General features: G+C 73.0%; 54 protein-coding genes, 1 tRNA gene and 1 pseudogene (2 of these 56 cut by a window edge). 21 read left to right on the top strand and 35 right to left on the bottom strand.

Annotation, left to right across the window (positions count from 1 at the left end):
* From ACQP1S_RS09390 to ACQP1S_RS09380, 3 genes are all read right to left on the bottom strand, one after another.
* Window positions 1-348: the beginning of a beta-ketoacyl-[acyl-carrier-protein] synthase family protein gene (locus ACQP1S_RS09390; RefSeq protein ID WP_432905282.1), read on the bottom strand. The gene continues 888 nt to the left of window position 1, outside the view; 348 of the gene's 1,236 nt are visible here — the first part of the coding sequence; its start codon is at window positions 346-348; its stop codon lies off the left edge, out of view.
* A gap of 127 nt (window positions 349-475) precedes the next feature.
* Window positions 476-736: an acyl carrier protein gene (locus ACQP1S_RS09385; protein WP_091251781.1), complete on the bottom strand. Its 261-nt coding sequence runs from the start codon at window positions 734-736 to the stop codon at window positions 476-478.
* 171 nt (window positions 737-907) lie between these two features.
* On the bottom strand, window positions 908-2,191 hold the full coding sequence (locus ACQP1S_RS09380) for a cytochrome P450 (protein ID WP_432905278.1): 1,284 nt from the start codon (window positions 2,189-2,191) through the stop codon (window positions 908-910).
* Window positions 2,192-2,421: 230 nt separating this feature from the next.
* Here ACQP1S_RS09380 and ACQP1S_RS09375 point away from each other — a divergent pair, with 230 nt between their 5' ends.
* The 7 genes from ACQP1S_RS09375 to ACQP1S_RS09345 all read left to right on the top strand — a co-directional run bounded on the left by ACQP1S_RS09375 (window position 2,422) and on the right by ACQP1S_RS09345 (window position 9,717).
* A complete protein-coding gene (locus tag ACQP1S_RS09375) occupies window positions 2,422-2,967 on the top strand; it encodes an RNA polymerase sigma factor (RefSeq protein WP_432905275.1) in 546 nt (181 codons plus the stop codon).
* Entirely contained in the window at window positions 2,964-3,725 is a 762-nt protein-coding gene (locus tag ACQP1S_RS09370) for a hypothetical protein (protein ID WP_432905272.1), read from the top strand. Before ACQP1S_RS09375 ends, ACQP1S_RS09370 begins: the two co-directional genes overlap by 4 nt.
* 114 nt (window positions 3,726-3,839) lie before the next feature.
* A complete protein-coding gene (locus tag ACQP1S_RS09365) occupies window positions 3,840-4,328 on the top strand; it encodes an iron chaperone (RefSeq protein ID WP_432905270.1) in 489 nt (162 codons plus the stop codon).
* Window positions 4,329-4,415: 87 nt separating this feature from the next.
* The gene (locus ACQP1S_RS09360) at window positions 4,416-4,862 is read left to right on the top strand and encodes a hypothetical protein (RefSeq protein ID WP_091251791.1); all 447 of its coding nucleotides are present in this window, start codon (window positions 4,416-4,418) and stop codon (window positions 4,860-4,862) included.
* 192 nt (window positions 4,863-5,054) lie between these two features.
* Window positions 5,055-7,313: a catalase gene (locus tag ACQP1S_RS09355; RefSeq protein ID WP_432905267.1), complete on the top strand. Its 2,259-nt coding sequence runs from the start codon at window positions 5,055-5,057 to the stop codon at window positions 7,311-7,313.
* A 120-nt stretch (window positions 7,314-7,433) separates the two neighbouring features.
* Window positions 7,434-7,874: an Rv0361 family membrane protein gene (locus ACQP1S_RS09350; RefSeq protein WP_141723212.1), complete on the top strand. Its 441-nt coding sequence runs from the start codon at window positions 7,434-7,436 to the stop codon at window positions 7,872-7,874.
* Window positions 7,875-8,043: 169 nt separating this feature from the next.
* A complete protein-coding gene (locus ACQP1S_RS09345; protein WP_432905264.1) occupies window positions 8,044-9,717 on the top strand; it encodes a ricin-type beta-trefoil lectin domain protein in 1,674 nt (557 codons plus the stop codon).
* A 134-nt stretch (window positions 9,718-9,851) separates the two neighbouring features.
* Here the strand turns inward: ACQP1S_RS09345 and ACQP1S_RS09340 are convergent, their stop codons facing one another.
* From ACQP1S_RS09340 to ACQP1S_RS09310, 7 genes are all read right to left on the bottom strand, one after another.
* Entirely contained in the window at window positions 9,852-10,304 is a 453-nt protein-coding gene (locus tag ACQP1S_RS09340) for a hypothetical protein (protein ID WP_432905261.1), read from the bottom strand.
* A gap of 50 nt (window positions 10,305-10,354) precedes the next feature.
* Window positions 10,355-11,293, bottom strand: coding sequence for an NAD-dependent epimerase/dehydratase family protein (locus ACQP1S_RS09335; RefSeq protein WP_432905258.1), 939 nt, complete (start codon window positions 11,291-11,293; stop codon window positions 10,355-10,357).
* Window positions 11,294-11,352: 59 nt separating this feature from the next.
* Window positions 11,353-11,559: a hypothetical protein gene (locus tag ACQP1S_RS09330; RefSeq protein WP_432905256.1), complete on the bottom strand. Its 207-nt coding sequence runs from the start codon at window positions 11,557-11,559 to the stop codon at window positions 11,353-11,355.
* Between the two features lie 25 nt (window positions 11,560-11,584).
* Window positions 11,585-11,776, bottom strand: coding sequence for a hypothetical protein (locus tag ACQP1S_RS09325; RefSeq protein WP_432905253.1), 192 nt, complete (start codon window positions 11,774-11,776; stop codon window positions 11,585-11,587).
* Between the two features lie 228 nt (window positions 11,777-12,004).
* The gene (locus ACQP1S_RS09320) at window positions 12,005-12,520 is read right to left on the bottom strand and encodes a hypothetical protein (protein ID WP_432905251.1); all 516 of its coding nucleotides are present in this window, start codon (window positions 12,518-12,520) and stop codon (window positions 12,005-12,007) included.
* Complete coding sequence (locus tag ACQP1S_RS09315; protein ID WP_432905249.1) at window positions 12,510-14,312, bottom strand: RyR domain-containing protein; 1,803 nt, start codon at window positions 14,310-14,312, stop codon at window positions 12,510-12,512. Before ACQP1S_RS09315 ends, ACQP1S_RS09320 begins: the two co-directional genes overlap by 11 nt.
* A 62-nt stretch (window positions 14,313-14,374) precedes the next feature.
* Window positions 14,375-18,580, bottom strand: a complete 4,206-nt coding sequence (locus ACQP1S_RS09310; protein WP_432905246.1) for a HEAT repeat domain-containing protein — start codon at window positions 18,578-18,580, stop codon at window positions 14,375-14,377.
* Window positions 18,581-18,875: 295 nt separating this feature from the next.
* Here ACQP1S_RS09310 and ACQP1S_RS09305 point away from each other — a divergent pair, with 295 nt between their 5' ends.
* Window positions 18,876-19,847: an SCO2521 family protein gene (locus ACQP1S_RS09305; RefSeq protein WP_432905243.1), complete on the top strand. Its 972-nt coding sequence runs from the start codon at window positions 18,876-18,878 to the stop codon at window positions 19,845-19,847.
* On the opposite strand, the gene ACQP1S_RS09300 is transcribed toward ACQP1S_RS09305, so the two are convergent.
* The 6 genes from ACQP1S_RS09300 to ACQP1S_RS09275 all read right to left on the bottom strand — a co-directional run bounded on the left by ACQP1S_RS09300 (window position 19,826) and on the right by ACQP1S_RS09275 (window position 26,603).
* The gene (locus tag ACQP1S_RS09300) at window positions 19,826-20,803 is read right to left on the bottom strand and encodes an SCO2522 family protein (RefSeq protein WP_432905240.1); all 978 of its coding nucleotides are present in this window, start codon (window positions 20,801-20,803) and stop codon (window positions 19,826-19,828) included. The genes ACQP1S_RS09305 and ACQP1S_RS09300 overlap by 22 nt on opposite strands.
* Complete coding sequence (locus ACQP1S_RS09295) at window positions 20,788-21,717, bottom strand: SCO2523 family variant P-loop protein (RefSeq protein ID WP_432905237.1); 930 nt, start codon at window positions 21,715-21,717, stop codon at window positions 20,788-20,790. The genes ACQP1S_RS09300 and ACQP1S_RS09295 overlap by 16 nt, the downstream gene beginning before the upstream one ends.
* Window positions 21,717-23,558, bottom strand: a complete 1,842-nt coding sequence (locus tag ACQP1S_RS09290; protein WP_432905234.1) for an SCO2524 family protein — start codon at window positions 23,556-23,558, stop codon at window positions 21,717-21,719. Before ACQP1S_RS09290 ends, ACQP1S_RS09295 begins: the two co-directional genes overlap by 1 nt.
* A gap of 222 nt (window positions 23,559-23,780) precedes the next feature.
* Window positions 23,781-24,569 (bottom strand): SCO2525 family SAM-dependent methyltransferase, encoded by a 789-nt coding sequence (locus ACQP1S_RS09285; protein WP_432905231.1) that lies wholly within the window; start codon window positions 24,567-24,569, stop codon window positions 23,781-23,783.
* Between the two features lie 283 nt (window positions 24,570-24,852).
* Window positions 24,853-26,160 (bottom strand): hypothetical protein, encoded by a 1,308-nt coding sequence (locus tag ACQP1S_RS09280; protein WP_432905228.1) that lies wholly within the window; start codon window positions 26,158-26,160, stop codon window positions 24,853-24,855.
* 248 nt (window positions 26,161-26,408) lie between these two features.
* The gene (locus tag ACQP1S_RS09275) at window positions 26,409-26,603 is read right to left on the bottom strand and encodes a helix-hairpin-helix domain-containing protein (protein WP_091251845.1); all 195 of its coding nucleotides are present in this window, start codon (window positions 26,601-26,603) and stop codon (window positions 26,409-26,411) included.
* Window positions 26,604-26,694: 91 nt separating this feature from the next.
* Here ACQP1S_RS09275 and ACQP1S_RS09270 point away from each other — a divergent pair.
* A pseudogene (locus tag ACQP1S_RS09270) lies at window positions 26,695-26,856 on the top strand (site-specific integrase); the annotation flags it as partial.
* Window positions 26,857-26,951: 95 nt separating this feature from the next.
* Here the strand turns inward: ACQP1S_RS09270 and ACQP1S_RS09265 are convergent.
* A tRNA-Val gene (locus ACQP1S_RS09265) sits at window positions 26,952-27,023 on the bottom strand.
* Window positions 27,024-27,079: 56 nt separating this feature from the next.
* Window positions 27,080-27,697, bottom strand: a complete 618-nt coding sequence (locus ACQP1S_RS09260) for a TIGR02611 family protein (protein WP_432905225.1) — start codon at window positions 27,695-27,697, stop codon at window positions 27,080-27,082.
* Between the two features lie 293 nt (window positions 27,698-27,990).
* On the opposite strand from ACQP1S_RS09260, the gene ACQP1S_RS09255 reads away from it, so the two are divergent.
* Window positions 27,991-28,422: an SsgA family sporulation/cell division regulator gene (locus tag ACQP1S_RS09255; protein WP_053653619.1), complete on the top strand. Its 432-nt coding sequence runs from the start codon at window positions 27,991-27,993 to the stop codon at window positions 28,420-28,422.
* A 236-nt stretch (window positions 28,423-28,658) separates the two neighbouring features.
* Here the strand turns inward: ACQP1S_RS09255 and ACQP1S_RS09250 are convergent, their stop codons facing one another.
* Window positions 28,659-29,435: a glucose 1-dehydrogenase gene (locus tag ACQP1S_RS09250; RefSeq protein ID WP_432905220.1), complete on the bottom strand. Its 777-nt coding sequence runs from the start codon at window positions 29,433-29,435 to the stop codon at window positions 28,659-28,661.
* Between the two features lie 316 nt (window positions 29,436-29,751).
* Here ACQP1S_RS09250 and ACQP1S_RS09245 point away from each other — a divergent pair, with 316 nt between their 5' ends.
* Both ACQP1S_RS09245 and ACQP1S_RS09240 read left to right on the top strand, forming a co-directional pair.
* Window positions 29,752-30,666: a helix-turn-helix transcriptional regulator gene (locus tag ACQP1S_RS09245; RefSeq protein ID WP_432905217.1), complete on the top strand. Its 915-nt coding sequence runs from the start codon at window positions 29,752-29,754 to the stop codon at window positions 30,664-30,666.
* Window positions 30,667-30,673: 7 nt separating this feature from the next.
* Window positions 30,674-31,129, top strand: a complete 456-nt coding sequence (locus tag ACQP1S_RS09240; RefSeq protein ID WP_091251854.1) for an RrF2 family transcriptional regulator — start codon at window positions 30,674-30,676, stop codon at window positions 31,127-31,129.
* A gap of 1 nt (window position 31,130) precedes the next feature.
* Here the strand turns inward: ACQP1S_RS09240 and ACQP1S_RS09235 are convergent, their stop codons facing one another.
* From ACQP1S_RS09235 to ACQP1S_RS09205, 7 genes are all read right to left on the bottom strand, one after another.
* Window positions 31,131-31,802 (bottom strand): malonic semialdehyde reductase, encoded by a 672-nt coding sequence (locus tag ACQP1S_RS09235; protein WP_432905213.1) that lies wholly within the window; start codon window positions 31,800-31,802, stop codon window positions 31,131-31,133.
* A gap of 80 nt (window positions 31,803-31,882) precedes the next feature.
* The gene (locus ACQP1S_RS09230; RefSeq protein ID WP_425413199.1) at window positions 31,883-32,434 is read right to left on the bottom strand and encodes a flavin reductase family protein; all 552 of its coding nucleotides are present in this window, start codon (window positions 32,432-32,434) and stop codon (window positions 31,883-31,885) included.
* A 101-nt stretch (window positions 32,435-32,535) separates the two neighbouring features.
* Complete coding sequence (locus ACQP1S_RS09225; RefSeq protein ID WP_432905210.1) at window positions 32,536-33,873, bottom strand: LLM class flavin-dependent oxidoreductase; 1,338 nt, start codon at window positions 33,871-33,873, stop codon at window positions 32,536-32,538.
* A gap of 11 nt (window positions 33,874-33,884) precedes the next feature.
* Complete coding sequence (locus tag ACQP1S_RS09220) at window positions 33,885-34,634, bottom strand: ABC transporter permease (protein WP_432905207.1); 750 nt, start codon at window positions 34,632-34,634, stop codon at window positions 33,885-33,887.
* 102 nt (window positions 34,635-34,736) lie between these two features.
* Window positions 34,737-35,720 carry an ABC transporter ATP-binding protein gene (locus tag ACQP1S_RS09215; RefSeq protein ID WP_432905204.1) on the bottom strand — a complete coding sequence of 328 codons (984 nt, stop codon included), beginning with the start codon at window positions 35,718-35,720 and terminating at the stop codon, window positions 34,737-34,739.
* On the bottom strand, window positions 35,717-36,736 hold the full coding sequence (locus ACQP1S_RS09210; protein WP_432905201.1) for an ABC transporter substrate-binding protein: 1,020 nt from the start codon (window positions 36,734-36,736) through the stop codon (window positions 35,717-35,719). Before ACQP1S_RS09210 ends, ACQP1S_RS09215 begins: the two co-directional genes overlap by 4 nt.
* Before the next feature lie 159 nt (window positions 36,737-36,895).
* Window positions 36,896-36,973 (bottom strand): putative leader peptide, encoded by a 78-nt coding sequence (locus tag ACQP1S_RS09205; protein ID WP_350938629.1) that lies wholly within the window; start codon window positions 36,971-36,973, stop codon window positions 36,896-36,898.
* A gap of 241 nt (window positions 36,974-37,214) precedes the next feature.
* Between ACQP1S_RS09205 and ACQP1S_RS09200 the strand changes: the two genes are divergently transcribed.
* Together ACQP1S_RS09200 and ACQP1S_RS09195 are read left to right on the top strand one after the other, a co-directional pair.
* Window positions 37,215-37,394, top strand: a complete 180-nt coding sequence (locus ACQP1S_RS09200; RefSeq protein WP_007075522.1) for a DUF4236 domain-containing protein — start codon at window positions 37,215-37,217, stop codon at window positions 37,392-37,394.
* Between the two features lie 127 nt (window positions 37,395-37,521).
* Window positions 37,522-38,052, top strand: coding sequence for a potassium channel family protein (locus ACQP1S_RS09195; RefSeq protein WP_432905196.1), 531 nt, complete (start codon window positions 37,522-37,524; stop codon window positions 38,050-38,052).
* Here ACQP1S_RS09195 and ACQP1S_RS09190 read toward each other — a convergent pair.
* Both ACQP1S_RS09190 and ACQP1S_RS09185 read right to left on the bottom strand, forming a co-directional pair.
* Complete coding sequence (locus ACQP1S_RS09190; RefSeq protein WP_432907919.1) at window positions 38,012-38,926, bottom strand: hypothetical protein; 915 nt, start codon at window positions 38,924-38,926, stop codon at window positions 38,012-38,014. The two genes, ACQP1S_RS09195 and ACQP1S_RS09190, sit on opposite strands and share 41 nt — an antisense overlap.
* Before the next feature lie 30 nt (window positions 38,927-38,956).
* Window positions 38,957-39,478, bottom strand: coding sequence for a VOC family protein (locus ACQP1S_RS09185; RefSeq protein ID WP_432905194.1), 522 nt, complete (start codon window positions 39,476-39,478; stop codon window positions 38,957-38,959).
* A gap of 50 nt (window positions 39,479-39,528) precedes the next feature.
* Here ACQP1S_RS09185 and ACQP1S_RS09180 point away from each other — a divergent pair, with 50 nt between their 5' ends.
* Both ACQP1S_RS09180 and ACQP1S_RS09175 read left to right on the top strand, forming a co-directional pair.
* Window positions 39,529-39,990 (top strand): MarR family winged helix-turn-helix transcriptional regulator, encoded by a 462-nt coding sequence (locus ACQP1S_RS09180; RefSeq protein ID WP_432907916.1) that lies wholly within the window; start codon window positions 39,529-39,531, stop codon window positions 39,988-39,990.
* A 57-nt stretch (window positions 39,991-40,047) separates the two neighbouring features.
* Window positions 40,048-41,919 carry a tetratricopeptide repeat protein gene (locus ACQP1S_RS09175; RefSeq protein WP_432905191.1) on the top strand — a complete coding sequence of 624 codons (1,872 nt, stop codon included), beginning with the start codon at window positions 40,048-40,050 and terminating at the stop codon, window positions 41,917-41,919.
* Between the two features lie 1,074 nt (window positions 41,920-42,993).
* On the opposite strand, the gene ACQP1S_RS09170 is transcribed toward ACQP1S_RS09175, so the two are convergent.
* Both ACQP1S_RS09170 and ACQP1S_RS09165 read right to left on the bottom strand, forming a co-directional pair.
* Window positions 42,994-44,526: an ATP-binding protein gene (locus ACQP1S_RS09170; protein ID WP_432907913.1), complete on the bottom strand. Its 1,533-nt coding sequence runs from the start codon at window positions 44,524-44,526 to the stop codon at window positions 42,994-42,996.
* 41 nt (window positions 44,527-44,567) lie between these two features.
* Window positions 44,568-45,224, bottom strand: coding sequence for a response regulator transcription factor (locus tag ACQP1S_RS09165; RefSeq protein ID WP_432905188.1), 657 nt, complete (start codon window positions 45,222-45,224; stop codon window positions 44,568-44,570).
* A gap of 94 nt (window positions 45,225-45,318) precedes the next feature.
* Here ACQP1S_RS09165 and ACQP1S_RS09160 point away from each other — a divergent pair, with 94 nt between their 5' ends.
* Entirely contained in the window at window positions 45,319-46,473 is a 1,155-nt protein-coding gene (locus ACQP1S_RS09160; protein ID WP_432905185.1) for a LolA family protein, read from the top strand.
* Between the two features lie 396 nt (window positions 46,474-46,869).
* On the top strand, window positions 46,870-49,131 hold the full coding sequence (locus tag ACQP1S_RS09155) for a HelD family protein (protein WP_432907910.1): 2,262 nt from the start codon (window positions 46,870-46,872) through the stop codon (window positions 49,129-49,131).
* 172 nt (window positions 49,132-49,303) lie between these two features.
* Here ACQP1S_RS09155 and ACQP1S_RS09150 read toward each other — a convergent pair whose 3' ends face one another.
* Complete coding sequence (locus ACQP1S_RS09150) at window positions 49,304-49,711, bottom strand: hypothetical protein (RefSeq protein WP_432905182.1); 408 nt, start codon at window positions 49,709-49,711, stop codon at window positions 49,304-49,306.
* 481 nt (window positions 49,712-50,192) lie between these two features.
* On the opposite strand from ACQP1S_RS09150, the gene ACQP1S_RS09145 reads away from it, so the two are divergent.
* The gene (locus ACQP1S_RS09145; protein ID WP_176739158.1) at window positions 50,193-50,477 is read left to right on the top strand and encodes a hypothetical protein; all 285 of its coding nucleotides are present in this window, start codon (window positions 50,193-50,195) and stop codon (window positions 50,475-50,477) included.
* Between the two features lie 167 nt (window positions 50,478-50,644).
* Here the strand turns inward: ACQP1S_RS09145 and ACQP1S_RS09140 are convergent, their stop codons facing one another.
* Together ACQP1S_RS09140 and ACQP1S_RS09135 are read right to left on the bottom strand one after the other, a co-directional pair.
* Window positions 50,645-51,628, bottom strand: coding sequence for a sporulation protein (locus ACQP1S_RS09140; RefSeq protein ID WP_432905179.1), 984 nt, complete (start codon window positions 51,626-51,628; stop codon window positions 50,645-50,647).
* A gap of 72 nt (window positions 51,629-51,700) precedes the next feature.
* Window positions 51,701-52,960, bottom strand: a complete 1,260-nt coding sequence (locus ACQP1S_RS09135; RefSeq protein WP_432905176.1) for a multidrug effflux MFS transporter — start codon at window positions 52,958-52,960, stop codon at window positions 51,701-51,703.
* Window positions 52,961-53,155: 195 nt separating this feature from the next.
* Between ACQP1S_RS09135 and ACQP1S_RS09130 the strand changes: the two genes are divergently transcribed.
* Window positions 53,156-53,365, top strand: coding sequence for a hypothetical protein (locus ACQP1S_RS09130; protein WP_091251889.1), 210 nt, complete (start codon window positions 53,156-53,158; stop codon window positions 53,363-53,365).
* 16 nt (window positions 53,366-53,381) lie between these two features.
* Here the strand turns inward: ACQP1S_RS09130 and ACQP1S_RS09125 are convergent, their stop codons facing one another.
* Window positions 53,382-54,050, bottom strand: coding sequence for a TetR/AcrR family transcriptional regulator (locus tag ACQP1S_RS09125; protein WP_432905172.1), 669 nt, complete (start codon window positions 54,048-54,050; stop codon window positions 53,382-53,384).
* Between the two features lie 53 nt (window positions 54,051-54,103).
* On the opposite strand from ACQP1S_RS09125, the gene ACQP1S_RS09120 reads away from it, so the two are divergent.
* On the top strand, window positions 54,104-54,958 hold the full coding sequence (locus tag ACQP1S_RS09120; RefSeq protein ID WP_432905169.1) for an alpha/beta fold hydrolase: 855 nt from the start codon (window positions 54,104-54,106) through the stop codon (window positions 54,956-54,958).
* Window positions 54,959-55,057: 99 nt separating this feature from the next.
* Here the strand turns inward: ACQP1S_RS09120 and ACQP1S_RS09115 are convergent, their stop codons facing one another.
* Window positions 55,058-55,756 carry the 3' portion of an alpha/beta fold hydrolase gene (locus tag ACQP1S_RS09115; protein WP_432905166.1) on the bottom strand. 222 nt of this gene lie beyond the right edge of the window, so only the last 699 of its 921 coding nucleotides appear in the window; the start codon falls outside the window, past its right edge — the gene reads right to left on this strand; its stop codon occupies window positions 55,058-55,060.

Here is a 55,756-nt window from a genome sequence, read left to right as displayed (position 1 = left end):
GCTCGCCAGGGTCGACAGGCCGCCGACGCCGGAGACGATGACGGCGACGCGGTACGGGTCGACGTCCCGGCCCACCTCGACCCCGGCGTCGGCCAACGCGCCCTCGGCCGCCCGCAGGGCCATCACGATCGAGCGGTCCACCACCCGGGACTCGGGGCCGGGCAGCACACTGGCCGGGTCGATGTCCGGGCTGAACGCCGCGACGTCGACGACCCCGTCGACCGGGTGCCCCTCGGGTGGCCTGCGCAGGCCGGAGCGGCCCTCGCAGACCGCGTCGAACACCTCGGCGGCGGAGCTGCCGACCGGGCTGACCAACCCGATCCCGGTCACCGTCACGCCCTCACGCACGCGCGTCCCTCCCGCCCGGCCCCGGCGACGCTCCGGCCGCACCGACGACAACTCCGGGCCCGACAGCACCGGCCCCGGCCAGCCGACCGGTCGACGAGCCGCCTGACGGGTGGCGCGGCGGGCACGGTCAGTGCGCCGAGGCGGGCTGGATACGCCGGGACACCGCGCGGCAGAACTCACCGACGGTCATCATCGCCAACGCCTCGGCCTCGTCGTCGTCGAACGCCACCCCGAACCGGTCCTCCACCCGGACCGCCAGCTCGGCGAGGCCGAGCGAGTCCACGTCGAGGCCGGCCGGACCGAACACGGTGTCGTCGTCGGCGCCCTCGATGTCGTACTTCATCTCGGTCAGCGCGGCGAAGAGGAACTCGCGGATCTCGTCGGTCATGGCCGTTGTTTCCTTTCCGGAGGTCGGCGTCGGCGGGCCCGGCAGCCGGTGGGGACGCGGGAAGCGTGACAGGTGGCCGGGGACGCGGCCGGGAACCAGGTACGACGTCTGTGTGACCGTCGCCGTTCTGGTCACCGGAGCAGCCGCTCCGTTTTGATCGACCTTACTCAATCAAGTCGGTTTCGCAAGGTCCACCCGGACCGTGCCGGCGGACCGATCGGTGTCCGGATCGGCGAGCCGCACCGGGAGCCGGTCGTGGCCCCGCAGCATGAAATGACGCCGTTCGCCGGGCTCCGCCGCGAGCGCCAGCGCCGGGAACCGGTCCAGCAGCCGGGGCAGCACGAGCCGCCCCTCCGCACGGCCGAGCGCCGCGCCGACGCAGTAGTGCGGCCCGGCGCTGAACGCCAGGTGCCGGTTGTCCGGGCGGGAGGGGTCGAAGGAGTCCGGATCGGTGAACCGCCGGGGGTCGCGGTTGGCCGCGCCGGTCAGCACCAGCACCGACCGTCCACGAGGGACGGACAGTCCGGCGATCTCGGTGTCCTGCGCGGCGTACCGCACCGCGAAGTGCACCGGCGGCTCGTACCGCAGGATCTCCTCGACGTAGGCCGGGGCGAGGCGAGGGTCGGCGCGCAGCGCGGCCAGCGCGTCGGGGCGGGCCAGGAGCAGGGTCAGCCCGTTGCCGAACAGGTTCGCGGTGGTCCGGAACCCCGCGTTGTACATGACGATCAGGTTGGCCAGCAGCTCGGTCTCCGACAACTGGTCGGGACGCTCGTCCCGGATGCCGGCGAGGGCCGAGACGAGGTCGTCGCGGGGCTCCGCCCGGCGTACGGCCAGCAGGTCGGTGAAGTAGGCGGTCAGCTCCTCGGCGGCGACGTTGGCGGCCCGGATCTCCCGGAACGAGCGCGGCCCGATCTCCAGCACCGCGTCGAACGCCCGCACCCGGGACGGGAACCACCCCCGGTCCCGCTCGGGCACCCCCAGCAGCTCGCCGACGACGTCGCTGGGCAGCGGCAACGCGAACTCGGCCATGAAGTCCACCGGTCGACCGTCCGCGCCCGCGTCGGCGAGCCCGTCGAGGAGCCGGTCGGCGATGCGCAGGATCGCCGGCTCCAACGCGGTGACCCGGCGGGCGGTCAGCGCCTGGCCGAACAACTGGCGGACCCGGGCGTGGTCGTCGGGCGGGGCGTTGAACATGCTGGCCTGTAGGGTCCGGATCACCGCGTGGTCGCGCCAGCGTAGGCCGGCCCGGTCCAGGTGGTCCGCGTCGAGCACCCGGAACACCGGATCACGCAGGACCCGGTGGGCGGCGTCGTACCCGTGGACCACCGCGGCGTACGGGGCCGTCGGGGCGAGCGCGACCGCCTCCCCCAGCTCGTGCAGCCGGGCGTAGTACGGGTACGGATCGCGGCGCACCTCGTCGCCGAGCAGGTCGTCGAGGGATACGGAGAAACCCATGGCGCTCCTCGGACGACGTGCAAGGGCGGAGGATGCGGTGACCATAGACGCATCGACGGTGACGTGTCCACGACCGGGCCGGCCGACGGTGCCGGGCGCACCGGGCCAGTTGTCGTCGCCGTGACGAATCGGCCGGTCAGCCGTCCCGCCGGGTGGCACGGCGGAATCCGGTGTGACAGTTGTGGCGGAGGCGGACAGGTAGGGGGTGTGACGGCGATCGAGAGGCAGACATGAGCAGTGGTGACGACGGTGTCCGGGAGCGGCGGTTCCGTGGCGTGCACGCCGCGACGTACCCGGACCTGCTGCGGTTCGTACAGCGGCGGGTCCCGCCCAGCGAGGCCGAGGACGTCGTGTCGACGGTCTTCCTCACCGCCTGGCGTCGACTCGACGACGTGCCCGAGGACGCCCGGCCCTGGTTGTTCGCGGTGGCCCGCCGGACGATGGCGAACCAGACGCGCAGCTGGCTGCGTCGGCAGGCGCTGGACGTACGGCTGGTGGCCCAGGACGAGCCCGCGTACGGCGACGGCACGGTCGACGCCGCTGCCCGGATCGACCTCGATCGGGCCTGGCGGAGTCTGCGGCCCGACGACCGGGAGGTGCTGGCGCTGGTGGCGTTCGACGGGCTGACCGCCGGGCAGGCTGCCACCGTGCTGGGGTGTCGCCGCTCGACGTTCGCCATGCGGCTGAGTCGGGCCCGGGAACGTCTCCGCGCCGCGCTCGAACCCGCCGCCGTTCGCCCGCACGCCCTCGCCGTACTCAAGGAGCAGCAGTCATGAAGGATCTGGAACAGCTCGCCGTACTGGACCCGGCCGGTGGACACGAGCCGACTCCGGCCGAGTGGGCCCGGGCGAACGCGCTCGTCGATCGGATCGTCGAGGGCGGGGCGACCGCCCACGCCGCGCCGGCCCGCCGGCCGGCGACCCGGCGCTGGGCGGTCGGCCTGGTCGCCGCCGGGGCGGCTGCGGTGGTCGGGGCGGTCACGGTCCCGTCGCTGCTGCCGGGATCCATGGACCGGGCCCTCGCCTCCTGGACCCCGGTGCCCGGTTCGCTCACCGGCGAGCAGGTCATGCCGCAGGCCCGTCGGTGCGCCGCGAGCGGGGTGGGCAGCGACCCGGCGGCGCCGGTCAGCCCGTCCGACGTGCTCCTGGCCGAACAGCGGGGGGCGGCCACCCTGCTGATCCAGCAGCGTGGCGCGGGCGTGATCGAGTGCATGAGCGTGGACGGGGGTCGGCCCGCCGCGCTGGCGTTGGCGGACGGTCCCCTGCCGCCGCCCGCCGCCGGCACCGTCAACGTGGAGACGCGCAGCTCGGTCGGTGACGGTGATGACCAGTACTCGAACGTCGTGGGCCTGGTCGGCCCGTCGGTCACCGGCGTCGACCTGGTCCTCGCCGACGGCAGGACCGTCCAGACCAGCACCAGGGGTGGCTGGTGGGCCGCGTGGTGGCCGGGCCCGGAGGGTGGGGAGATCGGCAGCATCACGGTGCTGGTGCACCACACCGCCGGCACGTCCACCCACCGGATCGAGGACCTGTGACCGGCCGGCCCCGGCCGGTCAGGAATCGAGAAGCCACCGCCGTCACCTGGTCATAGCCTTTATCCAGGTGGCCGGCAGGACGCCGCGCCTCGTCCACCCAGTGAGGGAGCCCGCGTGTCCACGAAGAAACCGACCACCGCGTCCGGCGGCGACAGCGCCGGAGAGGCCGCCGGGTCCGATGCCGGCGGGTTCAGCGCCGAGGAGCGCGCGGCGATGCAGGAACGCGCCGCCGAGGTGCGCGCCGAGGGGAAGAAGGGCGCCAAGAAGGCCGACGGGATGCAGGCGGTGCTGGACCGGATCGCCCAGATGGCCCCGGCGGACCGGGCGCTCGCCGAGCGCGTGCACCTGGCGGTGGTCACGGCGGCTCCGCAGCTGTCCCCGAAGACCTGGTACGGGATGCCCGCGTACGCGAACGAGGACGGCAAGATCGTCGTCTTCTTCCAGGACGCCGGCAAGTTCAACTACCGGTACTCGACCCTGGGTTTCCAGGAGGCGGCGCACCTCGACGACGGTGACCTCTGGCCGGTGTCGTACGCGCTGCGGACCTGGAGCCCCACGGTGGAGAAGCGGGTCCGGGAACTGGTGACGGCAGCGGTCTCCTGACCCGTGCCGGGGCGGCCCTCCGTCGGCCCGCCCCGGCAGGGCGGCACCGGCGGGTGTCATCGCCACGCCGGCGGGTACGAGGCAAGGATGACGCCGACCAGCAGAGCCCTGATCGCCGGCGCGGCCGGTGCGTCCGCCCTCAACGCCGTCACCTACCTCGACATGGCGATCCGGGCCCGACCGGCCAGCAGCGCCGCCGAGGACAGCGCCGGCCGGCTGGCCGAACTGGCCCACGTCGACCTTGGTGACCAGCGGACCGCCCCGAACCGGCGGTCCGGGCTCGGGCCGCTGCTCGGCTACGTCACCTCGGTGGCCGCCGCCGCCGGCTACGCGGCGGCGGGCGGGCGTCGGCTGCCCACCGTCGGGTCCGTCCTGGCGCTGACCGGCCTGGCGATGATCGGGTCCAACGGCCCGCTGACCGTCCTACGGGTCACCGATCCACGCACCTGGTCGGCCACCGACTGGATCACCGACCTGGTCCCGCACCTGGCGTACGGCGCGGTCACCGCCGTCACCCTGCGCGCCCTGCGCTGAGCCACGCGGCCGCCTCGCGCCGCGTCACGCGGCCGCCGTGCGCTCAGGCGACCGCCCTGCCGAGAAGCGCGGCTGGCGACGGCGACCGGGTCCGAGGGTGGAAACCTCGGGCGGCATCGGCGCGTTTTGCGGGGGGATGCCCGGGTAGGGGAAGAACACCCGTTCCCCGCTCCGCAAAGAGGTGCCACCCAGATGGAATCCCGCAAGCCGACCGAGGTCGTCAAGGACGTGGTGGACGCCGCAGCCGAGAAGGTGTCCCACCTGATGACCCCCGAGGTGCCCGGCGCGCCGGGCAGCGCCCCGCCGACCGTCGAGGAGCCCACCACCCCGCACGGTCCGCTGCCGCCCAAGAAGGAGCAGGGCGCACCGCAGACCCGTACCCCGACCGGCGCGGCCACCGGCGCGCCGACCGTCGCCAACGGCCAGCAGGGCGAGTTCCTGACCACCTCGCAGGGGGCCAGGCTGCGCGACACCGACCACTCCCTGAAGGCCGGCTCGCGCGGCCCGACGCTGCTCCAGGACCACCACTTCCGCGAGAAGATCACCCACTTCGACCACGAGCGCATCCCCGAGCGGGTGGTGCACGCCCGGGGCGCGGGCGCGCACGGCGTCTTCACCGGGTACGGCGCCGAGGAGGTCACCCGGGCCGGCTTCCTGCGCAAGGGCAAGGAGACCCCGGTCTTCGTCCGGTTCTCCACCGTCCTGGGGTCCCGGGGCTCGGCCGACACCGTCCGGGACACCCGGGGGTTCGCCACCAAGTTCTACACCGACGAGGGCACCTTCGACCTGGTCGGCAACAACATGCCGGTCTTCTTCATCCAGGACGCGATCAAGTTCCCCGACATCATCCACGCCGGCAAGCCGCACCCGGACCGGGAGATCCCGCAGGCGCAGAGCGCGCACGACACCTTCTGGGACTTCGTCTCGCTGCACACCGAGGCGCAGCACCACACCATGTGGAACATGTCCGACCGGGGCATCCCGCGCTCCTACCGGACGATGGAGGGTTTCGGGGTGCACACCTTCCGCCTGGTCGACGAGGCCGGGGCGACGGTGCTGGCGAAGTTCCACTGGAAGCCGAAGCTGGGCGTGCACTCCCTGGACTGGGAGGAGGCGCAGCTGCTCAGCGGCATCGACCCCGACTTCCACCGCCGTGACCTCTACGACGCCATCGAGGCCGGCGCGTACCCGGAGTGGGAACTCGGCCTCCAGGTCTTCCCGGACACCCCGGAGGAGACCTTCGCCGGCATCGACCTGCTCGACCCCACCAAGATCGTCCCGGAGGAGCTGGCACCGGTGCAGCCGGTCGGGCGGTTGGTGCTCAACCGGACGCCGACGAACTTCTTCGCCGAGACCGAGCAGGTCGCCTTCCACCTCGGCCACCTGGTCCCGGGCATCGACGTCACCAACGACCCGCTGTTGCAGGGGCGGCTCTTCTCGTACGTCGACACGCAGCTCACCCGGTTGGGCGGGCCCAACTTCTCGCAGCTTCCGATCAACCGGCCGCACGCGCCGGTCAACGACATGCTCCGCGACGGGTTCCACCAGCACGCCGTGCACGCCGGGGTGGCGCCCTACCGACCGAACTCCCTCGACGGGGGCAACCCGTTCCCGGCCGGGGACGCCGAGAACGCGTTCGTCGACGTGCCGGTCACGGTGGCCGAGGCCCCGAAGGTCCGGGCCAACCCGGCCTCCTTCGACGACCACTTCAGCCAGACCCGGCTGTTCTGGCTGAGCATGTCGCCGGTGGAGCGGGAGCACATCATCCGGGCCTACACCTTCGAGCTGGGCAAGTGCTACCACCAGGCGATCCGGGAACGGCAGTTGCAGTGCCTGGCCAACATCGACCCGGTGCTCTGCGCGGAGGTGGCCACCGGCCTGGGCCTGCCGACGCCTGCGCCGACCGTGCCGCTCGCCGACGTCACGCCCAGCCCGGCCCTGTCCCAGCTCGGCCGCACCTGGCCGGCCGACGGCCGGACGGTCGGCATCGTGGTCGATGCGGACGCCGACCCCGACGGCGTCGAGCAGGTACGCCGGGAGGTGTCCGCCGCCGGCATGGTGCCGCTGGTGATCGCCGCGCACGGCGGCACGGTGGGCGGCCTGACGGTGCAGCGGACCTTCGCCACCGGCCGGTCGGTCGAGTGGGACGCGCTGTTGCTGGCCGGGGCACCCGCGCCGGCCCCCGACGCGTTGCCGGCGCGGGACGCCAAGGCGGGCGCGGCGGACGCCACCGTGGTGGACCCCCGGGTGCTGCTGCTGGTGCAGGAGTGCTGGCGGCACGCCAAGGTGATCGGCGGCTGGGGCGCGGGCGTACGGGTGCTGGAGCTGGCCGGGGTGGCCGGCGCTCCCGGCGTGGTGACCGGGGACTCCGGGGCCGGGGTGCTCGCCGACGCGCAGCGCCTGATGGCCGCGCACCGGGTCTGGGAGCGGTTCCCCGCCTCGGTCTCCTGACCGCAGGCTCGTCGACGGGGGTGTCCGCACCGGACGCCCCCGTCGATGTCTGCGCGCCTCCCCGCCGGCCGGAGGATGCGTCGGTGACCGGGGTTGCCGGTGGCCCGTACCGTCGGTGCGGTGGCCACCGAGGCGGACATCTCCACCCGCGGTTTCCTGATCACGATCTTCGGCGTCGCCGCGCTGCTCTGCTGCGGCGTGCCGGCCAGCGGCTTCTACCTCTACCGCAAGGACAGCAGGGACGAGCCCGCCATGCGCGCGGCCGGCGACGCCTACCTGTCCGCCGTGGTCCGGCGTGACTTCGGCGGCGCGTACGACCTGTTGTGCGCGGCGGACCGGCGGCGGCAGTCGCGGGCGGCCTGGGTGGACCGCGCGACGCCCGGGTCCGGGCCGACCGGGTTCCGGATCACCGACGTGACCATCGAGCGTCCGAGCGAGACGCCGACCCTGCGTACGGTGGTCGCCGAGGTCGACTACCCGGACCGGGCGCCCCGGACGGTGCACCTGTCCGTCGCGCGGCAGGACGGCGTCTGGAAGGTGTGCAGCCCCGAGGTGCCGTGACCCCCCGCTTCCGGCGACGACAGCGCGCCACGTTCCCGCCCCTCCGGCCCCGGCCGCGCGGACCGGCCGGGTCGGCCGTCACGTGTTGACGCGATATGTCAGACGAATTACGTTGGCAATCGTCGATGCATTTTGGCCCGTAGCCTGCACCCCGGCGAGGAGCGTGCACATGTTCAGACGAAAAGTCGCCCTGCTGTCCCCCGTACTGCTGGCGGCGACCCTCGGGACGGCGGTGGTCACCGGCACGGTGGTGCTCGGCACCGCCCCGCCCGCGCAGGCGTTGGAGAACGGCCTGGCCCGGACCCCGCAGATGGGCTGGAACGACTGGAACTCGTTCGGGTGCAACATCAACGAGACGCTCATCCGGCAGACCGCCGACACCCTGGTCTCCAGCGGCATGGCGGCGGCCGGCTACGAGTACGTCAACATCGACGACTGCTGGTCGACCAGGCAGCGCAACGCCAGCGGTGACCTGGTCGCCGACCCGGCGAAGTTCCCCAGCGGCATGAAGGCGCTCGCCGACTACGTGCACGGCAAGGGCCTCAAGCTGGGCATCTACTCCTCGGCCGGGACCACCACCTGTGCCGGTTACCCGGCCAGCATCAACTACGAGCAACGCGACGCCAACCTCTGGGCGTCCTGGGGCATCGACTACCTCAAGTACGACAACTGCGGCGACCACCTCGGTCGCAGCGGACAGCAGCGCTACACCGCGATGCGGGACGCGCTGGCGGCCACCGGCCGCAACATCCTCTACAGCCTGTGCAACTGGGGCCAGGACAGCGTCTGGACCTGGGGTGCGGCGGTGGGCAACTCCTGGCGCAACACCGGTGACATCGGTGGCAACTGGAACTCCATCATGGGCATCCTCGACCAGCAGGTCGGCAAGGAGTCGTACGCCCGGCCGGGTGCGTGGAACGACCCGGACATGCTGGAGGTCGGCAACGGCCCCACCGAGACCGAGTCGCGGGCCCACTTCAGCCTCTGGGCGTTGCTGAACGCCCCGCTGCTGGCCGGCAACGACCTGCGCACCATGTCGGCGGCCACCCGGACCATCCTGACCAACACCGAGGTCATCGCGGTCAACCAGGACTGGGGCGGCCGGCAGGGTTACAAGATCAGCGACTCCGGCGACCTGGAGGTCTGGCGCAAGCCGATGTCCTCCGGCGGGGTGGCCACGGTGCTGCTCAACCGGGGCGGCGGCACGGCCACGGTCTCCACCACGGCCAGCGCGCTCGGCCTCGGCAGCGCGTCGTCCTACGCGGTGCGGGACCTGTGGGCGCACAGCAACTCGACGTCGACCGGCACGATCAGCGCCTCGGTGCCGGCGCACGGCGCGGCGATGTTCCTGGTCACCGGCGGTGGCACGCCCCCGCCCACCACCCCGCCACCGACGACGCCGCCCCCGACCACCCCACCGCCGACCACTCCCCCACCGACGACGCCCCCGCCGGGCACGACCTCGGCCGTGCGCAGCGTCTCCGCCGGCCGGTGCCTGGACGTCAACGGCGCGGCGCAGACCAACGGCGCCACCACCATCGTCTGGGACTGTCACAGCCAGACCAACCAGTCGTGGACGTCGACCAGCAGCCAGGAGCTGCGGGTCTACGGCACGAAGTGTCTGGACGTCAACAACGCCGGCACCGCCAACGGCACCTCCGTGATCATCTGGGACTGCAACGGCCAGTCCAACCAGAAGTGGCGCTTCAACGCCGACGGCACCGTCACTGCGGTCGGCTCGGGCCGCTGCCTGGACCTGGTGGGCAACGGCACCGCCAACGGCACGCGTACCCAGATCTGGGACTGCAACGGTGCCGCCAGCCAACGGTGGAGCCGCAGCTGACCCGTCCCGCCCGACGACCGGCACAGCGGGTCTCGGTGACGCGCCGCTGCGGGCACGACCCGCGCGGCGCGTCGCCGCTGCGGTCCGGGTCGGCACCGGAGGTGGGGCCGGGCCCGCCGACCCGACCAGCGGCGTCACCCGCGTCCGGCGATCTCCACCATGGTGTGAACGAGCGTCCTGCCCGTCCCGTCCAGAACGGTCAGCCGGACGTGCTGATCGGCGACGTCGACGGCGGTGGCGGCGACCAGGAACTGCGGGGCGTGGACGTCCGCCCGGACACCCGGTGACGACCCGACCAGGACCGTCCGCGCATCCTGGAGGGGCAGATAGCCCACCAGGCCACCCAGGATCTCGCTGGCCGCGTACTCCGGGCCGCCGCCGCTGACGCCGACCGCCGCCGCGGAACGACCGGCGACGAGACTCTCCACGTAGTAACCCGACGATCCCGTCCAGAGCCGCAGCGTACGACCGTTGTCCAGGGTGACCGTGGCGGCATCGACATAGCCGGCGGGTGGCTGCCAGACACCGGAGGGCTCGGACGGCAGGTCCGGAGCGACGCCGATGACCGCCGCGATCCTCAGGGACACCGCCGCGAGCCCGACGGGACTGCGCAGTGGCCAACGGGGCGGGGCGACGGTCACGGGTGGGTTCCGCCGACCGCCGACGCCGGTGCGGTGAAGGTGTCGCGCAGCGCCGGGTCCAGCGACCGGCCGGTGGTCGGGGTGAGGAACAACTCGGCGAGCAGGAGGTCGGCGAAGTGGGTGGGGTTGATCCCGGCCTCCCGGCCCGCGAGACCGTGCAGCAGACCGCCGCAGCGCAGCGAGGCCCGGACGGCTGCGGCGGGCAGACGACCGACCCGACGGGGGCGGCCGACCGCCTCGGCGATACGGGTCATCATCTCCACCCAGCTCAGGTTCTCGTCGGCGACCGGGATGTCGCCGCCACGCGCCTGTTCGAGCGCGTCGGCCGCGATGTCGGCCACGCTGTGCGCCGAGACGGTGGCGGTCCCGCCGGCGGGGACGACCAGGGGCGCCCGGGACCGTGCCCACCGGTCCAGCGGACCGGCCCAGTTGGGCAGCCGGTCGCCGACCCGACCGAAGACGAACGGCAGCTCCAGCACGGCGACCGGCAGATCCGGGCCGGCGGCGGCCCGTCCCTCCCGGGCCTGTTCCCACCGACACCGGATGTACGAGTGGCGGGCGGCGAGACCCCACTGTGGATGCGACCGGTCGAAGTGGGTGTAGTAGGAGCCCATGACCACCCCCCGGGTGAGCCCCTCCTGGCGGGCGGCGGTGAACAGGCGCACCACCGGCTCGACGAGTTCCCGGCGCAGGAGCGGGTGGGCCGGTCGGCGCAACACCCGCTGCTCGTCCGCCCGGGTGGCGAGGACGACCCCGTCGTGGCCGGCGAGCAACGGCCGGAGGTCGTCGATCGCGGCGGACTCCAGATCGAGCAGGTGGTCGACGCCCGGCTGGGCGGTACGGGCCACCGTGGTCACCCGGTGGCCCCGCCCGCGCAGCACCCCGACCACATGGGTGCCGATCAGGCCGCTGCCGCCCACCACAAGAATTCTCACGTCCCATCGTCCACTCCGGACGGGGCAGCTTGTCAAGCCGGCGCTGCCGCAGGGCGCGGTCAGGTACCGGCGTCGAACGGCACGTACCGGTCACCGAGGACATGTCGGAGGCCGTACAGCAGGATGCTCGCCACGATCGACGCCGCCCCGCCTGTCGACGGCGGCACCCCCGCCGGCCGTGCCGCCGCCTGCGCCGACGACGGCGGGGGCACGACGACCGTCGAGATGAGCAACAGCCCCAGCGGTACGCGGGCAGCGCGGACCATGAACGTCTCCCCTGTTCCGGGTGGGTCAGTACCGGTAGTAGTGCGCGTCCTTGCGGCCACCGGAGGCGGTCGTGCCCTCGGCGGCGATGCCGATCCCGGTGACGCCGTTGTAGAACGTCTCGTACTTCCGGTTCGGGCCGATCACCGCGAAGGTGTCGGTGCTGGTGTTGAAGTGCCCGACGACCGAGATCAGGGTGGTCTCGCTGCCGGTCGGCACCGGCCCCCACCAGCAGTCGGCACCCGGGTCGAGGACCGGCCCAGGGGCAGAGCTGCACCCACCCGGCACGGATGGTGGAGGCCGAGGCGGGCGTCGTCGGCGCCACCACCAACGCGACCGCGCCGATCGACGCGACGGCCGCCGCCGGTACCCGCCGAAACTCGAAACACTTCGATGTCCTGCCAGGCAGGGTAGGTCGCCCCCGTGGACAGGTAGTGGATCCCCGGTTCAGTACGCCCCGGGGGGCATCCGACGGGCACCGGCGGGCCAGAGGACCGAGATCGGGATGCCCCGACGCCGGGCCCGGTCGATGGTCCGGTCCGTCGACGCCGCGTGGCAGCCCGGCTCGCCGTCCCAGACCGCCACGAGCCGCTGCACCCGTCGGACCAGTTCCCGGTTGGCGGCGACGAAGGCGGCGGTGCCCGACCGGTCGTGACCGGTGTGCACGACCGCCACCGCCCGGTCGAGCAACTCGTCGAAGCTCGCCCGCTGCCCCGGGGCGATGACCGCCTCCCGGTAGTCCCGGGCCGGCAGGATCACCTCGTACGTGCCGCCCAGGTCCAGGACCGTACGCGCGAAGATCTGATCCGTGCCACCGGCCAGGCAGGTGACGCCACGCACCGGTTGGTCGCCGATGCGGTGCAGCTCGGCACGGAGCGCGGCGGCGACGAGCACCTCGGTGTCGCGGGTCAGGTGGATGTGCCCGGTCACGCCGATACGTTCCAGCCCGGCATCAGTTGACATCCGCCGGTCCTCTCCGCGGTGCGGGCACCCCGGTCACCAGCCGGATCAGCTCGAAGCCGCTGTCGGACAGCACCTCGGGCAGCGCCCGGATCTCCTCGCGGTTGCGTTCCTGGACCTCGGCGGGGAGTTCGTCCCACGCCCGCAGGGCGGGATGCCGCTGCTGGAGGTCGTCGCGGGACTCGCCGTACGTCCAGCCCTCCCCCCGCCGTTCCCGGCACCACCGTTCGTGCTCGAGCCGGGCGAGCACCTCGATCCGGTCGTCGATGGCCTCCCCGGCGGAGACGTCACCGGTGCCGCCACGCCGAGGCGCGACCACGCACCCGAGGTTCAGCAGCTTGGCGGCGATGTCCTGGACGTGGGCCCGGTTGGCCCGCCGCAGCGACTCGGGCAGTCGCGGCCAGTCGACCATCGCCGGAGTGTCGCCGAGACGCAGCCCGGCTCGTTGCTGCGCGTCGAGGTAGCGCTCGTGGATCAGGCGGGCCAGCCGCTCGGTGAGGTCGTCGCCGATCAGCCGGGCGTCACAGGCGCGGGTCAGCACCGGATACAGGCGGAGCTTGCCGTGCACCTCGTCGAGCAGGTCATGGCGGGAGTCACCGTGGAAGGCCGCGGCCAACGCCGCCTGCCGGTAGACCGGCACGAACACGCAGCTCTCGACGCCCTGCCAGAGACCGGGCGAATCCAGCACGAACTGCAAGCCGCTGATCTCCTCCGGTGCACAGACGTAGATCCGATCGTAGCGGCCGGAGCCGAGCCGGCCGAGCGCGACGCCGTCGAGGTCCCCGTCGTACGCGGTCAGCTCACAGACGGTGCCCATGAACGGGTAGCGGGACGTCACGACCTCCAGTTCCGCGCTGGCGTCGGGGGCCACGAGGTCCACCCGCAGCGGTGGGAGGACGACACCGGCAGGTGCCTGCGCCCGGCACGCCCGCCAGTGCCGGGCGGTCTCGGTCAGCAGGGCGCGGCGGAAGCCGCCGGTGCCGGCGATGAGCAGCCGGGTGGGTCGGTCGGCCGCGCCGGCCAGGGGATGGTGCCGGTACAGCGCGCGGGCGGCGACGTCGTCGACGTGGAAGTAGTCCAGCCGCAGCCGGCTGGATCCGGCCGCACCGAGCCGCCGCGCCTGTAGGGACAGGCACATCTCGGAGTCGTTGACCAGTACGTAGACCCGTGGTGGTTGCCGTCCGCCCCGGACGAGCCGGCTGGCGGTGTTGGCGATGGCGTGGTTGCGGTCGTCGTCCTCGGCACAGGCGTAGATGGTGTGCGCCCGGGGCAGACCGGCGCCGCGCAGCACCTCCGCGCTGGTCGGATCACCGATGACGCCGAGATACCGGCGGCGGCGGTACTCCAACGGGCCGAACGGGGTGGAACGCACCACGATCACCCGTTCTCCGTCGGCGAAGAGCCGATCGGCGAGCATGTGGGCGAACTGGGAGTCACCGCAGACGAGGACATGGTCATGGGCTCGTCGGGCACGCAGGCGGCGGCTCTCGGCGGCCAGCAGCAACCGGCTGGCCTCGGCCACGGCGAGGAGGGTGAACAACGGGGCGGCGAACCGGGCGACCTGCAACTGCCACGGATAGGGGCCGGGGTTCTGGAACGGTTCGGCACCGAACACGAAGAGCTGCAGATCGTAGTAGAGCACGTCGAACCGGTCGTGTACGGTCTCCGGCCGGGTCCGCAGCAGGCTCTCGAAGCCGACGTAGCCGAGAATCAGCGCAGCCACGCCGATGACACCGAACAGCCCTCGCAGCCACCAGCCAGCCCGGCGGGGCGAGCCGACGACCGGGTCCGTCATGGGGCCCATGGTATTTGACGAGGTCGATCAGAAGCCGTCGCGAAGCGCCGCCCATGGGCCGGTCACAGGAAGTCGTCGGGCCTGGTTGCGGGCAGGGTGGCCAGCAGCTGACCGGCCAGCCGGCGGGTGCTGTCGTCCTCCCCCCGGCGGGTGAGCCGCACGAGCAACTCCCGGGTCCGTGGGTCCCGCCAGTGGTGCCGGGTCAACGCGAGCAGCACGGTCCGGCGGATCTCCCAGTCGTCGTCGTCCACCAGGCGCAGCAGCAGTTCCGGCACCTCCACCCGGCCGGCCAGGCTCGCACCCAGCTGTTCGGCCGCCCGACGCCGGACCTCGAGGGACGGGTCGTCGCGGACGAGACCGACCAGCAGCACCTGCACCTCGGGGTCGGCGCCGAAGTGCTCGCCGAGCGCGGCGGCCACCCGGGCGCGGATCGCCGGATCCGTGTCCGCCAGACGACGCATGAGCCGCAGCGTCACCGCCATGGACGTCGGGCTCTGCCCGGTCAGGCAGCACACCGCCGCGTCGAACACGGCCGGGTCGGTGTCCAGGTCGATGCACTCCAACAGCACGTCGGTCACCGCGTCGGAGCCGCCGTACCGACCGAGCATCTGCACGGCGGCCAGCCGGATGCCGCCGTAGCTGTCCCGCCGCGCCCGCCGGCACAGCGTCTCCAGCAGGCCGTCGGAGCCGTCGTGCCGGGCGAGCGGCTCGGCCGCCGCGCGCAGCACCGTCGGGTCGGGGTCCCTGTTGACCTGTTCGGCCAGGCACTCCCGCACCGCCGGCTCGGGCGGGTCGGCGAGGCCGGCCAGGCTCCGGGTGACCCGCAACCGGACGAGCGCGTCCCGCTCCTCGCAGGCCCGGCCGATCAGCAGGGTACGGGTGGCGAGGCCGATCGGCAGCCGCCCGGTGAGCAGGTCGACGGCGGCCAGTCGGACACTCGCCGTCGGGTCGCGGCGGGCGCTTTCCAGCAGCAGTTCCCCGGTGCGGTGGTCCGGGTACGCGTCGACCAGGGCGCGCACCGCCGCCAGGCGTACCGTCGCGTCCTCGTCCTCCCGGGCCGCCTTCGCCACCACGGTCCGCCCGGTCTCCTCGGCCCGGTCCCGGTCGATCAGCGCGGTCACGGCCGCAGCCCGCACGGACGGCTCCTCGTCCTGTCCGATCAGTTCGACCAGCCGGGACCGGCACCGCCCCTCCGGATCAGGTCCGGAGGCCAGCAGCCGCACCGCCGCCGTGCGCAGCCGCGCGGAGCTGTCCGAGCCGACCAGCTTCAGCAGCAGGCCCATGTCGTCCGGGCCCGGTGCACCCGGCAGCAGGGTGGTCAACAGACAGCGCCGTACCTCGTCCGGGGCATCACCGTCCACCCGCAGCAGCGCGCGGGCGCGGGTGGCTGCGGCCTGTTCGGGCAGGGCCAGCAGGCCCTCCAGCGCCCGCTGCGCCACCCCCGGGTCGGGGTCGGTGTCGAGCAGTCGCCGCAGCGCCCCGGCGGCGTCCGGCACCTCGGTCAGGCGCGCGGTGAGCACCCCGACGGCGGCCCGGCGGACCGTGGCGGCGGGGTCCTTGGTGGCCCGGACCACCAGCTGGCGGACGTCGTCGGACAGTCCGGTGCGACCGCCGAGGGACTGTACGGCCAGCGCGCGTACCGCGAGGTCGGCGGAGTCGACGAGTTCACGCAGCACGTCCGGCAGGTCGGGGTCGGCACCGAAGTGGGTGACCAGGGCCCGCACCGCGGCCTGGCGCACCGCGGTGGAGACCTCGGCCCGGGCCTGGGCGAGCAGGAGGTCCCGGTACCGGCGGCGACCGGTGGAGTCCATCCGGGCGGCGGCCTCGGCGAGACCGGCGACCAGGGTGAGGTGGGCGTGCCGCTCGGTGCCCTGACCCAGCTCCACGAGGAGGAGGTCCTCCAGCCGTTCGTCGGCGGTGGAGAGCGCGGCGGCGATCCGGGTGGCGAACGCAGAGCCGGTGTGCCAACTGGTACGAATCCCACGGCGGCGGTACCAGTGCAGGAAGGTCGTCCGGCCGGGCCAGTCCGGCCCCAGCGCCCGGATCGAGGAGAGCAGCTCCTGCTCGGTGAGCTCCACCAGCTGGGGATCGTCGGCGGAGATGCCGTGTTCGACCAGCAGCACGACCTGGCGCAGCACGGCCTCGCCCGCCTCGGCCAGGTCCGCGGGTTGCGGGGCCTCCGCCACACACTGCGCGGCGAGCACCAGGTTCCAGGGCGGACCGGCCAGGTTCAGCGGTGGCCAGGGTCGGGTTCCCTCGGTGGCGAGCCGGACGATCAGGTCGTTGGCGGTCGGGACGGGCAGTGCGCCGGCCACCAGCCGGAGCACCTCCCGCCAGGACGGGTCGGCCCAGTGGTCGCGGAACAGCGAACGCAACCGGTCGGGGCCCCAGGAGCCCGGATCGTGCTCGATTCCGTCCACGATCTCCTCGGCGCAGAAGAACTCCAGGAACGCCCGGTGCACGAACCCGAACAGCCGCAGCCCGTAGCGCTCCAGGATGAAACTCCGCTGGCGCAATTTGTCGATCATCGATTGGGCCATGGCCAGTGCCCGCTCGTTGCCGAAACTGTAGAACGTGACGAGGTGGTCCCGGAAGATGAGTGCCAACTCGTCGGATTCAATACAGTTCCCGGCCAGCCCCGACTCCCGGAACTGCATCCGGAATGCCAGTTGGCGCAGCAGCCGGTGCTTTGCTCTCAGATCCAGCGCCGACACCTCGCCGTGGCTTTCCCGCAGTTGCTTGGTGACGTCCCACTCGGAGATCAGGACGTCGGTGACGTGTGCGTACAGTCGTCGTCGGTTGCGGGGCAGCGGGTGGCCCCGGCCGACGATGGCCATGAGTATCAGCAGCAGCGGGTTGCCGGCGATCTCGTGCATCGCCCGGGAGTTGCGCACCACGTCGAGAAGCTGCCGCCGTTGCCGTTCCGCCTCCGCCTCGGTGGGCATGACGTAGCGGTACCAGTTGCCGAGGAAGCGGGCGATCTGCTCGTCGTCGAGATCCTCGATCGTGAAGTGGTCGAAACCGGCGTTGGCGAAGGTCTGCCGCAGGTATCCCGCCGCCCGTGAGGTGACCACCGTCAGCACCCCCGGGTACTCGTTGGTGAAGGTGGCGATCTGCGCGGCCACCTCCTCCCGGTGCGCCGGGTCGACCACCTCGTCGAGGCCGTCGAACAGGAACAGCGCCCGGCCGCCCCGGCGCAGATACGACTCCAGCACCTTCTGGTCGAGTCCGGGCAGGCCCATCTGCTGGCTGTGGCCCACGTAGTCCAGCAGGCCGTCGCACCGCCCGTCCCCCCGGTGCGTGGCGTACGACCGCAGTTCGATCAGCACGGGCAGGTGGCCGTCCAGCGCCGCCAACCGGGGCTCGGCGCAGACCCCGGCCAGCACCAGCGCCAGGTAGCGGGCGACCGCCGACTTTCCGGATCCGGGGTCGCCGAGCAGCACGGTCATCCGCCGGGCGGGATCGCACACCACGTCGAACAGCAACAGCGCGTCCTTGGCCGCGTACTCCTCCCGCAGCCGCTCCACCTCCTCGGGGTCCACCACCCCGGGCAGCCCCGCGTCGTCGGCGTCCGGGGTGGCCCCGGCCGGGCGCCACCAGGCCAGTGGCATCTCCGGGCGGGCTTCCTCGTGCACGCGGGGCTCCACGAACACCTTCGGCAGTCCGACGGTCAGGTATCCGATGGTGGGGCGGGGTGAGACGGCATCGACCGGGACCGTCTCGTACATCAGGGCCAGGTTCCGGTGGTAGCGGGCCCGCATCTCCGCTGGGAGGTGGGTGCCCGGATCGGCCGGCCCACGGACCGGGGACCGCCCGCTGAGCACGTCGGTCAGTGCCGCCATCACCTTGGCGGTCAGGTCGTCCACACTGGAGAAGAAGTCGCACAGGTGGTGCTCCTTGAGCTCCCGGCGCAGTTCGAGGATCCGGTCGCCGTCGGCACCCCGGTCCATCATGTCGCCCGGCCAGCGCGCGTCTTCGGCGAGCAGGAAGACCAGGCACGGCTTTCCGGCCGCGAGCGCGGCGCGGTACTCCAGTTCGGTGATGGACGACGTCTGGCCGGGCGGCCGGAATCCGTACCGCCAGGCGAAGAGGCCCAGGTAGAGGTCACAGTCCCGGACGTCGCTCAAACAGCGCTCCAGCGGCGGCTTGACGTCGGCGCCGTACGCCTCCATGGCGACGTCCTCGATCTTCAGCCGACGGGCCACCGCGTGTACGGCCAAGCGGTATTTCAGCAGGTCCTTTTGGGTGGCCGAAATGTAGACCTTCATGAACGGCAAACTCCAGGGGGAGACTGGTGACCGTTGCTTTGAACGTACCAGCCGTCGTCACCTGCTCATGTTCGACGGACACTCGACGCGTGTTACTGCGCGTGGGATTCCCGCGGAGGGGGCCTATGATGTCGACAGCACGGATTCAGGTCCGAGCGGGCCGAATCTCGTTTTCCCGAGATCTCCTTTCGTCCGGCCCGCATCTGGGTCGGCACGGATCACGGCGGCGCACGTCAATCACCAGGGACGCATTCCGCGAGCCGGCGCGGACGGATGCGGTGATGCGGAGGAAGTCATGCTCGCACTCGGTGAGGTGCACACCAACCTGCTGCAGCACAGCACCGCGCTGGCCCAGGAGCAGAGTTCCGAGGTGCTGCACCTGGTCGAGGGCGAGGCGGTGCTGACCTCCCGCCGCCCGTCGCTCTACGCGGTCTCCCCCGACGTCCGCACCGGGGTGGACTGTTGGCTGCCCAGCGCCCGACGCCGTCAGCTACGCGGGGTCGGTGCGGTGGTCACTAGGGCGATCGTCACCGGCGGTCGGATCGTGCAGGCGTCCTCGGTCATCCGGGTGACGGGCGGCCAACGACGCCGGCCGTGGTCGCACTACCTGGCCACCCCGGGCGTCCTGGAGACGGTCGGCAAACTGGACGCCGTAGATCTGACCGCGGGATTCCTGCGCGGCGACGATGCGGACGTGCTGAACCTGGAGGCGATCACCGGCCGGGTCCTCGACGGTGTGCAGACATCCGACCTGTTGGACCGGCGTCCGCCGCTGCGCGCGGCGCGTACCCGGCTGCGCTGGGCCGCGCAGGTCTCGCCGCGGCCGGAAAGGGCGGTCTCGGCGGTGGTCACCGTGGACTCCCCCACGCTGCGTACGGTCGAGCTGGTGCTGGATCCCCAGGACATGCCGGACGCCGTGGCCGGCCTCTGCGAGGACCTCGCCCTGCACGACTGGCTGTTGACCACGCTGTCGTCCCTCGTGGAGGCCGCCGTCGCCCGCTCGGCCTCCGGTCAGGAACACATCGAGCGGCTGCGGCCGGTGCTGGAGCACCTGCTGCACCTGTGGCTGCCCGGCGCCCGGGTCAGCCCCCGGCTGCGGCCGATCTGGGACCGGCTCGAACAGGCGCCGGGGTTCAGCCGGCAATGGAACTCATCGGTCACCTGGATCCGGGACCAGATCGCCGTGGCCAACCTGACCCTGCTGCGTGACCTGGCCGGCCAGCCGTGCAGCAGCGCCATGACCGCTCACCCGCCGATGAACACGTAACTCAACCGGTCGACCAGTTCGCCGGGCAACCGCAGGCCCTCGCCGCCCGCCCTGCTGGTGATCTGCTGCGCGATCGCCGGGGGCACCGCCACCTGACCGAGAATCGTCCGCACCGCCATCTCCACCGGCAGGTACTGGGTGTCCATCAGCGTCAGCGTGCGGTACGCGCAGAACGGCGCGGCAGCCGGATTCAGCTGGACGACCGCCGGTAGCGCATCCCACGAGTCGGGCAGCTCGCCGGTGAGCCGGTGCGGCTGCATCAGCGTCTCGCCGCGATGACGCAACACACCCAGCCGGGCCATCTGCCATACCGAGGCGAGCAGAGCGCACGCCCACACCCGGCTGCCCGGCTCGCCGGACCACAGCTCGACGTCGACGAAGATGGAGTGCCGGGGATCACCGGACTGCACCGGTGGGGACCACGGCCGGGGCAGCGTCATCGCCGGCGCGTCGACATGACCGGGTGAGCGCATGCCGTTCGACAGCCAACCCGACTCGCTCAACGGGGGGCGGCTACCGGTGGTGTTCCGGGGCGGCTCCACCACCAGGGCGTCGACGACCATCTGGGCCACCTCGACGCCGTCGTGGCGGGCGAAGCTGGACTCCCGGGCGACGTAGTCGAGCACCAGCCCCTGCGCCGCCGCCGCGCTCTGCACCTGCTCGATCACCTCGCGAGGGCTGCCGAACCGGTGGAAGTAGTCGTCCACCATGAAGCAGGTGCTGATCCGGGGCTGGCGGCCCGCCGTCAGCCCCCGGTTCGCCAGCACCGGGATCATCGCCGACCACTCGGCGATCCGTGCGAACCTGTCCCGCAGCTCCTGACATCCCGCGCCGAAGTCCTCGGCGTAGAAGTGCCCCAACTCCACCGACAGGTGCGCGTACGCCACGCTCTCCGTACGACCCACCGCAGCTGCCTCCTGGAACCTGACGTCCACGTCGATCACGCGGTTTCCCATGCGATCTCGTCGAAGAGCTTCGCGGTCAGATCCACGAAGGCGTCCACCGTCCTCACATTCGCGATCTTGGTCTGCACGTCGTGATCCGAGATGAGCTGTTCCCGCCACTGCAACAGCGGATCCAGCGGCACCGAGCCGAGCTGGGTGGTACGGCCGACACCCTTACGCCGAGCCAGCTCCAACAGCTCGTCGTCGCACTTGAGCAGGAATGCCTGTTGGGCGAGGTCGAGATGGCCGACCTCGGGGCCGCGGGCGTCGATCAGCGCGGTGCGGACGAACCGCAGCGACTCCCGCAGCCGTTCCGGCTCATGGCCGTACTCCTCGCCGATGGCCAGAATCCCGCCCGCCTCGAAGGCCAGGTCAGCCGCCGCCGTGACGTGTTGCGGGGTCCACCGGTGGAAGACCAACCAGCGGGCGGTGACCTTGCCCAGGGACGGGGTGGCGGTCGCGGCCAGGGCGATGTGACTGGCGTACGACCGGCCGGCGCTGAGGTCCACCAGGGTCAGGTCGAACTCCTCCTCCAGGCGGAGGAAGAGCTCGGTGCAGCGCCTGGCGATGTCGCTGGTGAAGCCGAACTCGCTGCCGTTGCGCTGACCGGGCAGGAGCACCAGGGACCCCGAGCCGACGGGCCGCTGGCGCAGGCTGGCCCGCTCGGAACTGCCCCAGACGTCCAACCGCTCAGGCGAGGGAATCTCCCCACGCAGGTACCGGTGCAGGCCGCCGCGGCTGGGCCCTGCGCCCTCCACCCCGTTGACGGCCTGCGGGATCTGGAACGTGATCCCCGCCGTCGGCGAGCCGAAGTCGTAGTCCAGATAGCAGGTCGACTTGCCGGACAGGGCGCTGCGGTAGGCGATGTTCGCCGCAGTCACCGAACGACCGGTGCCACCCTTGTGTGACGTGACGAAGACCAGCATCAGATCCCCTCGCTGGCCTTCTGCTGACCGGTGGTGACGTCGTTGAGCTTCAGCAACACCGTGTTCGCCAGGGCGGCCGCCGTGCCCGGACGCTCGTCCACCAGCAGTTGGGCGCGGCGCAGGCTGGCCCGGATGCTGCGCATGCTGCGTTGCATCGCCACACCGGAGAACGTGCCGCGCATCAGCTCCCGGTCGAACAGGTATTCGGCCTCGTCGACGAGATCCTGGGCGTACGCCGCGAGCCCGCCGGCCCGGGGGAAGGGCCGTTCCGAGAGCAGCTGACTGGCGTTGACCATCGCGTGCACCGCCCGCTCGGTCAGGTACCAGGAGGGTGCCTCGGGCATCGGTGCCAGCCCCGGGAACGCACCGCCGGCATGGTCCCACAACCCCCGGTGCCTACCGTCCGGGATGCGCCGCAGCAGCAGGTGGTCCCACACCTCGTCCGCCAACTCGAGCAGTTCGCTGCGCCGGCGGGCGTTGTTCAGCAGGCCGGCGACGGTTACCGCCCGCTGGAGCAGCACCGTGGAGAACTCGTTCACGTTCCACGTCATGATCGGCTTCGACGTCTCGTCGTTGAGGATCACCTGTTTGCCGGGCGCGTGCACGAGCAGAGCCGGCTCGCCGGGTGACGCACGCCGGGTGATGCGCGCCCGCTGCGCCAGCTCCACCAGCACCGAGGCGATGCGGCCGAGTTCCTCGTCGCCGCCGCGCCCCACGGCGAGCAGGCCCTTGACCGCCAGCGACGTCGTCTGCAGGGTGTAGTAGTCGGTCCGGTCACCGTCGGTCGTCCGCCACGGGATGTCCTCGATGGGCCAGCGTCGCCGGTTGCCGAAGGTCGCCACCGTCGCCCAGTAGGTCCGGGTCAGCTCCCAGCGCAGTTGCAGCGCCCGAGACAGTCGCTGCTGTTCCTCGTTGAGCAGGCCGAGCAGGCGGGTGCGTTCGGAGTTCAGGTCCTCGATGGCGTCCATCGCGATGACCGTGAAGTAGAGGTAGGGGGCGTTCTCCGCGGACCCGGGGCGCTGCGGGCCGATCGGTTCGGTGGTCGAGACCTCCTCGGTCCCGGCGATGGTTCCCCAGGACCAGCCGCATTCGAAGAGCATCTCGCCGTTGTCGAGGTCTTCGGTCACCCGACCCGACCCGAGGAGCACGCTGCGCAGGCTGGCCATCGTGTCCCGCAACTGATCGCGTAGCGCGTCAACGACTTCCCGGCGCGGTAACTCGTCCTGGTTGACCATGTCGCACAGCCGGCGGCCGTACTGGTCGGTGGAGGTGAAGACGAAGGTGCTGAAGCTGCGGAGCAGACCGACCATGGCCGCGGTCAGCCGTACGTTGGCCATCGCCTCCAACTCGTCCAACTGGACGAGCAGATCACGCCGCTGGGTGGCCTTCCGGTAGACCTTGACGAAGCCGATCGTCGCCAACGTGAGCGTGACGGACACCGCGAACGAGTCGACGATGTCCAGCGAGCGCTCCTCCTCGGTGAGCGGTGGGCCGCCCTCCGTCGGGGTGAGGTAGCTGCCACCGGCGAAGATCGGCGTGCCGGCCTCGTCGGTGTAGCGGCGGAAATAGTCGACCATCACGCCGACCAGCTGACGGGGAATCTTGACCGCGTCGCCGAGCGCACCGAGCGCCTCGATCACCTCGCTGTCGACCCGGTTCGGATCGTCGAGCGACAGCTCGGCGACCTTGGCCGCGGGGAGCAACAGGGTCAGCAACTGCTCCGCGTCACTGATCGAGTTGCTGCCGCTCCGGCCGCCCCAGCGCCATTCACCATTGTCCCAACAACTGCGCACCGTGGCCCGCCAGATGTCGAGGATCTCCTGGCGCGGCTGTATCCGCATGATCCACCGCCGTCTGTTGTAGTCGCCGACTCAGAACCGCTGTTGTTGCCGTGCGCGCAAAGATCCACGATGACCGACAATGAGGTGCACCGTCATGGTAGCGGGCCGGCCGAGCATCGTCCGAAGCGCTTTGTCTGCGAGGTGTCGGCAAGCCGACCATCAGGCTCGGGCCGGCTTGCACAACGGGCCGCCGACGGCGCCGTCCAGGCTCGGGCGTTTCCGCTATCCGCGGGTACGGCCCGTGGTCAGCAACATACTCGCGTACCCGTCGCGCAACGGCGGTCGGGGCCGTTCTTCGTAGACCTCCACGTCGTAGGCACCGGCGGCGATACCGGCGACCACCTCGGCGCGCGCGAGAGCCACGGCCGGGAACGAATGTTCGCCGACACGGTACCCGGCGGAGCCGAGCATGACTGCCACGGCAAAGGGCGAGCCGGGCCGCAGCGCCCGGAGGAACCGGGCGATGGCATGCGCGGACTCCGCCCGGTCGGCCGATATGGAGCACGCCACGAAGAACATCGTGCCGGCGTCCCAGGCGTGCCTCGGCAGGTCGAAGACGCTGGTCTGCGACACTCGGGCCACCCGCGCCAGACGCCGCCGTGGATCGGTCAGGGCAGCGTACGCCGGATGCTCAGCACACACCTGCCAGTACGGATCCCACATCGGATCGTAGGAGTCGACCTGCTGGCGCAGCCAACACACATTCGCTGCCGACCATTCACACAGATCGACGGTGTGGGCGAACGGCAGGAGCGACAGCGTCGGATAGAGATTCGCTCCCGACCCCACGTCGACGCAGCGCGCCTCGGAGAGTTTCGCCCCGGCGAAGAAGTCCCTGGTCCGGCGGAGAAACTCCCGATCATCGGCCCGCAGGTCCGCATAGTTGTGTCGGACATATGTCTGCGGGTCGAACCCGTCCCACTGGACCTCGGCATTGACCGGACCCGGTGTCTGAAATGGCATGGGCGACGTCGACGACTCGCCACCACCAGCCGCCGGGGTCAACGCCATGGCTGCGCCTCCATCGATGTCGGCGGGTCACCTTCGGTGGGCTCGCGGGCGCGCTCGGTGCACCGCCCATTGTTTATCCGAAGTGCTGCCGACCCGCAAGTGGCACTCCCTCACCACCGACGGCAACGACCACCCCGACGATGACCGCTCGAGGTGTCACGGGCGGACGCGCCGCCGATGTGCGGTGTCGAGAATCCTGCACATCCTCGGACATCGGTTGTTCGTACCACCGGCCGGCGACCGCGTCCCCCACCACCTGATCTCCACGAGTGGGGCGGTCCCGTCAGGATTCCTCTCCGCCACCGACCTGTCGCTGCGCCCGTCCGCCGGCTTCATCCGCGACCTTGCCCATCATCGATCTGGCCCGGCCGAGAGCGCCGGCACCGAAGCGGCTGGCAGCACCGATACCCCCCGCCCCGGTCTCCAACACCTTGTCCTTGACCTCCGCGCCGGTGTCGAGGACCTTGTCACGCACTCCGGTCCCCGATTCGAGGACCTTGTCACGCACCTCCACAGCCGCGTCCCGCCATCGTCTCGGACTCCATGACCGATGATCACGGTCGATGCCGAGCCGTCCGTGGAATTCGACGACGGCGGTCCCGACGTGGTTGGTCGAATGCACGACGGAGCGAGAGGTGGTCGGGTTGAGCAACACCTTCGCGTTAGCCGTACCGGCAGCCGCGTCCATCCGGGCCAGTAGGCGCTCGGTGCTGCGGGAAATGAGATCGAGGCGATTGCGTCGGGCGATCCTGATGGCGACCCGGTGTTCCTCCAGATCCTGCGGAGACGCATCCAGCACCCGGTCGAGTTCGAGCACGGCGACCGCGTCCTGGAGTTGGAAGCAGCGGGCCAGCACAGCGAGCCACTCCTGAACCTTGATCTCGGCTTCCCTGGACGTCCTGGCCAGGTCACCAACCTTGGTCTGGGTCTCCAACTTCTCGGCGATGGCATCGAGCTGCCGCAGCGCGTACGCCTGGGTCCGGGCCAACGGCACCGGCGTGGCCTGCACCTTCGACCAGGTGACCTCGGAAACCCTGCCCACCTGCTCGCGGATCGTCAGCGCCTCGTCGATGACGAGTTCCACGCCGACCATGTCCGCCACCACCGCATCGGTCTGGGCGCGGAGCACCGCGTCGACCTTGGCGTCGATCACGGCGAGATATTCGGTGATCTCGTCCATGGCCTGTTGCATCGCGAGTTGCGTCATCAGTCCGGCGGCACCGGTCAGGATCGCCGGATTGGTCAGCAGTGTGCCCGGGTTCTTGTGCACTATCTCCAACAGGCCGGTGATCTTGCCATGGTCGGTCAGCACGGCGCGGCTCACGCCGTCCCCCGAACCCTTCATCAGGTTGTATTTCTTCATCGCCTGCGCCGATTCCGCAGTCAACTGGACCCAGCGACCGGAGTGTTCCACGATCTCGGAGCCGCCCTTGGCGATCGCCGCTCCGGCACGCAGGGTGGAGCTGAGCCGTTTGAGCCCGAGGTCTTTCGACGGCAGCCGCTCTGTCGTGAGGAAACGATCGACAGCCGCCGGATGCCCGATGACCGCCAGGCCATCGCCGTCACTGATCAGCTGGATCTCGTTTTCCAACGTCTGCTCCTCGCGGCTCTGGCACGAATTCGCCTCACGCTACCGGCGACGTCGCCGTCCTCACCATGGGCCGCTCGCCCCAATGATCTCGGGGTGGGTGGATGCGGTGCAGTAGGTGGAACCGGTGGCCGGGCGGCTCATTCCGTTCGTGGCCCAGTGAACGATCCGGTGAACAGCGCATTGACCGGGAACAGCGGGAACACGGTCGGCAGTTTCACCCGGCGGCGTCGGCCGCAGGCCACGACTCCCTACCCGAGACTCAGGTCGTGCCGTTCCAGTGCGTTCTGGATGATCCCGAGCGCCTTCGGTCCCAGGCCGTGCAGCTTGGCCAGCTCGGCGCGCGGCACTCCCACGAGGTCACGCAGCGTCGGATAGCCGGCGTCACGCAGGGCCCGAGAGGCGGGCGCACCGATCTTCGGCAGGGTGTCGAGGGCGGCGCTCACAGCACTGATCGTAAGCACACCCGGGCAGCGGCGCGGTCCCGCGTACCCCGGGCCTCATCCGCCGCGGGCGATCTGGTCGATCAGCATCCTGAGCAGGCGGACCTGCGCCACCCTCGTGGCCGACCTCGACCCGCATCGACGGGTCGCCATGCGGTTCCTCCGGCACGGCCGCTTTCCGGTGACGATGGAGACCTACACCCAGGTCTCGTCCACCGCGATCCGGGACGCCCTCGAGCGCCTCGGCGAATCGCTCACCCATCGCCGGGCTGCCGTACTTCGCTGCGGTACGACAGCAGAAAGGCCACCTCCCGAACCCGGGAAGCGGCCTCTGACCTGCGGAACTGAGAGTGGGCGATGCTGGTATCGAACCAGCGACCTCTTCGGTGTGAACGAAGCGCTCTCCCACTGAGCTAATCGCCCTCAGCGCTGTTGACTCTACCCGATCGTGTGGCGGAGCCAAAAACCCGGGGGGCCGGTCAGTTCGTGGCGAGGTAGCGCAGCAGTTGGGCGACCAGGTCGATGCCGAGGCTGTACTTGAGCGAGAGCCAGAGCACCACGGCGACGAAGACCAGGCCGACGGAGCCGAGCAGGAACCGCACCGCGAGGGACCGGGTGGTGGCCCACCGGGTCCAGGCGTGGACGTGTCGGCGGGTGAAGCCGAGCAGCCGGCGGGCCCAGTGGAACTCGACGGCCCAGATGGCGAGCCCGGCGATGACGATCAGCCAGCCGGGGCCGGGCAGCGGGATGAGGGCGATGCCGACGGTCACCACGAGCGCCCCGGCGACGGCGATGAAGATCTTGAGGGCGACCCGGCCGGTGGGGTTGGCCCGGATCAGGTCGAGGGTGGTGCGCAGCCGCCCCCGCCAACCGGTGGGCCGGGCGGCCAGGACGGCACGGCCCGACCGGCCCGCACCACCTCGGGCGCGCCCGTTGGTGGCCGGCCGGGGCCGACCCCGGGCGGCGCCTGCGGCGCGGCCGGCGTCGGAGGTCGTCCGACCGTCTCGGTCCGATGGCTTGATCGGCACCCTGTCACCCCGCCTTTTGGCTGCTCGGGCCCCTACTTTCGGTGACTCGGCCGCACTCACCGCATCCATTGAGGAACGCTTCGTGGCCATTTCACCCCCCAGTGTCGTCCTGGCCCGTCACTTGCGCAGACCACTGGACGTTACCGGAGTAAGTCGACGACTGAACCACCCGTCTTCGGACGGGCTCCCGACTGGGCAGAACCGGAAATCCTACAAGAATTCTCACATTCTCGCGGCGATTCGGACCCCCTTCCCACCACTGGGTGAAGTCAGCGTATGGCGGAGCGTAGCCAGCAGTAGCACCTGAGTATGGGAAAAGCGGGACACGCGCGTTCCGCAGCGGTGCCGGGGGGAGAACGTCCATGAGTGTCATCCGACCGACGACCGTAGAGGTCGAGACGTCGCTAAGGCTCGTCGCGCCTGACGCCACCGCCTTGCCGGTGCGTGCCAGCCTGCGTTACGACCCTGCTGACCCGTACGCGGTCCATGTCCTGTTCCACGCCGAATCGGCCGGTGGCGAGGCGGTGAGCTGGTCCTTCGCCCGCGAACTGCTGGTCACCGGCCTCGACGAACCGGCCGGCATCGGCGACGTGCGGGTCTGGCCCTGGGCCACCCCGCGCGGCGACTTCGTCGCACTGGCCCTGTCGTCGCCCGACGGCAACGCCCTGTTCGAGGTCCCGCGCAGCGTGCTGGTGCGCTTCCTGCGCCGGACCTACGTCGTCGTCCCGCGCGGCCGGGAGGCCGAGCACCTGGACGTCGACACGGCGGTGACCCGGCTGCTCGCCGGCCGCTGACCAGCCTGCACCGGAGCCGCGCGGATCTGCCGAGTCCGCGCGGTTCCGGCCGTCACCACCGGGTCCGACCCATGCCGACCGCCCACCCGCCGGTACGCCGCCCGGCCGTCCCCCCGCCGGCCACGCGGGACCGGCCACCCCACCGCCGGGCACGCGGGACCCGCCCGTCCCCGCCGGCCACGCGGGACCCGGCCACCCCACCCGCCGGTATGCAGAACGGCAGTCGGGCACGCCGGTCAGCCGTGTGTGGTGATGCCGCCGTCGACCGGGATCACCGCGCCGGTCAGGTAGGCCCCGGCCCGCGACGACAGGTAGATCGCCGCGCCGGCCATGTCCTCCGGCCGGCCGATCCGGCCGAGCGGCACCTGCTGGGCGATCGCCGCCCGGGACGTCGGGTCGTCCAGGGCGAAGGCCATCATCTTGCTCTCGAACGGGCCGGGGGCGATCGCGTTGACGGTGATCCGCTCGGCGGCGAGTTGGTGGGCGAGGCTGCGGGTCAGCATGTGCACCGCCGCCTTCGTCGCGGAGTACGCGTACACCTCCATCGTCGGCACCCGGAGGCCGTCGATCGAGCCGATGTTGATCACGCGGGCCGGTTCGTCGTCGCTGGCCGCGGCGCGTAGCACCGGCAGCAGTGCGGTGGTGAGCCGGAACACCGCCTTCACGTTGACCGCCCACAGCTTGTCGAACGCCGCACCCGGGTACGACTCCAGCGGCGCACCCCAGGTCGCGCCCGCGTTGTTGACCAGCACGTCGAGCCGGTCGTACCGCTCACGGACGGCGGCGGCGAGGGCCTCGGCACCCGCGTCGTCACTCAGGTCGGCGGGAATCGCCTCGCAGCGCCCCTCGGCGGACAGCTCCTTGGCCACCGCCGCGCACACGTCGGCCTTGCGGGACGAGATGATCACGGTGGCCCCGGCCCGGACGAAGCCCCGGGCGATCATCAACCCGATCCCCCGGGAGCCCCCGGTGACCAGGACCGTCTTGCCGTCGACCGAGAACAGATCCGTCATGAGCACCCCATCGCGCGTCGCGGTCCTTACCGATCGGTAACGTAGCCCGGCCCCGCCGACCGGACAACCCCACGACATTCGACCCGCCGGCCCGCGCCACCCCGGCCCGCGCGACCACCGCCGCCGCTGCCACGCCCCGGGACACTGCCCGCACCACCCAGGCCCGCGACCGCCGCTGCCACGCCCCGGGACACTGCCCGCACCACCCGGGCCCATTCACCAACGGGTGCGCCGGGGACGCGCCGCGAGCCGGGAGCGCGACAGCGTCCCGTCGCCGGGATGCGACCGGAGCCGTCCCCGGTTACGGTCGAAGACGATGGTCCCTTCCGGTCAGCTCCCCCCGGCAACCCGTCCCGACCTGCCCCGCCCCGAGATCGACATCCTGGAGCTGGGCGACCTCACCCCGGGCACCGGCCCACCCCGGCCGGTCCTGCTCGACAGCGATCTGCTCGTCCTGGTCAGCGGCGGGCACGGCACCGTCGAGCTGGATTTCCGTGCGCTGCCCTGCCGACCCGGCACCCTGCTGCGGGCCGAGCCCGGCCAGGTGCTGCGCTGCCCCGCGCGGCTCGACGCGAGCGTGCTCCGCTGGCACGCCGACGCGCTGCACGGTCTGGACGTCGACCCCGACGCGGTGCCGCAGCACCACCAGCTGACCGGCGAGGACGAGGACGCCGTCATCAACGAGGTATCCCAGCTCGTGGTGGACCACCGCCGGCACCGGGACGACCCGGCCGCCCGCGCCCTGCTCCGGCACCAGCTCGCCGTGCTGCTCATCCGGCTGGCCCTGCTGCCCGGCGCCCGCGACGCCGGTCGGGCACCCGACGACACCGATCCGCAGCGGACCGAGGTGGTCACGTTCCATCGATTCTGCCGGGAGGTGGAGGCGGGTTACCCGGACACCCGCCGGGTGGAGGACTATGCGGCCCGGTTGGGCTGCTCGGTGCGTACCCTGACCAGGGCCTGTCTGGCGGTGACCGGGCGCAGCGCCAAGCAGGTGGTCGACGAGCGGGTCGCGCTCCAGGCCCGCCGGCTGCTCGCCGCCACCGACGAGCCGGTGGCCCGGATCGGTCGTCAGCTCGGCTTCCCCGAGCCGACCAACTTCGGCCGGTTCTTCACCCGGGAGGTGGGGGTGAGCCCGGGTGCGTTCCGGGCCGCCCGGGGCCGGTCAGTGCAACGGATTGTCCGGCCAGGTCGACCCGGCGACCCCTCGATCCCCGCCGGGCAGGCATGATGGCAGTGTGCAGATCTCCGCGCGCGGCGACTATGCGGTCCGAGCGGCCCTGAGCCTGGCCACCGCCTACCCCTCCCTGCTCTCCACCCAGGCGATCGCCAGCGAGCAGGACATGCCGCGCAAGTTCCTCGAAGCTGTCCTGGCCGACCTGCGTCGGGCCGGCGTGGTCCGGGCGCAGCGCGGCGCGGAGGGTGGTTACACCCTGGCCCGGTCACCGCGCGAGGTGACCGTCGGGGCGATCCTGCGCGCCGTCGAGGGTCCGTTGGCCGGGGTACGCGGGCTGCGCCCCGAGGAGACCCGCTACGAGGGCTCGGCGGAGAACCTTCCCCGGCTCTGGGTGGCCGTCCGCGCCGCCGTCCGGCAGGTGCTGGACGAGGTGAGCCTCGCCGAGGTGGTCAGCGGCCGGCTCCCGATGCACGTGCGGCGGCTGACCACCCTGCCCGACGCGTGGGAGCCGCGCTGAGTCACACCGTCCGGATCACCTCCTCGGCGGTGAGCCGGGGCAGCCGGTCCTGCCAGGCGTCCGGCCCGGGACGGCCGATGTTCACCAGCAGCAGCACCTCGTCTCGACCCTCGGGGAAGAACTCCCGCTGCACCCCGGCCGCGTCGAAGCCGGCCATCGGCCCGACGGCCAGCCCGGCGGCGCGTACCCCGATCAGGAAGTAGCCGATCTGGAGGGTGGCGTTGAACCGGGCCTGCGCGACCCGGTCCGCCCGGTCGGCCAGCCACTCCCGCGCCTGCGGCCGGTGCGGGAACAACTCCGGCAACCGCTCGTGGAAGTCGACGTCGGCGGTGAGCACCGCCACCAGGGGCGCGTCGGCCGTCTTGGCCCGGTTGCCGCCCGACACGTACGGCAGCAGCCGGTTCCGGGCCGCCGCCGAGCGCAGCAGCAACACCCGCAGCGGCTGACCGTTGAACGCGGTCGGGCCGTACCGGATCAGGTCGTGGATGGCGGTGACCTGCGCGTCGTCGACCGGTTCGGCGGTGAACGTGTTGGCCGTGCGGGCCGCCCGGAACAGCAGGTCCTGGGCCGCCGGGTCGAGGACGAGCGGGGACCCGACGGCGTCCGAGCCCGCCGTGGCACCGCCCTCCCCACCACCAGCACGAGCCTCCCCACCAGCGGGACCGCCCTGCACGCCAGCGGCACGAACCTCCCGGCGAGCGGGACCGCCGGTCACGCCAGCGGCACGCGTCGCCCGGCCGGCGGGACCGCCGGTCACGCCGGCACCTGCGGCCCGGGGGTGGTGTAGCCGCCCCGGTGGTGGACCAGCGGATCGCCGTCGACGCCCGGACCGAGCGCCACCGGTGCGGCGATGACCAGGGTGTGGTCGCCGGCCGGGACCCGCTGCACCACCCGGCACAGCAGCCGGGCCAGCACCCCGTCGAGCAGCGGCACCCCGAACGGCCCGGTCGTCCAGGCCCCGTGCGCGGCGAACCGGTCGATGCCGCTGCTGGCGAAGATCCGGGCCACCTCGGTCTGGTCGGCGGCGAGCAGGTGCACCGCGACGTGCCGGGCGCGGGCCAGCACCGGCCAGCTCGACGAGGCGACGCCGAGGCAGAACGACACCAGCGGCGGGTCCAGCGACACCGACGTGAACGAGGTGGCGGTGAAGCCGGCCCGGATCGGCGCGACGTCCCGGCCGGGTCGGGCCGGGTGGGGACGGCGGGCGACGGCGGTGACCACGGTGACCGTGCTGGCCTGCCGACGCAGCAGGCCACGGAACAGGTCGGCGTCGACGGGCAGCAGATCGCCGGAGTGTTCCGTCAGCTCGGAACCGAACAGGTCGGGGTCGCCGGGCGACCGGTCGCCGGGGTGTTCCCGCAGGTCGGAGTCGTACCGGAGCGGGTCGACCGGGCGGTCCACGGTGGTCATGCGGTCACCAGCTCCCGGTCGGCGGCATAGCGGGAGACCGGCCGGGGCAGCCCGTAGTGCTCGCGCAGCGTCCGGCCGGTGTACTCGTGGCGGAACAGGCCCCGGGCGCGCAGCAACGGCACCACGTGGTCGACGAAGTCGTCCAGACCGCTGGGCAGCAGCGGCGGCATCACGTTGAAGCCGTCGGCGGCCCCCTCGGTGAACCACAGTGCGATCTGGTCGGCGACCTGTTCGGGGGTGCCGGCCACCACCCGGTGGCCGCGTCCGCCGCCGAGCCGGCCGATCAACTGCCGGATGGTCAGCCGCTCCCGCCGGGCCAGGTCGACGACGAGCTGGTAGCGGCTCTGGTGCGACTGCACGGTGGTCGCGTCGGGCAGCTCCGGCAGCGGGCCGTCCAACGGCAGGCCGGTGAGGTCGACGCCGGTCATGCCGGACAACTGGGCGAGGGCGTGCTCGGGGACGATCAGCGCCTCCAACTCGGCGGCGAGCGCCCGCGCCTCGGCCTCGGTGCCGCCGAGCACCGGGGCGATCCCCGGCAGCACCTTCACCAGCTCCGGGTCACGGCCGGCGGCCGCCGCAGCCTGCTTCAGGGTGGCATAGAAACGCTGTCCGTCGGCGAGGGTCTGCTGGGCGGTGAAGACCGCCTCGGCGTACCGGCCGGCGAAGTCGACGCCGTCCGGGGAGGAGCCGGCCTGCACCAGCAGGGGCCGGCCCTGGGGCGGGCGCGGGGTGTTCAGCGGGCCGCGCACCCGGAACCGTTCACCGGTGTGGCCGATCTCGTGCACCCGGTCGGTGTCGGCGAAGATCCCGGCGGCCGGGTCGACGACCAGCGCGTCGTCCTCCCAGCTGTCCCAGAGCTTCAGCGTCACGTCGACGAACTCGGCGGCCCGCCGGTAGCGGTCGGCGTGCGCCGGGTGGTCGTCCAGGTGGAAGTTCCAGGCCTCCCGTGCCTGGGCGGAGGTGACGATGTTCCAACCGGCCCGACCGCCGCTGAGGTGGTCCAGCGAGGCGAACGCGCGGGCGGTGTGGAACGGCTCGTGGTAGCTGGTGGACACGGTGGCGATCAGACCGACGTGGTCGGTGACGGTGGCCAGCGCGGCGAGCAGGGTCAGGGGCTCGAAGACGGCCTGGATGTTGTGCCGGACGGCCGGGCCGACGGCCAGCGAGTCGGCGAGGAAGACCGAGTCGAGGGTGCCCCGCTCGGCGGTACGGGCCAACTCCTGGAAGTGCCGCAGGCCGGTGACCCGACGCGGGTCGGTACGCGGGTGCCGCCAGGCCGCCTCGTGGTGGCCGACGCCCATCAGGAAGGCGTTGAGGTGCAGGGTACGAGTCATGGGGAGCTGTCCTATCCGGCGGTGACGTCGACGCGCCAGGTGGAGAAGCGGCGTTCGACGACGACGAGGAGCTGGTTGACGACCAGCCCGATGGCGGAGATGGTGATGATTCCGGCGTACATGTCGGGGATGGCGAAGTTGTACTGGGCGTAGTTGATGAGGTAGCCCAACCCGGCCTTGGCGCCGACCATCTCGGCGGCGACGAGCACCAGGATCGAGTAGGCCCCGGCGAGCCGGATGCCGGTGAAGACGGTCGGCACCGCTGCCGGCAGGATCACCTTCTGGAACAGCCGCAGGTGGTTCAGGCCCATCGACCGGGCCGAGCGCACCAGCAGCGGGTCGACGCCCTTCACCCCGGCGATGGTGTTCAGCAGGATCGGCCAGGAGCAGGCATAGACCACCAGGGCGATCTTGGAGGTCTCCCCCAACCCGAGGATCAGCACGAAGACCGGCAGCAGGGCCAGCGCGGCGGTGTTGCGGAACACCTCCAGCAGCGGGCTGAGCAACTCCGCGAGGGGCCGGTACCAGCCGATCAGCAGCCCGAGCGGGATGGCGGCGAGCACCGCCAGGCCGAGCCCGGTCAGCGAACGGGTCAGGCTGGCACCGACGTGGTCGGCGAGTTGCCCACTGGTCAGCAGCGCCCACCAGGCGACGAGCACCTCCGACAGGGGCGGCAGGAAGACCCGGTCGACCAGCCCGGCGCGCGGCGCGGTCTCCCAGATCGCGGCCAGCGCCAGCAGCGCGGCGCTGCGGTGCAGCACCCGCCCGCCGAGACCGGCGAGCCGGGCGGGCAGCCCCGGCGCGGCAGCCGCCGCGAGGGCACGGCGGGCGGCGCGGCCAGCCGGGCGGGACGTTCGGCGATGTCAACCAACGCGGGCCTCCTCGGTGTGCACGGCCGCCGGCGCGGCCCGGTCCACGCCCCCGGCCACCTCGGGGGTACGACCACCGTCAGCTCCGGTGCCGGCGGTGCGCGCCCCGGTCGGGGCGGCGGATCGACCGAGCCACCGGCGGCGGTCGGGGCGGTCGGGGCGGTCGGCCCGACGTTCGGTGGACTGGGCGGCGCGGACCTCGTCGCGCAGCAACGTCCAGATCTCGTGCCGGTGGTGCCGGAAGGCGTCGGAGGAGCGCACGTCGTCGACCGCGCCCCGGTCACCCAGCTCGATCTCGATGACCTGCTTGATCCGCCCCGGGCGGGAGGTCATCACGGCGACCCGTCGGCCGAGGTGGACGGCCTCGTCGATGCCGTGGGTGATGAACACGATGGTCTTGCCGGTGGCCTGCCAGATCCGCACCAGCTCGTCCTGGAGCGAGTCGCGGGTCTGTGCGTCCAGCGCGGCGAACGGCTCGTCCATCAGCAGGATGTCCGGGTCGTACGCCAGGCTGCGGGCGATCGCCACCCGCTGCTTCATCCCCCCGGACAGCTCGTGCGGGTAGTGCGCGGCGAACCCGCTCAGCCCGACCAGTTCCAGGTGGTGGGCGACCAGGTCGTCGCGTTCGGCGCGGGGTACCCCCTTGGCCTCCAGTCCGAAGGCGACGTTGCCGGCGGCGGTGCGCCAGGGCAGCAGGGCGTACTGCTGGAAGACGATGCCCCGGTCCAGGCCGGGTCCGGTGACCGGGCGGCCGTCGACGAGCACCTGACCGGAGGTGGGTCGGGACAGGCCGCCGAGCAGGTCGAGCAGGGTGGACTTGCCGCAGCCGCTGGGGCCGACGACGACCAGGAACTCGCCGGGGCGTACCCCGAGGGTGAGCTGGTCCAGGGCGGTGACCGCGCCGGTGGGCGCACGCCGCCCGGCGCGGACGTCGAAGGTCTTGGTGACCCGGTCGAAGAGGACCTTGTCGGTGCTCACGCGGCACCCCCACCGGAGGCGAACGGGTTGTAGTCGTTGGTGTAGATGTCCCCGGGCTTCGGCCGTTCGCCCTTGAGTTCACCGGCGTCGGCGAGCCAGTCGATCCAAGTGGTGAACTCCCGGTCGGTGATCAGGCCGCCCTTGCCGGCGACACCGCTGCTCTTCCAGTAGCGCACCAGGGACGGGTCCTCGTTGCGGCCCCGCTTGGCGATGATCTGCTCCAGCCGGGCCACCACGGTCTCCCGGGGCTGGGCCCGGGCCCACTCGATGGCCTGCCCGACCCCGCCGACGAAGGCCCGGACGGTCTCCGGGTTACGCCTGACGAAGTCGTCGCGGAACACGTATGCGCCGGCGCTGAACGCGCCGAGCAGTTCGTGGTCGGTGAAGACGGTACGGACCCCGCCGTTGGCGACGGCCTTGTCGCGGATGACGCCACCGAGCACCGCGACGTCGATCTGTCGGGCGCGCAGCGACTGTTCGGTGTTGACCGGGGGCAGCGCGACCAGCTCGACCCTGCCGATCTCGGCCGGGGTCAGTCCCCCCTGGACCAGCCAGGTCTTGAGCACCGCCTCGGCGTGCGCGCCGAGGGTGTTCATGCCGACCTTGCGTCCGATCAGGTCACGCGGGCCCCTGATCGGGCTGTCCTGGCGCACGTAGTAGCCCTGGAAGGTCTGCGCGTCGGAGCCGTAGTAGCTGACCACGGCGGTGATCGGGGCCCCGGCGGTGGCGAGCTTGACGATCGCGCCGTTGAACGCGCCGCCGAAGTCGCTCTGCCCGGTGGCGGTGGCCTGGATGTCGGCCGGACCACCGGTGACGTTGCCGATCCAGTCGAGCTTCACGTCGCCGAGGTAGCCCAGGTCGGCGGCGAGTTCGGGGAGGGTGACCTGGCCGACGGAGCCCTGGTAGCGCAGGGTCCTGGTCTGTCCGGCCGCCTCGGCGTCGGTGCCGCAGGCGGTGGCGGCGGTAAGGGCGAACAGGGCCGCGGAGGCGGCCAGGGTGCGACGGAGTGGGGACATGGATGTCTCCTGATCTGGTGCACGGAAGGGGCCGCGCGGCGCGCGGAGGTGCGCCGCAGCACCCGGCGTCGGGCCGTCGTGGGCCGGGCCGGTCGGTACGGCGGTGCGGGTGAACGGCGGTGCGAGGGAGGAGGTGACGGGACGCGGACGGGCGTCAGCTCAACAGAGCGCGCTCGCGTGCCGGACCAGGTCGACGTGCACGCGAGCGGTGAGGTGGAGCTCGTCCCGCTGCGACATGCGCTCATGCTGCCGGCCCCGGCCCGACCAGGTCAACGATCTTCCACAACATGAGACATCCATCGCCCACGTTGTTTCATACCGCCTCCACCTGCGTTTACCGCTCCGTAACACCTACCGGTTGAATAGAGATTGCCGACACCGTCCAGCTCGGACCGGAGCAGGTTTCAGATTTCGTGGATGCGGGCATCTATCAGGCCGAGACGGCAGCGACGACAGGGAACGCGAAGGGAGCGCCACGATGGGTCTGATGTTCCGTAAGCGCAAGAAGTACGGGCCGATCATCCTGAACTTCACCGAGAACGGCTTCTCGTCGTGGAGCATCAAGATCGGTCGCTGGTCCTGGAACTCCCGCGCCAAGGCGCACCGCGTCGACCTGCCGGGTCCGCTGTCCTGGAAGCAGGACAAGTCCCGGGCGTGACGCCCTTCGTCGAGCGGGGCACCGGTGAACACCGGTGCCCCGCTCGACGTCTGCGCATCCCGGCCCGGCACCGGGCGGGTTCGGCATTCGCCGGATCGGCACCGCCGCCACGGCGCAGAATCGCCGCATGGCGGGCGACGACGGCAACTACGCGCGGGCACGGTGGCACACCCTGGCGGCCTGCGTGCTGCTGCTGGTCAGCTACTTCCTGATTCCGTTGGAGCCCGATCCGAACGGCCTGCGGCTGACCCTGCGCGCGGTGGGCACCCTGCTGCTGATCAGCGTGGTCACCTTCCTGGTCACCCGCCAGGTGACCCGGCAACTCGGTGCCCGCGCCCCGGTCGGCGAGGACGAGGTCCGGTCGTTGAGCAAGCTGGTGGTGGCGCTGGTCGCCGGGCTGCTCGCCTTCGCGGTGGCCGACTACGTGGTGGCCGGCAGCGGACCGGACCAGTTCTCCGGGCTGCACACCCGGTTGGACGCGCTCTACTTCGCCCTGACCACCCTGACCACGGTCGGCTACGGCGACGTGCACCCCCAGGGGCAGCTCGCCAAGGCGATCGTCTGCGTGCAGATGGTGTTCAGCATCGGGGTGATCGCCACCGGGGCGTCCATCGTGGTCAGGCAGTTGACCGGGCGTCCGGGCCGGGGACCACGCTGATCAGCACGTCCCCGCCGAGCCGCCCGTGTTCCGGGTCCCGGGTGACCGCGCCGGTGTCGAGCAGCTCGGTGAGCGCGCGGCCGGCGTCCCCGGCCCGGTACGCCGTGGCGGTCAGCGCGTGCCGCCGCAGCTCGGTCACCGTACGCGGACCGTGGCGGGTCAGCTCGTCCAGCAGTTCGTCCCGCAGTGGGCCGGCCGCCGGTGGGCCGGCGACGTCGAGCAGCCCGCCGGCCGGGTCACGGTAGCGGATCGCGCCGGACCCGTCGGCCGGCACGTCATCGGACCCGGCGACGGCCCAGAGCGCGTCCTTGAACGCCTCCAGGCTCTTGTCCAGCCCGGTGCCGAAGGCGACCCGCCGGGCCGGCGACCCGTCGACGGGCACCAGCTCGACCTCGGCGACCAGGGGAAACCCGGCGGCGGTCAGCGCCGGTCGCAGGGCGACGGTCGCGGCGGCGGTGAGCAGCACCTCGGCCGGTCGACCGGTGGTGGTGGCGGCCAACAGCGCCGGGTCCGGTGCCCCGCCGTCGACCAGGGTGAGCAGTGGTGCGCCGGCCGCGCCGGCCGCCTTGAGCACGACCGGCAGCCGGGCCGGGTCGCCGGGCACCACGTGCACCGCCACGTCGGCCGGGAGGGTGGCCTCGACGGCGCCGAGCCGGGCGGGCACTTCGGGGCCGCCACCGGCGAGCACCAGCACGGTGAGCCGGCGGCCCCGGAGCCGGTCGGCGAAGCCGGCCACCACCCGCAGGGCCGCCTCGGCGGTGCCGGGGTCACCGGCGTACGACAGCGCGAGGGTGGCCCGGCGGGAGCGGTGCAGCGCCCCCGGCAGCCAGTGGTCGAGCTGGCGGACGAGCAGCTCCCGCAGGACGGCGTCGATCGACATCCTGTCGTTCTACCGTACGACGGTTCAGGCCGGGACGGAGATCCCCACCCCGCCCCGGGTCTGGCCGCCGTAGCGGGCCCGCTCGCGGTCGAGGTCGAGCCGGCCGATCCGCTTGCGGGCGGCGAGGGCGTCCTCGTCGAGCTGTTCGGCCGGGACGATCCAGACGATCTCGAACTCCAGCCCGTCGGGGTCGCGGCCGTAGAGACTCTTGGTGGTGCCGTGGTCGGAGGTGCCGACCAGGGCGTCGGCGGCGGCCAGCCGCTGCGCGGTGACGGCCAGTTCGTCGAGGGTGTCCAGCTCCCAGGCCAGGTGGTAGAGGCCGACGGTGGCCCGGCCGGCCTGCGAGCGGCCGGCGTTCGCACCGATCTCGAACAGCCCGAGGTCGTGGTCGTTCGTCGAGTCGGGGGCCTGGAGGAAGGCCGCGCCCCGGAACCCGTCCGGGGTCATCGGCACCGGGCGGAAGCCCAGCACGTCGCGATAGAAGTCGATGCTGCGACGCAGGTCGGAGACGTAGAGCACGGCATGGTTGAGGCGGTGGATTCCCATGCCACCCACGGTAGCGCGATTTGGTTGAGCGTTCAACCATTCCGGCTATGATGACGGTCATGACCCGCTGGCTGGACCACGACGAGCAGCAGACCTGGCGCGCCTTCCTGGCCGCCTCCCGGGCGCTCACCGACACCCTCGACCGCGAGCTGCAACGCGACGCCGGGATGCCGCACGCCTACTACGAGATCCTGGTCCGGCTCTCCGAGGTGCCCGGCCGGCGGCTGCGGATGAGCGAGCTGGCGGACCTCACCGGCTCGTCGCGCAGCCGCCTCTCGCACGCCGCAGCCCGGCTGGAGACCGTCGGCTGGGTCCGCCGCGAGGAGTGCCCCACCGACCGACGCGGCCAGATCGCCGTCCTCACCGAGGCCGGTTTCGCGGCCCTCGCCGCCGCCGCGCCCGGCCACGTCGAGGGGGTACGCCGGCACCTGTTCGACGCGCTCAGCCCGGCCCAGGTCGACCAGCTACGCCGGATCAGCGAGACGCTGGTCGCCCACCTGACCGGTTCTTGACCAAGTTGCCGACCGGCAAGGGTTGTACTAACCGTCGCCGGCCAAGCACGATGGGGCGTGTCTTCCGGCTTCGGTGAACTGACCCTCCAGGCGCAGCACCTGGTGTCCGCCGGCGACCTGGCCGGCGCCCAGCGACTGCTCGCCGACGCGCTGACCGACGCGGACCCCCGCCCCGACCACGCCTCCCCCGAGCTGGCCGAGGCCGCCGGGCTCCAGGCCCGGCTGCTGGTCACCCTCGGCGAACCGCACTCGGCGCGCGGCTGGGCCGCCTTCGCGTACGCGGCGTCGAGCCGCCTGTACGGCATCTCCGACCAGCGGACCATCTCGACGGCGGCCACCCTGGCGGCGGTGCTGCACCGGGTCGGCAGCGACGCCCGCGCCGCCCGGCTCTATTCCGAGGTGATCCTGGAGCTGACCGCCCACGACGGCCCCGAGTCGCTGCGGGTGCTCGCCGCGCACGCCGATCTGGCCACCGTGGAGTACGCCCGTGGTCAGTGCGCCCAGGCCCGCGAACGCCTCCAGGACGCCTGGGAGCTGCACCGCGAGGTCTATGGCGACGGGCACGCCAGCGGGATCAAGATGCTCGCCCGGCTCGGCGCGATGCAACGCGACTGCGGCCGGTTCGACGAGGCGCACGACAACCTCGCCCTCGCCCGCGAGCTGGCCCGCCAGCACCTGGCCGCCGACGACCCGCTGGCCCGGCAGGTCGCCGCGCTGGCCCGCGCCGCCGCCGACCCGGATCACGTCTGCGACGACGAGCCCACCCCGCAGCGCGAGACACCGGTCGTCCCGGCCGCCCGCACCCCCCCGCCCGCCGAGGGTCCACCGGACCTGCCGGCCTGGTCGGCCGGGACGGTGCCACCCGACGAGGCGTACCCGCCGACGGTGCCCGGCCAGCGGCTCCCCCCCGAGGACACCGGCTACCCGCACGACGCCGGCCGGTCGGCCCCCTTCGACCACCCGGCCGGCTTCGGACCCCCCAGCCGCCCCACTCCCACCGGCTATCCCACGGACAGCGGCTATTCCGCCGACCCCGCTTACTCCGACGGGGGCGGCTATTCCGCGGACAGCGGCTACTTCCCGGGGGACGGTCGCCCCGCCGGGGGCGGCTACCCGACCAGGGGCGGCTACCCGAACGAGGGCGGTTACGAGACCGGGGGCGACTACCCGACCGGGGGCGACCGTCCCGGAGGCAGCGGCTACCCCGACGGGGGCGGCTATCCGACGGCAGCAGGCTATCCAGCCGGGTCGGGCCGGGTCGGGGACGACGGGCGCTGGCCGCCCGAGCCGGCCACCACCACGCCGGCCGGGTCCGGGGCGACCAGTAGCCGGCGGGAATCCGCGTACGCCGGGCCACCGCCGGGCCACCCCGAGCAGGAGGCCGCCGGGGTACGTCGGGTCGCGCCGCCGAGCCCGCCGGTGGACCCATCCCGGCTGCTTCCCGTGCTGGTGCCACGGCGGCACGCCCCACCCCCGCGCCGCCCGGGTGCCGTACCGCTGGTGGCAGCCGGGGTCGCGGTGGTGCTGCTGGGCGCCGTCGCGGTGATCGCCGGGGTGTCCCAGGTGGGCAGCCCCGACGAAACGCCGCCAGCCGCGTCGAGCGGCCCCGGAGCCACCCCGACCGCCGTCACGCCGAACGCCGCACCACCCGCCTCGCCGGGCACCCCACCGGGGCGGGTGACACTGCGCGACCGACCCGACGGCATCACCCTGACCTGGACGTACCCTGCCGGTGGCGAGGGCCCGGTGATCCTCTCCGCCGCCCAGGCCGGGCAGGACCCGCGGCCGTTCCAGACCCTGCCGCCCGGCACCGACAACTTTGTCGTGCACGGCCTGGACCGGAGCACCAACTACTGCTTCACCGTCGCCGTGGTCTGGTCCACCGACCTGGTAGCGCGGGCAAAACGGGTCTGCACCACCCGCCGCTGACCCACCCGCTCCCCCAGCCCCGCTCCCCCAGCCCCGCCCCGCTCCGCCCACCCCGTCCGTCCGCGGTGATCAAGAGCTTTACGCCATCCCACCCGCCCCACATGACGCAAACCTCTTGATCACCAGCCAGGTGGGGTGGATGAGGCGTTGATCAAGAGGTTTACGTCAGGAATCGCGTCGTGGGTGACGCAAACCTCTTGATCAACGCGGACGGGCGGGCGGGCTGCACCGTTCGGCTGCCGTGTTCAGCGGGCGGTGGGCAGGGTCGCGCTTCGAGGCGGGGCGGGGGCGGGGCGCAGGGACGCGGGGGCGCGGGGCGCGGGGCGCGGGGGCGCGGGGGCGCGGGGGCGCGGGGGCGCGGGGGCGCGGGGGCGCGGGGCGCGGGGGCGCGGGGGCGCGGGGGCGCGGGGGCGCGGGGCGCGGGGGCGCGGGGGCGCGGGGCGCGGGGGCGCGGGGGCGCGGGGGCGCGGGGGCGCGGGGGCGCGGGGGCGCGGGGCGCGGGGGCGCGGGGGCGCGGGGGCGCGGGGGCGCGGGGGCGCGGGGGCGCGGGGGCGCGGGGGCGCGGGGCGCGGGGGCGCGGGGGCGCGGGGGCGCGGGGGCGCGGGGGCGCGGGGGCGCGGGGGCGCGGGGCGCGGGGGCGCGGGGGCGCGGGGGCGCGGGGGCGCGGGGGCGCGGGGGCGCGGGGGCGCGGGGGCGCGGGGGCGCGGGGGCGCGGGGGCGCGGGGGCGCGGGGGCGCGGGGGCGCGGGGGCGCGGGGGCGCGGGGGCGCGGGGGCGCGGGGGCGCGGGGGCGCGGGGGCGCGGGGGCGCGGGGGCGCGGGGGCGCGGGGGCGCGGGGGCGCGGGGGCGCGGGGGCGCGGGGGCGCGGGGGCGCGGGGGCGCGGGGGCGCGGGGGCGCGGGGGCGCGGGGGCGCGGGGGCGCGGGGGCGCGGGGGCGCGGGGGCGCGGGGGCGCGGGGGCGCGGGGGCGCGGGGGCGCGGGGGCGCGGGGGCGCGGGGGCGCGGGGGCGCGGGGGCGCGGGGGCGCGGGGGCGCGGGGGCGCGGGGGCGGGGGGGCGGGGGGGCGGGGTGATGGTTCAGTCGGGGTCCGGTAGGACCGGTAGGCGGAGCCGGACCACCAGGCCGGGCGCCGCGTCGGCGAGGTCGATCGTGCCGCCGCCCCGGCGGACCAGTTCCCGGACGATGGCCAGGCCGAGCCCGGCGCCGCCCGCGTCCCGGGCCCGGCCCTCGTCCAGCCGGGTGAACCGGCGGAACACCCGCTCCCGGTCCGCCACCGGGATGCCCGGCCCGTCGTCGGTCACCGACACCAGGTGGTACGCCCCGTCCGTTGCCGGCTCGACGGCCAGCACGACCCGGGTACGCGCGTGCCGGACGGCGTTGTCCACCAGGTTGCCCAGTACCCGCCGCAGTTCGTCAGGGACACCCACCGTCCACGCCGGCCCCGACGCCGCAGCGACGAGCACGACCGGCGGCACGGACGAACCGCCAATCCCAGGCGGGACAGACGGGCTGCCTCCACCCGGCGGGGCCGGCGAACCACCGTCACCCGCCGGGTCGGGCGCGCTGCCCGCACCCGGCGGCACGGACGAACCGCCGACATCCGGCGGGGTGGGCGGGTTGTCCGCGTTCGGCGGCTCCGCCCCGATGGCGACCGGTGGGCCCGGCCGGCGGGCGGCGACCTCGGTGAGCAGCCCGCCCAGCTCCACCGGCCCCGCCTCGCGCGGGTGGCCGGCCCCCGGTGCCGACTGTTCGTCGAGCCGGGCGAGCAGCAGCAGGTCGTTGACGAGCCGACCCAGCCGTTCGGTGTCGGCGAGCAGGTCGGCGGCGACAGCCGGCCAGTCGGAACGGTCACCGAGGCGCTGGGCCACCTCCAGCTCGGTACGCATGTTCGTCAACGGGCTGCGCAGCTCGTGCGCCGCGTCGGCGAGGAACGACCGTTGCCGGGCACGGGTCGCCTCCAACCGGTCCAGCATGTCGTTCAGGGTGACCGCCAGCCGGTGGATCTCGTCCTGGGAGGCGGGCACCGGCAGCCGGTCGGCCGCGTCCCGGCCGGTGATCTCGGCCGCCCCGCTGCGCAGCGCCTCGACCGGCCGCAGGGTCGCCCCGACCACCCGCCAGGCGACCACCGCGAGCAGCCCCACCAGCAGCGGGAAGGCGACCAGCAACATGGTACGGGCGGCCTGGGTGGCGTGCCGGATGTCCACGGTGGAGCGGCCCACCAGGACGGTCAACGGCTCCCCCGCCGACTGGGCGGGCACCGCCACCACCCGCACCGGCCCCTCCCAGCCGAGCCGTTGGCCGGGCACCACCGTGCGTTGCCGACCGTTGCCGGTGAGCTGGTCGGGGCGGACCATCGGCACCAGCCGGTCGGCGTCGATGGAGGCGGCCCGGATCCGCCCGGCGGAGTCGACCACCTGCACCCGGAGTTGGCCGCCGGCCACCGGCAGCGGGTCGGGCAGGGCGTCCTCGCCGGCCAGCCGGGCGACCGCGTCGGCGGTGCGGAACGCCTCCTCGTCGACGGTGCGTTGCAGCGTCCAGCCCAACGCCACCAGCAGCACCACTCCGCCCAGGGCCAGCCCCACCGAGAGCCCGGCCACGCCGAGCACCATCAGCCGGGCGCGCAGGCCGAGCACCGGCCAGCGGGGGCGTCTCACGGGATCAGCCGGTAGCCGGCGCCCCGGACGGTCTCCAACCGGTCCCGGCCGATCTTGCGGCGCAGGTAGCCGACGTACACCTCGACCGCGTTGGGTGCGGTCCGCAGGCTGGCGTCCCAGACGTGGTCCAGCAACTCGGTCTTGGAGATCACCTCGCCGGGTCGGCGGATCAGGTACTCCAACAGCGCGAACTCCCGGGCGGTGAGCACCACCTCGACGTCGGCCCGGGTGACCCGCCGGCGGGCCGGGTCCAGTCGCAGGTCCCCGACGGTGAGCACGGTCGGTCGTTCCGGGGCGCCCCGACGCAGCAGCGCCCGCAGCCGGGCCAGCAGCACCACGTACGAGAAGGGTTTGGTCAGGTAGTCGTCCGCCCCGCAGTCCAACCCGTCGGCCTGGTCGTACTCGCCGTCCTTGGCGGAGAGCATCAGCACCGGCAGCCAGCACTCGTCGGCGCGCAGCCGGCGGACCACCTCGTAGCCGGACAGGCCGGGGAGCATCACGTCGAGGATCATCGCGTCGTAACCGCCGTGCCGGGCGGCGTCCAGCCCGGTCGGCCCGGTGCCCGCGGTGTCCACCACGAACCCCTCGGCGGTCAGGCCACGCTGCAACGCCGCCGCCAACCGCGCCTCGTCCTCCACCACCAGCACCCGCATGACCCCAGCGTGCCACCTGGCCGTGACCCACCGGGACGCCGTCCTCAGCCGGTTCACAGCACCCAACCGGCAGAGTGGTCCCAGGAGGTGCCCCATGTCCGTACTGAAGAACCGTTCCACCCTGCGGTGGCTGGTGCCACTGGCCGCCGCGGTCACCGTCGTGGGCGGAGGTGCCGCGATCGGCACGTTCGCCGCGAACGCCGAACCCGCCCTGCCGCCACGCAGCGCCGCCCAACTGCTCGTCGACCTGCAGACCGCCCGGTTGGACGGGCTCTCCGGCACGGTGGTGCAGCGCGCCGATCTCGGGCTGCCGAAACTGGTCGGCCTGGCCGGTGGGGACGCCGCGCTGCTCAGCGGCACGCACACCCTGCGGGTCTGGTACTCGGGACCGGACCGGCAGCGGGTCGCGCTGCTCGACACCCTCGGCGAGCGGGACGTCATCCGTTCCGGCCGCGATGTGTGGACCTGGGACAGCAAGGCCAACACCGCGACGCACCGCACCCTGCCGGAGTCGACCGGGCGGGCGGCGGAGGGCGCGTTGCCGGTCACCCCGCAGGAGGCCGCCGAGCGGGCCCTGGCCGCCGTCGACCCGAGCACGCTGGTCACCACCGGCCGGTCGGCCACCGTCGCCGGTCGGGACGCGTACGAACTGGTGCTCACCCCGCGTGACGAGGCGTCCCTGGTGCACCAGGTACGGATCGCCATCGACGCGACCGAGCACGTGCCGCTGCGGTTCGAGGTGCTCGCCGACGGCGCCGACCAGCCGGCCTTCGAGATGGCCTTCACCCAGGTCGACTACCGCCGGCCGGACGCCGACCAGTTCACCTTCAACCCGCCGCCCGGGGTGAAGGTGACCGAGGCGACCGGCGAGTTCCCGGGCGAGAAGGCCGGGGCGCGGTCGAAGGCCGGGGCCGGGTCGAAGCCCGACGCGGCACGCCGGCCCGGTGCGGGCGACGAGTCTGGTCTGCGTACCGTCGGGACCGGCTGGGCCACCGTGCTGGTGGTGCGGACGGACGAGGCGGACGCGGCGGGTAAGCCGGCGGGTGGTGCGGCGAAGCCCGGACCGGCCGACGGCCCCGGCGCGGCGCAGGCCCTCGACCTGCTCAACGGGCTGCCCAAGGTCAGCGGGGACTGGGGCAGCGGCCGGTTGTTCGCCGGAAAGCTGTTCAGCGTGCTGCTCACCGACGACGGGCGGGTGCTCGCCGGGGCGGTGACCCCGGAGCGGCTGTACCAGGCCGCGCGGGGCTGATCCCGCACGCCACGACCCTCGGGGGTCCGGGCCGGCGCAAGCCGGTGCGGGCCCCCGTCGGCATGTCCGGGCCCGGCCGACAGCCATGACCCAGGCCGGTGGGAGCCGGGAGCCGGGAGCCGGGAGCCGGGAGCCGGGAGCCGGGAGCCGGGAGCCGGGAGCGACCGCGCGGGGCCAGCGACCCGAACGGGGCCAGGCCGGGGTTGCCGGTCGGGCGAAGGCTTGGTGGGGGGCCGCCGCAGGCGGTATCTTGAACAGTTCCCGAAATGCAAAGTGGAATGGCCGCAGAGCCATTCCATGCGTGATTCTAATCTATGAGGAGACGGCTTGTCAACGCACCCGGACGAGCTGCGGCAACCCGACGACGAGATCGGCCGCGAGCAGGAGTACGTGTCGATGCTCTACGGCCGGCTGGACGACCTGCGCGAGCAGGCCGGCCGGCGGCTCACCGACGAGCTGCGCGCCGGTGGTGGCGGCACCCAGCAGGACCGCTCCCAACGCGACAGCGCCGTCCGGATGTACGCCGACCAGGTCGAACAGTTCTCGGCGGTCGAACAGGGGCTGGCCTTCGGCCGGCTTGACGGGGCCGACGGCAGCCGGCACTACGTCGGCCGGATCGGCATCTTCGACACCGACGGCGACTACGACCCGCTGCTGATGGACTGGCGTGCCCCCGCCGCCCGGCCGTTCTACCTCGCCACCGCCGCCAATCCGCAGGGCATCCGGTTGCGGCGGCACCTGCGCACCCGGGAACGCAAGGTCACCGGCCTCAACGACGAGGTGCTGGACATCGAGGCGGCCTCCCCCACCGGCCACGAGGAGCTGACCGGCGAGGCGTCCCTACTCGCCGCGCTCAGCGCCGGCCGGACCGGCCGGATGCGGGACATCGTCGAGACCATCCAGGTCGAGCAGGACCGGATCATCCGGGCCGACCTGCCCGGGGTGCTGGTGGTGCAGGGCGGCCCCGGCACCGGCAAGACGGCCGTCGCGTTGCACCGCGCCGCGTACCTGCTCTACACCCACCGGCAGCAGCTCTCCACCCGGGGCGTGCTGCTGGTCGGGCCGAACGCCACCTTCCTGCGCTACATCTCGCAGGTGCTGCCGGCACTGGCCGAGACGGGGGTGCTGCTCAGCACCCCCGGCGACCTCTTTCCCGGGGTCAGCGCCCGTCGTGCCGAGCCGGCCCGGACCGCCGCCCTCAAGGGACGGGCGGTGCTGGCCGAGGTGCTCGCCGCCGCCGTCCGGGACCGGCAGTGGGTGCCCGACGAGCCGCTGGAGATCGAGTTGCCCCAGCGGGAGATGCTGCGGCTGGACCCGGAGACGGTACGCCAGGCCCGCGACCGGGTCCGGCGCACCGATCGCCCGCACAACCTGGCCCGCGCGCTGTTCGACATCGAGATCGTGCACGCCCTCGCCGACCAGGTCGCCGAGCGGATCGGCGCCGACCCGCTCGGCGGGGAGAACCTGCTGGAGGAGGCGGACCGCGCCGAGATCCGCCGGGAGCTGCGCGAGGAACCGGAGGTCACCGCCGCGCTGGACCGGCTCTGGCCGGTGCTCACCCCGCAACGGCTGCTCGCCGACCTGTACGCCGCGCCGGAGCGGATCGCCGCCGCCGCGCCGATGCTCACCGACGACGAGCGCGCCCTGCTGCACCGCCCGGCGGGCGACGGCTGGACGCCGGCCGACGTGCCGCTGCTGGACGAAGCCGCCGAGCTGCTCGGCGAGGACGAGCGGGCCGCCGCCGCCCGCCGGGAACGCATCCGCTCCTTCCAACGCGAGTACGCCGAGGGTGTGCTGGAGATCGCCCGGGGCTCCCGCTCGATCGACGTGGAGGACGAGGCCGAAGGCGGTGAGATCCTCGGTGTCACCGACCTGATCGACGCCGACCGGCTGCTGGAACGGCAGGAGGAGAGCGACCGGCTGACCACCGCGCAGCGGGCCGCCGCCGACCGGCGTTGGGCGTTCGGGCACGTCATCGTGGACGAGGCGCAGGAGTTGACCCCGATGGCCTGGCGGCTGCTGATGCGTCGTTGCCCGAGCCGGTCGATGACCATCGTCGGGGACGTGGCGCAGACCGGCGCGCTGGCCGGCACCCCGTCCTGGGCCGAGGCGCTGGAGCCGTATGTGGCGCGGCGGTGGCGGCTGGAGGAGCTGACCGTCAGCTACCGCACTCCGGCCGAGATCATGGCGGTCGCCGCCGAGGTGCTCGCCGGGATCGACCCGGAGCTGCGCCCACCCCGCTCGGTACGCCACAGCGGGGTGCCGCCGTGGGACCGGACGGTCGCACCGGACCGGCTCGGCGCGGAGCTGGTCGAGGCGGCCCGCCGGGAGGCCGCCGGGCTGGACGGCGGCGGCACGGACTCCCGCCCGGGTGACCGGGAGGGGCGGCTCGGGGTGATCGTGCCGGCCGGGCGGGCCGACGAGTTGGCGGGCGTCCTGCTGGCCGCACTGCCCGAGGCGGCGGTCGGCGAGCAGCCCGAGTTGGAGAGCCGGGTGGTGCTGCTCACCGTGGGCCAGGCCAAGGGGCTGGAGTTCGACTCGGTGCTGGTGGTCGACCCGGACGGGATCGTCGCCGAGTCCCCCCGGGGCCGCAGCGACCTCTATGTCGCGCTGACCCGCGCCACCCAACGCCTGGGGGTGCTCCGCCCCGCCGCCTGACCCACCGCCTGGTCCGGACCACCCGCGAGATCGGGCGTGAGACGCGGATGTCGTGGCCTCCCCGGCGGAAGGCCACGACATCCGTGGTCGCGGGTCGTCGGGGCGATCGGCCCGGTGACCGGGGCGGGCCCGGCCGCACCGGGCCGGGCGACCCACCCCACCTCCGATGGTGTCAGTCGTCGGAGAAGTCACCGATCTCGACGGCACTGGCGGACTGGTCGCTGACGGGGCCGCCGGTCGGGGTGCTCAGGCCACCGGTGGTGGCGTCGCCGGTGGTGGTCGGGGCGACCTTGCCCGGGTGCCGCCCGGGCTGCCGGGCCACCCGCCGCACGCTGGCCGGGCCGGCGGTGCCGCCGGTGGTGGTCACCGCCCCCTGGCCCCGGGTCGGGCCACCGTCGCGCAGCACCTCCGGGTCGATCGGCACGTCGGCCACGTCGTCCGGGTCGTCCTCCTGGATGGCTCTGGTCACGTCGACCCGGGGCACGGTCACCTCGTCGAGCGCCCCGGGGCCGTACACCCCGGCGGTGAGCCGTTCCTCGGCCGCACGGGTGGAGTTCCGCATCACGTCGTCGTCGCGCACGTCCATCACCTCGCAGAGTCTCGGCGGAACCCGCTGCGTGCCCGGGGTCCGGACGACCAAACACCGCCCCCCGCCGCCAGAAACGAGGTTGGCAGCCGGCGGTCGAGGTGCCGGTCCGCTGCCCACCCCGGCGGCGCGCGGACCGCACCCCACCCCGGCCGTGCGCGGACCGGGCCTGCGTCGGCGAGGCGTCGCCGCGTACCACGGTCGGGGCACCGGAGGGCGGGCCCGGCGGCGGCGGATTTTCGGCCGGAAGCCGGTGTTACCTGCTCACCGTCGGGGGGTAGACCCAGGGTGCCCCCGCCACAGCAGGCGAACCGTGCCGTGGCCGACCGCGGTAGCGGGGCGAGGGAAGCGCAGGTACTCATCAAATCCTGAGGAGGACCAGATGAGCACGCAGGCCGCATCCACCAGGCCCATGAACCGGCCGATGCAGGACACCGCCCAGCGCAACGCCATGATGAACGAGCAGACCCGGCAGATGCCGGCGATGCACGACGGGCACCGGGAGCCGATGCCGTCGCCGGGTACGGAGACCAAGCAGTCGTTCCTGACGACCGAGTTCTGGGTGTACGCCGCCGCAGTCGCGGTCGTGGTGATCTCCGCCTTCTGGCGTGGTACCGCCACGAACGGGCTGAACATCAACAACCCGACGCAGGCGTGGTGGTTCCTGACCGCCCTGACCGGCGCCTACCTGGTGAGCCGGGGCCTGGCGAAGGCGGGTTCGGCGCGGCGTTCCGGCGCGGAGCGCAAGGGTCGTCGCTGACCGTAGCTGACCCGAGCAGCGCAAGCTGCTGAGGACGATGGCCCCCGGGATTCCTCCCGGGGGCCATCGCTGGTCCACGTGACCGCCGAGCGCGGTCCAGCCGTCACGACGTCTCCACACCGGACCGGCGACCCGCCCGACGAGGGTCCGCCGGACCTGACCTCAGTTCACTCGTCGCCGCCGAAGTCGCCGCCGTCGTCACCCTCGAAGGCGTCCTCGATCAGTTCGCCGGCGACCAGGCCACCGGCGACACCGAGGGCCGCGCCGGCCACCACGCCGCCCATCCCCGGGCCCCGGCCGTGGTGGCCGTGACCCTTGCCGTGCATCGGGTAGCCGTGGGTGGGGGCGCCGTACCCGGAGGAGGCGCGCAGGTTGCCGTACGTGGAGGTGGTCTCGCGCAGCCAGCCGTCGACGACCTGGACCCAGTCGACCCGGTCGACGTCGGCGTGCGAGACGGTGTAGCGGCCGAACACGTCGTGCCCGGAGCTGAGGAAGCCGCCCCGCTTGTCGCACTCCAGCACCACCTCGACCCCGTGCGGGCTGGTCACGAAGGTCAGCTCCAGCTCGGTGATGGCCTGCGCGTACTGGGGTGCGGCGAAGAACTCGATCTCCTGGTAGAACGGCAGCGTCTGCTGGGAGCCCCGGATGTGGCCCCGCTCCAGGTCGGCGTGCTTGAACCGGAAACCGAGCTGCTGGAACGCGCCCAGGATCTGCTCGTGCACCGGCAGCGGGTGCACGTTGACCTGGTCGAGGTCGCTCTTGTCGACCGCGCGGGCGATCGCCAGCTCGGTACGCAGACCCATGGTCATGCCGTGCAGGCGCTGGCCGTAGACGTCGGTGATCGGGGTCTCCCACGGCACCGGCAGCTGGAACGGGATGGCGAGCTGCTGCTTCGGGGCGAGCTGGAGCGGGCCGCTGACCACCATCCGGTGGAACTCCATGACCCCGGCGTACTCGCTGTCACCGCCCTCGATCTCGACCCGGGTGACCAGCCCGATGACGACCTGCTCGATGTTGGCGGGGGCGTCCCCGCCGACCAGGTTCACGTTGCCGTCGAGGGTCAGGCCGGGCCGGGTGTTCGGGTTGGCCAGGACGGTGTCGACGCTGGGCCCACCCACGCCGAACGCGCTCAGCATCTTCTTGAAGACCATCGGAACTCCCGCTTCACGGTCGGCGCGTACTCCACCGTGGAGCACGCACGGTTACCCGGCGCACCCTAGCTGCTAGGGCTGTGAAGTGACTGAGAAGCCACGCCGGGGCCGGGCCAGCACCAGCAGCACCCCGGACGCCGCCACGAAGAAGACCGCCATGGCCGCCGCCATCGGCAGCAGGCTCGCGTACCCGAGGAGACCGGTCAGCGGCGTGACCAGCGCGCCGGCCAGGAAGCCCAGACCACCCTGGAGCGCGGCGGCGGTGCCGGCGGAATGCCGGCCGGCCTCCTGTGCCAGCGCGGTGGTCGCCGGCAGCGTGAGGCCCATCCCGGTCACCACCACGGCGAGCAACGCCCACGGCACGGCCAACGGCGGCGCGGCCTGCCGGTCGACGAGGGCCACGACGAGCAGGGCGAGGGTCGCCACCGTGGACGCTCCCACCCCGGCGGCCCGCAGCGGGCCGGCCCCGAGCCGCGTCACCAGCAGCCGGAAGAGCAGCCCGGCCCCGGCCATGCCGGCGGCGTTGGTGGCGAAGATGAGCGTGTAGCGGGCCTCGTCCATCCGGTAGACCGTCTGGAAGACGAACGACGACCCACCGATGTAGGTGAAGAAGCCGGCGATCGCGAGGCACAGCACGGTGAGGTGGGTGAGGAACCCCCGGTCGCGCAGCAGCCCGGCCATCCGCCCGACCGCCTCGCGCGGGCCGCCCGCCTGCCGGCGGTGCGCGGGCAGCGTCTCCGGCAGCCCGACCAGCGCGGCCACCGCCATCGCCGCGCCCAGCCCGGTGAGGGCGAGGAACACGGTACGCCAGTCACCGTGGTCGAGGATCACTCCGCCGACGGCGGGCGCCAGCACCGGGCCGAGGAAGGTCACCGAGGCGATGCTGCCGAACCGGGCGGCGGCCTGCGTGCCCTGCCAGGCGTCGGTCACCATCGCCCGGCCCAGCGCCACTCCGGTGCCGGCGGCGATCCCCTGGCCGAGTCGGGCCAGGACCAGCACCCCGCCGCTGGAGGCGACCACGCAGAGCAGCGACAACAGCGTGAAGCTCAGCGTGCTCACCAGGACGATGCCGCGTCGGCCCCGGACGTCGCTGACCGGGCCGAGCAGGAGCTGACCGGCGGCCATCCCGATGATGAACGCGGTCAGGGTCAACTGGGCCACGGTCGCGCTGGTGTCCAGGGAGCGCCGCAGCTCGGGCAGGGCGGCGAGGTACGCGTCGGTGGCGAACGGCCCGACCCCGGTCAGCAGCACCAGCGCCACCATGGACGGCGTGCCCGCCGGCCGACGGGGCCGGTGCGGCGTGGACGGCTTCTTGACCTGCGGCTGTGTCACCCGTCGGACCCTAGTCGCGGGATCGGTCCGGCGCGGGGTCCCGGGGTGGCCGGTGTCTCCGATCCAGTCCGCCCCCGGCGGCGGTGATCGGCGCGCCTCGGCTCCCCGTTCGCTTGACAGGAGCTGGCCATACTGGGGCGGTGGAGTTACCGGACCACTACGGAATGGAATTTCCTTCGATGGACGGAGGCCGACATGCGTTGGCTCATGATCCTGATCCTCGTGGTGGGAGCTGCCGCCGCCGTCTGGCTGTGGCGTCGCGCCCGACAGGCATCGATCGACCCCGACCGGCGGATTCTCGACCAGCAGGCGTCGGCCGAGGCCCGGACCCGGCTCGACGAACACCGCAACCGCACTGACGGCAGCGGCACCGGCAGCGGTGGGGTCGGCGGCTGGAGCCAGTAGGGGCCGCCTGCCCGGCCTATCCGGCGTCGTCGGTGAGCAGTCCGCGCAGGACGCTGCGTACCGTCGTCTCGAAGAGGTCGCGGGGCGCGGACGGTGCCGGATCGGTGATGGCGGCGACCAGGTTCGGGTAGGCCGCCAGGTCGATGCCGGCGAAGCCGACCGGCGGGGCGGCGGTCTCCTGGCGGGCGAACAGCGACGTCACCCCGGTCATCATGGCGATCGCCTCGAACTTGGTGGTGGTCGCCGCCGGGACCGGCCGCAGGACGGCCAGGCAGTGGTCGAACCAGGCCAGGCTCTGGGGGCCGGGGGCGGTCGGCCGGGGCAGGATCGCCACCAGCCACGGATGCCGGCGGTACAGGTCGAGCTGCCGTCGGGCGAGCCGGAGCATCGCGTCGAGCCAGTCGCCGTCGGCTTCCGGGTAGGGGCGCAGCTCCCCCGCCGCCCGGTCGACCATCAGGTCGAGCAGGTCGTCGCGGGAGGACAGGTAGCGGTAGAGCGACCCGGCGCCGGTGTGCAGCGCGGCGGCGACCGCCCGCATGGAAACCGCGCCGAGGCCGTCGGCGTCGGCCATCGCGATCGCGGCGGCCACGATCTCGTCCCGGGAGTGCGTCGGGGCGGGCCCGCGCAACCCCCGGGCCGGCCGGGACCAGATCGGCGGACGGGCTGGCTCAGCGGAGGACGTCACCGCTACACTCTAAAACTGCAAACACCGTTCGCAGTTTTGATGGGGAGGACGACATGCCACAGCAGTGGACCGCGCAGCGGGTGCCGGCGGCCGACGACGCCGAGATCGTGCTCCACTCCCTCGGCAGCGGGCCGGGCATCGTGGTCGTGCACGGCGGCGGCGTCACCATCGAGGTCTACCGCCGGCTGGCGGCGCGGTTGGCCGACCGGTTCACCGTGCACCTCTACAACCGTCGCGGCCGGGCCGACGCGGCGGCCCGTGCCGAGCCCTACGACGGTGAGCAGGACATCGACGATCTCGCGACGCTGCTGAGCGCCACCGGGGTCCGCAACGTGCTCGGCCACAGCGGCGGCGGCTTCGTGGCCCTGCGCGCCGCCGCCCGTGGGTTGCCGATCGACCGGCTGGCCCTCTATGACGCGGCGGTCCAGGTCAACGGCCTGTTCCCCCTCGACTGGGTGCCCGCCGCCCGCGAGGCGGCACACGCGGGCGACATCGCCCGCGCCCTGGCGCTCACCGGGGCCGGCCTCAACACCCAGTCGGCCGCGTCGCGCCTGCCACTGGCCGTGCGGATCGGCATCTGCCGGCTGTTCCTGCGTACGACGATCGGGCGCACCATGGGCGAGTTGCTGCCGACCACCCTGGACGAGAGCATGCTGATCCAGCAGCACGACAGCTCGCCGCAGCGGTGGGCCGGCATCACCGCCGAGGCGCTGCTGGCCTACGGCAGCAGCGGGCCGCCCTACTACCGGCCGACCAACGAGGCGCTGGCGCGGGTCATGCCGCACGCCCGCACGTTGGCGGTGCCCCGCGCCGGCCACGACGCGCTCAACCGCGCCCCGCGACACCTGCTCGATGCGCTCGCCGACTTCTTCACCACCCCGGTCGCCTCGCAGCGGACCCGCTCGTGACGAGCCGACAGCATCCGCACGCTGCCCCGGAGACGGTTCCCGGCGCGCGGGAGCCGCCGGGGCGGAGGCCGGGGACGGCCGGCCACCGCCACGAGCGGGTCAGGCGTGCGGCCCGCCTGCTGCCGGTCGGCCGCCGAGGAAGCCCTCCAGGGCTTCGGTGAACCGGGCCGGCTGCTCCTCTGCGGCGTAGTGGCCGCAGTCGTCGATGATCACCTCGGTGACGTCGTCGGCCGCCAGTCGCATCGTCTGGGCGACCAGTGCGCCACTGTAGAGCGCGCCGCCGATGGCGAGCACCGGCAGCGTCAGCCGGGTCTTCGCGCGCTGCGCGTTCTGCGCGATCGTCTCGTCCAGCGCCCGGTAGTACCCGAAGCTCGCCCGCAGCCCGCGCGGGTCCGCGACGATCGCCTCGACATAGACGTCGACGGCGTACCCGGGGATGCTGGTCGGGGTGGCGGCCTTCTTGGCGAACTGGTAGCCGAAGAAGAGCCGTTCCCGCCCCCGGACCAGCTCCTCGTTGAGATCGTCGAGCCGGTTGAAACCGAAGTGCCAGAGCCGCTGGCTGACTGCGGCCGGGCTGAAGAACGACGGGGTCGGCGTGAGCCCGGGGATGATCGCGTCGACGACGGCGAGCCGGCCCACCCGCCCGGGGTGGTCGGCGGCGAGGGCGTACCCGGTCCACATGCCGATGTCGTGGCCGACCACGTCGAACCGGTCGTGGCCCAGCGCGGCCATCAGGGCGACCAGGTCGGCGGCCAGCGTGCCGGCGTCGTACCCGGCGTCGGGCTTGTCGGAGAGCCC

Source organism: Micromonospora matsumotoense, from assembly GCF_050951065.1.
Lineage (GTDB): Bacteria > Actinomycetota > Actinomycetes > Mycobacteriales > Micromonosporaceae > Micromonospora > Micromonospora matsumotoensis.
This window is presented reverse-complemented; position numbering and strand designations above follow the sequence as displayed.

Coding starts and splice junctions, on each gene's coding strand:
- ACQP1S_RS09210 (WP_432905201.1), bottom strand. CDS start 36,736: ATGTCCCCACTCCGTCGCACCCTGGCCGCCTCCGCGGCCCTGTTCGCC.
- ACQP1S_RS09375 (WP_432905275.1), top strand. CDS start 2,422: ATGAGCAGTGGTGACGACGGTGTCCGGGAGCGGCGGTTCCGTGGCGTG.
- ACQP1S_RS09355 (WP_432905267.1), top strand. CDS start 5,055: ATGGAATCCCGCAAGCCGACCGAGGTCGTCAAGGACGTGGTGGACGCC.
- ACQP1S_RS09290 (WP_432905234.1), bottom strand. CDS start 23,558: ATGCGGATACAGCCGCGCCAGGAGATCCTCGACATCTGGCGGGCCACG.
- ACQP1S_RS09225 (WP_432905210.1), bottom strand. CDS start 33,873: ATGACTCGTACCCTGCACCTCAACGCCTTCCTGATGGGCGTCGGCCAC.
- ACQP1S_RS09330 (WP_432905256.1), bottom strand. CDS start 11,559: ATGGTCCGCGCTGCCCGCGTACCGCTGGGGCTGTTGCTCATCTCGACG.
- ACQP1S_RS09380 (WP_432905278.1), bottom strand. CDS start 2,191: ATGGGTTTCTCCGTATCCCTCGACGACCTGCTCGGCGACGAGGTGCGC.
- ACQP1S_RS09195 (WP_432905196.1), top strand. CDS start 37,522: ATGGCGGGCGACGACGGCAACTACGCGCGGGCACGGTGGCACACCCTG.
- ACQP1S_RS09315 (WP_432905249.1), bottom strand. CDS start 14,312: ATGACGGACCCGGTCGTCGGCTCGCCCCGCCGGGCTGGCTGGTGGCTG.
- ACQP1S_RS09370 (WP_432905272.1), top strand. CDS start 2,964: ATGAAGGATCTGGAACAGCTCGCCGTACTGGACCCGGCCGGTGGACAC.
- ACQP1S_RS09180 (WP_432907916.1), top strand. CDS start 39,529: ATGACGGTCATGACCCGCTGGCTGGACCACGACGAGCAGCAGACCTGG.
- ACQP1S_RS09140 (WP_432905179.1), bottom strand. CDS start 51,628: ATGGTCTTCAAGAAGATGCTGAGCGCGTTCGGCGTGGGTGGGCCCAGC.
- ACQP1S_RS09120 (WP_432905169.1), top strand. CDS start 54,104: ATGCCACAGCAGTGGACCGCGCAGCGGGTGCCGGCGGCCGACGACGCC.
- ACQP1S_RS09260 (WP_432905225.1), bottom strand. CDS start 27,697: ATGGATGCGGTGAGTGCGGCCGAGTCACCGAAAGTAGGGGCCCGAGCA.
- ACQP1S_RS09360 (WP_091251791.1), top strand. CDS start 4,416: ATGACGCCGACCAGCAGAGCCCTGATCGCCGGCGCGGCCGGTGCGTCC.
- ACQP1S_RS09285 (WP_432905231.1), bottom strand. CDS start 24,569: ATGGCGTTGACCCCGGCGGCTGGTGGTGGCGAGTCGTCGACGTCGCCC.
- ACQP1S_RS09385 (WP_091251781.1), bottom strand. CDS start 736: ATGACCGACGAGATCCGCGAGTTCCTCTTCGCCGCGCTGACCGAGATG.
- ACQP1S_RS09345 (WP_432905264.1), top strand. CDS start 8,044: ATGTTCAGACGAAAAGTCGCCCTGCTGTCCCCCGTACTGCTGGCGGCG.
- ACQP1S_RS09320 (WP_432905251.1), bottom strand. CDS start 12,520: ATGTCAACTGATGCCGGGCTGGAACGTATCGGCGTGACCGGGCACATC.
- ACQP1S_RS09185 (WP_432905194.1), bottom strand. CDS start 39,478: ATGGGAATCCACCGCCTCAACCATGCCGTGCTCTACGTCTCCGACCTG.
- ACQP1S_RS09305 (WP_432905243.1), top strand. CDS start 18,876: ATGCTCGCACTCGGTGAGGTGCACACCAACCTGCTGCAGCACAGCACC.
- ACQP1S_RS09205 (WP_350938629.1), bottom strand. CDS start 36,973: ATGTCGCAGCGGGACGAGCTCCACCTCACCGCTCGCGTGCACGTCGAC.
- ACQP1S_RS09295 (WP_432905237.1), bottom strand. CDS start 21,717: ATGCTGGTCTTCGTCACGTCACACAAGGGTGGCACCGGTCGTTCGGTG.
- ACQP1S_RS09200 (WP_007075522.1), top strand. CDS start 37,215: ATGGGTCTGATGTTCCGTAAGCGCAAGAAGTACGGGCCGATCATCCTG.
- ACQP1S_RS09155 (WP_432907910.1), top strand. CDS start 46,870: ATGCTCTACGGCCGGCTGGACGACCTGCGCGAGCAGGCCGGCCGGCGG.
- ACQP1S_RS09170 (WP_432907913.1), bottom strand. CDS start 44,526: ATGGTGCTCGGCGTGGCCGGGCTCTCGGTGGGGCTGGCCCTGGGCGGA.
- ACQP1S_RS09310 (WP_432905246.1), bottom strand. CDS start 18,580: ATGAAGGTCTACATTTCGGCCACCCAAAAGGACCTGCTGAAATACCGC.
- ACQP1S_RS09300 (WP_432905240.1), bottom strand. CDS start 20,803: ATGGGAAACCGCGTGATCGACGTGGACGTCAGGTTCCAGGAGGCAGCT.
- ACQP1S_RS09160 (WP_432905185.1), top strand. CDS start 45,319: ATGTCCGTACTGAAGAACCGTTCCACCCTGCGGTGGCTGGTGCCACTG.
- ACQP1S_RS09245 (WP_432905217.1), top strand. CDS start 29,752: ATGGTCCCTTCCGGTCAGCTCCCCCCGGCAACCCGTCCCGACCTGCCC.
- ACQP1S_RS09145 (WP_176739158.1), top strand. CDS start 50,193: ATGCCGGCGATGCACGACGGGCACCGGGAGCCGATGCCGTCGCCGGGT.
- ACQP1S_RS09130 (WP_091251889.1), top strand. CDS start 53,156: ATGCGTTGGCTCATGATCCTGATCCTCGTGGTGGGAGCTGCCGCCGCC.
- ACQP1S_RS09250 (WP_432905220.1), bottom strand. CDS start 29,435: ATGACGGATCTGTTCTCGGTCGACGGCAAGACGGTCCTGGTCACCGGG.
- ACQP1S_RS09165 (WP_432905188.1), bottom strand. CDS start 45,224: ATGCGGGTGCTGGTGGTGGAGGACGAGGCGCGGTTGGCGGCGGCGTTG.
- ACQP1S_RS09255 (WP_053653619.1), top strand. CDS start 27,991: ATGAGTGTCATCCGACCGACGACCGTAGAGGTCGAGACGTCGCTAAGG.